At 30.4% G+C, this 57,671-nt stretch carries 55 protein-coding genes (1 of these 55 running past the window's edge); 35 read left to right on the top strand and 20 right to left on the bottom strand.

What is annotated here, in order from left to right; all coding sequences use genetic code 11:
* The 6 genes in view from Q4586_RS10905 to Q4586_RS10880 are tightly spaced (at most 30 nt apart) and all read left to right on the top strand, a layout consistent with a single transcriptional unit that may run on beyond the window.
* On the top strand, positions 1-482 hold the end of the coding sequence (locus Q4586_RS10905) for a YfhO family protein (protein WP_068706123.1). It extends 1,936 nt beyond the left edge of the window; 482 of the gene's 2,418 nt are visible here — the last part of the coding sequence; its start codon lies beyond the left edge, outside the window; the stop codon is at positions 480-482.
* A gap of 30 nt (positions 483-512) precedes the next feature.
* On the top strand, positions 513-1,031 hold the full coding sequence (locus tag Q4586_RS10900; RefSeq protein WP_303528966.1) for a methyltransferase domain-containing protein: 519 nt from the start codon (positions 513-515) through the stop codon (positions 1,029-1,031).
* Positions 1,032-1,037: 6 nt separating this feature from the next.
* Positions 1,038-2,222 (top strand): glycosyltransferase family 4 protein, encoded by a 1,185-nt coding sequence (locus Q4586_RS10895; protein WP_303528964.1) that lies wholly within the window; start codon positions 1,038-1,040, stop codon positions 2,220-2,222.
* Position 2,223: 1 nt separating this feature from the next.
* Positions 2,224-3,504: a glycosyltransferase gene (locus Q4586_RS10890; RefSeq protein WP_303528962.1), complete on the top strand. Its 1,281-nt coding sequence runs from the start codon at positions 2,224-2,226 to the stop codon at positions 3,502-3,504.
* On the top strand, positions 3,501-4,586 hold the full coding sequence (gene wecB / locus Q4586_RS10885) for a non-hydrolyzing UDP-N-acetylglucosamine 2-epimerase (protein WP_303528960.1): 1,086 nt from the start codon (positions 3,501-3,503) through the stop codon (positions 4,584-4,586). The genes Q4586_RS10890 and wecB overlap by 4 nt, the downstream gene beginning before the upstream one ends.
* A 1-nt stretch (position 4,587) precedes the next feature.
* Positions 4,588-6,093, top strand: a complete 1,506-nt coding sequence (locus Q4586_RS10880) for a lipopolysaccharide biosynthesis protein (RefSeq protein WP_068706131.1) — start codon at positions 4,588-4,590, stop codon at positions 6,091-6,093.
* Between the two features lie 442 nt (positions 6,094-6,535).
* On the opposite strand, the gene Q4586_RS10875 is transcribed toward Q4586_RS10880, so the two are convergent.
* The 4 genes from Q4586_RS10875 to Q4586_RS10860 all read right to left on the bottom strand — a co-directional run bounded on the left by Q4586_RS10875 (position 6,536) and on the right by Q4586_RS10860 (position 11,025).
* Positions 6,536-7,075, bottom strand: a complete 540-nt coding sequence (locus tag Q4586_RS10875; protein WP_245662357.1) for a GNAT family N-acetyltransferase — start codon at positions 7,073-7,075, stop codon at positions 6,536-6,538.
* Between the two features lie 12 nt (positions 7,076-7,087).
* A complete protein-coding gene (locus Q4586_RS14015; RefSeq protein WP_338116852.1) occupies positions 7,088-7,435 on the bottom strand; it encodes a VF530 family protein in 348 nt (115 codons plus the stop codon).
* Positions 7,436-7,581: 146 nt separating this feature from the next.
* The gene (htpG, locus tag Q4586_RS10865; protein ID WP_303528958.1) at positions 7,582-9,495 is read right to left on the bottom strand and encodes a molecular chaperone HtpG; all 1,914 of its coding nucleotides are present in this window, start codon (positions 9,493-9,495) and stop codon (positions 7,582-7,584) included.
* Positions 9,496-9,633: 138 nt separating this feature from the next.
* A complete protein-coding gene (locus tag Q4586_RS10860; RefSeq protein ID WP_303528956.1) occupies positions 9,634-11,025 on the bottom strand; it encodes a Gfo/Idh/MocA family protein in 1,392 nt (463 codons plus the stop codon).
* 96 nt (positions 11,026-11,121) lie between these two features.
* On the opposite strand from Q4586_RS10860, the gene Q4586_RS10855 reads away from it, so the two are divergent.
* Entirely contained in the window at positions 11,122-12,129 is a 1,008-nt protein-coding gene (locus tag Q4586_RS10855; RefSeq protein WP_303528954.1) for a 3-oxoacyl-ACP synthase III family protein, read from the top strand.
* A 156-nt stretch (positions 12,130-12,285) separates the two neighbouring features.
* Here Q4586_RS10855 and Q4586_RS10850 read toward each other — a convergent pair whose 3' ends face one another.
* Positions 12,286-14,766, bottom strand: coding sequence for a TonB-dependent receptor (locus tag Q4586_RS10850; RefSeq protein WP_303528952.1), 2,481 nt, complete (start codon positions 14,764-14,766; stop codon positions 12,286-12,288).
* Between the two features lie 96 nt (positions 14,767-14,862).
* Between Q4586_RS10850 and Q4586_RS10845 the strand changes: the two genes are divergently transcribed.
* Positions 14,863-15,225, top strand: coding sequence for a CoA-binding protein (locus Q4586_RS10845; RefSeq protein ID WP_303528950.1), 363 nt, complete (start codon positions 14,863-14,865; stop codon positions 15,223-15,225).
* On the opposite strand, the gene Q4586_RS10840 is transcribed toward Q4586_RS10845, so the two are convergent.
* The 5 genes from Q4586_RS10840 to pyrR are packed head-to-tail and all read right to left on the bottom strand — an operon-like array spanning position 15,222 to position 18,362.
* Complete coding sequence (locus tag Q4586_RS10840) at positions 15,222-16,163, bottom strand: ribonuclease Z (RefSeq protein ID WP_303528948.1); 942 nt, start codon at positions 16,161-16,163, stop codon at positions 15,222-15,224. The genes Q4586_RS10845 and Q4586_RS10840 overlap by 4 nt on opposite strands.
* Positions 16,164-16,484 (bottom strand): T9SS type A sorting domain-containing protein, encoded by a 321-nt coding sequence (locus tag Q4586_RS10835; protein WP_068706145.1) that lies wholly within the window; start codon positions 16,482-16,484, stop codon positions 16,164-16,166.
* Positions 16,485-16,516: 32 nt separating this feature from the next.
* Positions 16,517-16,849, bottom strand: a complete 333-nt coding sequence (locus Q4586_RS10830; RefSeq protein WP_068706147.1) for a hypothetical protein — start codon at positions 16,847-16,849, stop codon at positions 16,517-16,519.
* Between the two features lies 1 nt (position 16,850).
* The gene (locus Q4586_RS10825; protein WP_303528944.1) at positions 16,851-17,783 is read right to left on the bottom strand and encodes an aspartate carbamoyltransferase catalytic subunit; all 933 of its coding nucleotides are present in this window, start codon (positions 17,781-17,783) and stop codon (positions 16,851-16,853) included.
* A 24-nt stretch (positions 17,784-17,807) separates the two neighbouring features.
* Entirely contained in the window at positions 17,808-18,362 is a 555-nt protein-coding gene (pyrR, locus tag Q4586_RS10820) for a bifunctional pyr operon transcriptional regulator/uracil phosphoribosyltransferase PyrR (protein ID WP_068706151.1), read from the bottom strand.
* A 147-nt stretch (positions 18,363-18,509) separates the two neighbouring features.
* On the opposite strand from pyrR, the gene Q4586_RS10815 reads away from it, so the two are divergent.
* Positions 18,510-20,402, top strand: a complete 1,893-nt coding sequence (locus tag Q4586_RS10815) for a SulP family inorganic anion transporter (protein WP_303528941.1) — start codon at positions 18,510-18,512, stop codon at positions 20,400-20,402.
* Between the two features lie 39 nt (positions 20,403-20,441).
* Here the strand turns inward: Q4586_RS10815 and Q4586_RS10810 are convergent, their stop codons facing one another.
* On the bottom strand, positions 20,442-21,383 hold the full coding sequence (locus Q4586_RS10810) for a hydrogen peroxide-inducible genes activator (protein WP_303528939.1): 942 nt from the start codon (positions 21,381-21,383) through the stop codon (positions 20,442-20,444).
* A 114-nt stretch (positions 21,384-21,497) separates the two neighbouring features.
* Here Q4586_RS10810 and Q4586_RS10805 point away from each other — a divergent pair, with 114 nt between their 5' ends.
* A complete protein-coding gene (locus Q4586_RS10805) occupies positions 21,498-21,968 on the top strand; it encodes a Dps family protein (RefSeq protein ID WP_303528937.1) in 471 nt (156 codons plus the stop codon).
* A gap of 55 nt (positions 21,969-22,023) precedes the next feature.
* On the opposite strand, the gene Q4586_RS10800 is transcribed toward Q4586_RS10805, so the two are convergent.
* Both Q4586_RS10800 and Q4586_RS10795 read right to left on the bottom strand, forming a co-directional pair.
* Positions 22,024-22,794, bottom strand: a complete 771-nt coding sequence (locus Q4586_RS10800) for a sulfite exporter TauE/SafE family protein (protein WP_303529065.1) — start codon at positions 22,792-22,794, stop codon at positions 22,024-22,026.
* Positions 22,795-22,815: 21 nt separating this feature from the next.
* Positions 22,816-23,733, bottom strand: coding sequence for an AraC family transcriptional regulator N-terminal domain-containing protein (locus Q4586_RS10795; protein WP_303528936.1), 918 nt, complete (start codon positions 23,731-23,733; stop codon positions 22,816-22,818).
* A gap of 327 nt (positions 23,734-24,060) precedes the next feature.
* On the opposite strand from Q4586_RS10795, the gene acs reads away from it, so the two are divergent.
* The 14 genes from acs (at position 24,061) to Q4586_RS10725 (ending at position 40,576) form a co-directional block, all read left to right on the top strand.
* On the top strand, positions 24,061-25,968 hold the full coding sequence (acs, locus tag Q4586_RS10790; protein ID WP_303528935.1) for an acetate--CoA ligase: 1,908 nt from the start codon (positions 24,061-24,063) through the stop codon (positions 25,966-25,968).
* An 84-nt stretch (positions 25,969-26,052) separates the two neighbouring features.
* A complete protein-coding gene (locus Q4586_RS10785; protein WP_068706163.1) occupies positions 26,053-27,156 on the top strand; it encodes a sensor histidine kinase in 1,104 nt (367 codons plus the stop codon).
* Entirely contained in the window at positions 27,156-28,481 is a 1,326-nt protein-coding gene (locus Q4586_RS10780; RefSeq protein ID WP_068706165.1) for a sigma-54-dependent transcriptional regulator, read from the top strand. Before Q4586_RS10785 ends, Q4586_RS10780 begins: the two co-directional genes overlap by 1 nt.
* 172 nt (positions 28,482-28,653) lie before the next feature.
* The gene (locus Q4586_RS10775; protein WP_068706167.1) at positions 28,654-28,845 is read left to right on the top strand and encodes a hypothetical protein; all 192 of its coding nucleotides are present in this window, start codon (positions 28,654-28,656) and stop codon (positions 28,843-28,845) included.
* Positions 28,846-28,854: 9 nt separating this feature from the next.
* On the top strand, positions 28,855-30,150 hold the full coding sequence (locus Q4586_RS10770) for a Glu/Leu/Phe/Val family dehydrogenase (RefSeq protein WP_068706169.1): 1,296 nt from the start codon (positions 28,855-28,857) through the stop codon (positions 30,148-30,150).
* 42 nt (positions 30,151-30,192) lie between these two features.
* The gene (locus Q4586_RS10765) at positions 30,193-30,567 is read left to right on the top strand and encodes a hypothetical protein (protein ID WP_068706171.1); all 375 of its coding nucleotides are present in this window, start codon (positions 30,193-30,195) and stop codon (positions 30,565-30,567) included.
* 133 nt (positions 30,568-30,700) lie between these two features.
* Positions 30,701-31,273, top strand: coding sequence for a Crp/Fnr family transcriptional regulator (locus tag Q4586_RS10760; RefSeq protein ID WP_141677723.1), 573 nt, complete (start codon positions 30,701-30,703; stop codon positions 31,271-31,273).
* Positions 31,274-31,333: 60 nt separating this feature from the next.
* Positions 31,334-32,059, top strand: a complete 726-nt coding sequence (locus Q4586_RS10755; protein WP_303528931.1) for an acyl-CoA desaturase — start codon at positions 31,334-31,336, stop codon at positions 32,057-32,059.
* 91 nt (positions 32,060-32,150) lie between these two features.
* Complete coding sequence (locus tag Q4586_RS10750) at positions 32,151-33,917, top strand: ABC transporter ATP-binding protein (protein ID WP_303528929.1); 1,767 nt, start codon at positions 32,151-32,153, stop codon at positions 33,915-33,917.
* A 310-nt stretch (positions 33,918-34,227) separates the two neighbouring features.
* Positions 34,228-35,688, top strand: coding sequence for an alkaline phosphatase PhoX (locus Q4586_RS10745; RefSeq protein WP_068706179.1), 1,461 nt, complete (start codon positions 34,228-34,230; stop codon positions 35,686-35,688).
* A gap of 70 nt (positions 35,689-35,758) precedes the next feature.
* Positions 35,759-37,474 carry a cytochrome-c peroxidase gene (locus tag Q4586_RS10740; protein WP_245662358.1) on the top strand — a complete coding sequence of 572 codons (1,716 nt, stop codon included), beginning with the start codon at positions 35,759-35,761 and terminating at the stop codon, positions 37,472-37,474.
* 107 nt (positions 37,475-37,581) lie between these two features.
* Positions 37,582-38,349, top strand: coding sequence for a DUF6503 family protein (locus tag Q4586_RS10735; RefSeq protein ID WP_303528928.1), 768 nt, complete (start codon positions 37,582-37,584; stop codon positions 38,347-38,349).
* 111 nt (positions 38,350-38,460) lie between these two features.
* A complete protein-coding gene (locus tag Q4586_RS10730) occupies positions 38,461-40,125 on the top strand; it encodes a sodium:solute symporter family protein (protein ID WP_303528927.1) in 1,665 nt (554 codons plus the stop codon).
* Entirely contained in the window at positions 40,118-40,576 is a 459-nt protein-coding gene (locus tag Q4586_RS10725) for a GNAT family N-acetyltransferase (protein ID WP_068706186.1), read from the top strand. The genes Q4586_RS10730 and Q4586_RS10725 overlap by 8 nt, the downstream gene beginning before the upstream one ends.
* Before the next feature lie 3 nt (positions 40,577-40,579).
* Here Q4586_RS10725 and Q4586_RS10720 read toward each other — a convergent pair whose 3' ends face one another.
* Positions 40,580-41,773, bottom strand: coding sequence for a BaiN/RdsA family NAD(P)/FAD-dependent oxidoreductase (locus Q4586_RS10720; protein WP_303528925.1), 1,194 nt, complete (start codon positions 41,771-41,773; stop codon positions 40,580-40,582).
* Between the two features lie 104 nt (positions 41,774-41,877).
* Complete coding sequence (locus tag Q4586_RS10715; RefSeq protein WP_068706190.1) at positions 41,878-42,717, bottom strand: DUF2911 domain-containing protein; 840 nt, start codon at positions 42,715-42,717, stop codon at positions 41,878-41,880.
* A 107-nt stretch (positions 42,718-42,824) separates the two neighbouring features.
* Between Q4586_RS10715 and Q4586_RS10710 the strand changes: the two genes are divergently transcribed.
* Positions 42,825-43,490: an MIP/aquaporin family protein gene (locus tag Q4586_RS10710; RefSeq protein WP_176715002.1), complete on the top strand. Its 666-nt coding sequence runs from the start codon at positions 42,825-42,827 to the stop codon at positions 43,488-43,490.
* The gene (locus tag Q4586_RS10705) at positions 43,477-44,238 is read left to right on the top strand and encodes an NAD(P)-binding domain-containing protein (RefSeq protein ID WP_068706194.1); all 762 of its coding nucleotides are present in this window, start codon (positions 43,477-43,479) and stop codon (positions 44,236-44,238) included. The genes Q4586_RS10710 and Q4586_RS10705 overlap by 14 nt, the downstream gene beginning before the upstream one ends.
* Here the strand turns inward: Q4586_RS10705 and gldG are convergent.
* Genes gldG through Q4586_RS10680 form a run of 5 tightly spaced genes read right to left on the bottom strand, consistent with a single transcriptional unit; the run spans position 44,231 to position 48,265 of the window.
* Positions 44,231-45,874 (bottom strand): gliding motility-associated ABC transporter substrate-binding protein GldG, encoded by a 1,644-nt coding sequence (gene gldG / locus Q4586_RS10700; protein ID WP_303528919.1) that lies wholly within the window; start codon positions 45,872-45,874, stop codon positions 44,231-44,233. The two genes, Q4586_RS10705 and gldG, sit on opposite strands and share 8 nt — an antisense overlap.
* Positions 45,867-46,577: a gliding motility-associated ABC transporter permease subunit GldF gene (gene gldF / locus Q4586_RS10695; protein ID WP_303528918.1), complete on the bottom strand. Its 711-nt coding sequence runs from the start codon at positions 46,575-46,577 to the stop codon at positions 45,867-45,869. The genes gldG and gldF overlap by 8 nt, the downstream gene beginning before the upstream one ends.
* Complete coding sequence (locus tag Q4586_RS10690) at positions 46,577-47,101, bottom strand: GNAT family N-acetyltransferase (protein WP_068706201.1); 525 nt, start codon at positions 47,099-47,101, stop codon at positions 46,577-46,579. The genes gldF and Q4586_RS10690 overlap by 1 nt, the downstream gene beginning before the upstream one ends.
* Positions 47,101-47,397 carry a putative quinol monooxygenase gene (locus Q4586_RS10685; protein WP_068706203.1) on the bottom strand — a complete coding sequence of 99 codons (297 nt, stop codon included), beginning with the start codon at positions 47,395-47,397 and terminating at the stop codon, positions 47,101-47,103. The genes Q4586_RS10690 and Q4586_RS10685 overlap by 1 nt, the downstream gene beginning before the upstream one ends.
* Before the next feature lie 4 nt (positions 47,398-47,401).
* Positions 47,402-48,265 (bottom strand): SAM hydrolase/SAM-dependent halogenase family protein, encoded by an 864-nt coding sequence (locus Q4586_RS10680; protein ID WP_068706205.1) that lies wholly within the window; start codon positions 48,263-48,265, stop codon positions 47,402-47,404.
* Positions 48,266-48,385: 120 nt separating this feature from the next.
* On the opposite strand from Q4586_RS10680, the gene Q4586_RS10675 reads away from it, so the two are divergent.
* The 9 genes from Q4586_RS10675 (at position 48,386) to Q4586_RS10635 (ending at position 57,591) form a co-directional block, all read left to right on the top strand.
* Complete coding sequence (locus Q4586_RS10675; protein ID WP_303528913.1) at positions 48,386-49,339, top strand: PhoH family protein; 954 nt, start codon at positions 48,386-48,388, stop codon at positions 49,337-49,339.
* A 57-nt stretch (positions 49,340-49,396) separates the two neighbouring features.
* Positions 49,397-50,350: a phosphoribosylaminoimidazolesuccinocarboxamide synthase gene (locus Q4586_RS10670; RefSeq protein ID WP_303528912.1), complete on the top strand. Its 954-nt coding sequence runs from the start codon at positions 49,397-49,399 to the stop codon at positions 50,348-50,350.
* A gap of 25 nt (positions 50,351-50,375) precedes the next feature.
* A complete protein-coding gene (locus Q4586_RS10665; RefSeq protein WP_303528911.1) occupies positions 50,376-50,729 on the top strand; it encodes a glyoxalase in 354 nt (117 codons plus the stop codon).
* Complete coding sequence (gene fabV / locus Q4586_RS10660) at positions 50,726-51,913, top strand: enoyl-ACP reductase FabV (RefSeq protein ID WP_303528910.1); 1,188 nt, start codon at positions 50,726-50,728, stop codon at positions 51,911-51,913. Before Q4586_RS10665 ends, fabV begins: the two co-directional genes overlap by 4 nt.
* Before the next feature lie 79 nt (positions 51,914-51,992).
* Positions 51,993-52,463, top strand: a complete 471-nt coding sequence (locus Q4586_RS10655) for a hypothetical protein (RefSeq protein ID WP_068706215.1) — start codon at positions 51,993-51,995, stop codon at positions 52,461-52,463.
* Between the two features lie 209 nt (positions 52,464-52,672).
* Entirely contained in the window at positions 52,673-53,134 is a 462-nt protein-coding gene (locus tag Q4586_RS10650; RefSeq protein ID WP_068706217.1) for a (2Fe-2S)-binding protein, read from the top strand.
* 11 nt (positions 53,135-53,145) lie between these two features.
* Positions 53,146-55,356, top strand: a complete 2,211-nt coding sequence (locus Q4586_RS10645; RefSeq protein WP_303528906.1) for a xanthine dehydrogenase family protein molybdopterin-binding subunit — start codon at positions 53,146-53,148, stop codon at positions 55,354-55,356.
* A 140-nt stretch (positions 55,357-55,496) separates the two neighbouring features.
* Positions 55,497-56,750 (top strand): aminotransferase class I/II-fold pyridoxal phosphate-dependent enzyme, encoded by a 1,254-nt coding sequence (locus Q4586_RS10640; protein ID WP_068706221.1) that lies wholly within the window; start codon positions 55,497-55,499, stop codon positions 56,748-56,750.
* 103 nt (positions 56,751-56,853) lie between these two features.
* Positions 56,854-57,591, top strand: a complete 738-nt coding sequence (locus Q4586_RS10635) for a DUF4294 domain-containing protein (protein WP_303528905.1) — start codon at positions 56,854-56,856, stop codon at positions 57,589-57,591.
* The last annotated feature ends 80 nt before the right edge of the window (positions 57,592-57,671 follow it).

The raw sequence follows: 57,671 nt of genomic DNA, 5'->3' as shown, positions 1-57,671 counted from the left end.
CTTGGTTTGTTAATACGTTAAAAATAGTAAGTTCAGCAAATGAAGAGATACTTGCTTTAGATAGTTTAAATACTAAAATATCAGCTGTAATTAATGGACGAGAGTTAAAAAGAAGTCCACAAGGATATATGGATTATAATAATATATTTAAAAAAGATTCAACAGCTACAATTTCATTAATTAAAAATAATATTACAACCTTAGTTTATAAAACAGCTACGCAAGAAAATCAGTTTGCTGTATTTTCAGAAATTTATTATAAAGATGGTTGGAATGCTTATTTAGATGGCGTTAAAACTGAACATTATCAGGTGAATTATGTACTTAGAGGTATGAATATACCAAAAGGAAAACACGAAGTTGTATTTAAGTACGAGCCAACTGTAATACGAAACGGAAATATAATTACATTATTTTGTTATGCGTTATTATTGCTAATTCCGATTGGCTGGTTTGTAATTCGCAAAAAACAGCAACAATAAATTTAGTTATAAATTTTTTAAATAAAATTAATGAAAGCATATTATCCTCAAAAAAGGTATAACCATACGATAAAATTTTTAGAGAAAGTATTACCAGCACCAGCAACTATTTTAGATTTAGGTACTAGAAATAGGTTTACAGAAATTATGGAAAATCATGGGTATACTGTGATTAATACCAAAGGAGAAGATTTAGATTTTATTACAGATGTTGTAAAAGAATACGAAGTAGACGCAGTAACATCGTTTGAGATTTTCGAACACATGTTAGCGCCATTAAATATTTTAAAAGCAATAAAAAGTACAAAGCTAATTACTACAGTTCCGTTAAAACTATGGTTCGCAAATGCCTACAGAAGTAAAACGGATGTGTGGGACAGGCATTATCATGAATTTGAAGACTGGCAATTTGATTGGTTACTAGAAAAATCGGACTGGAATATTGTTGATTCAGAAAAATGGACAAGCCCGGTTAATAAAATAGGTTTCAGACCGATATTAAGGAAATTTATCCCGAGATATTATGCTGTTTACGCAGAAAGAAAGTAGTTGTAGATGAGAATAGGAATGATATTGGATAAGGTTTTTCCGCCAGATCCTCGTGTAGAAAATGAAGCGATAGAGTTGATAAAAAAAGGGCACGAAGTGTTTTTATTTTGTTTGACTTATGGAGGAGATCAGCAGGAAGAAACGATCAACCAAATTTATGTTAAGCGATACCAATCTAATAAATTAGAATATAAATTATCTGCTTTAGCATACACCGTTCCTTTTTATTCATTTTTGATGAAAAAGAAGATTGCTGATTTTTTATCTAAAAATAAGATTGAAGCCATTCATATTCATGATATTCGAATCGCTGAAGCAGTTTTTTTAGCAAATAAAAAGCAGCAATTACCTGTGGTTTTAGATTTGCATGATAATATGCCAGAGGTGATGAAGTTTTATCCACATCTACAGAAATTTCCAGGAAAATATATCATTTCTCCTAAAAAATGGAAGCGAAAAGAAGAGGCGTTTATTAAAAAAGCTGATAAAGTAATTACTGTTTCTCAAGAGTTTGTGAATGAGTTGGTTGATAGAACTAAAATAGCTGAAAATAAAGTGGTTTTAGTACCCAATACGATTCGTAAATCTTTTTACGACTCCTTTGAACTGAATACGAGAATCATCAAAAAGTATAAAGAAAATTTTGTAATTCTTTATTTAGGAGATACCCATGTTCGTAGAGGTTTACTAACGGCAATAAGAGCTATTGCAAAATTAAAAGAACAAATTCCGACTATTAAATTGGTAATTGTTGGTGAAAATACGACCGATTACATATTAAAAGCAGAAGTTGAAAAATTAAATATTAAAGAATTTGTCGATTTTGAAGGTTGGCAAAATGTCTCGTTATTTCCGTCTTATATAAAGGCAAGTGATATTTGTATTTCGCCTTTAAAACGTAATATTCAGCACGATGTAGCATATGCAAATAAGCTGTTTCAATATATGAGTTTGGCAAAACCATTATTGGTAAGTAACGCAATTGCTCAGAAAAATTTAATTGAAAAAATTAATGGAGGTTTGGTACATGAGGCACAAAATGTAGCAGATTTCGAGGATAAAGTTTTAACGTTATATAATAATCCTACTTTAAGGGAAGAATTAGGTGAAAACGGAGAGAATTTTGTTAAAAATGAATTTACTTGGGATAAAACATCTAAAGGATTAATCGATTTATACAATAATTTATAATTTGAAAGTATTAATTATTACATATTATTGGGTTCCGGCAGGTGGTTCTGGCGTGCAGCGTTGGTTAAAATTTGTGAAATATTTACGCGATTTTAATATAGAACCTGTAGTATATACAGTTGACGAAGCCAAATATCCAATTTTAGACGAATCTTTAGCAAACGATATTCCTAAAGGTATTGAAGTAATAAAAAAAGCTATTTGGGAACCGAATGATTTTTTGTCAATATTTAAAAAGAAAGAAACTAAAACAAGTGCCGGTTTTTTAAATCCGAATCCGACTTTTTTCGGTAAAATATTACAATATATTCGCGCTAATTATTTTATTCCAGATGCAAGAAAATATTGGATAAAACCATCGGTAAAATACCTCGAAAAATACTTATCAGAAAATAAGATTGATGCAATTATTACTACAGGGCCGCCACATAGTTTACATTTAATCGGATTGCATTTAAAGAAAAAAACAAATGTAAAGTGGATTGCCGATTTTCGTGATCCTTGGACGGATATTGATTATTTTCATCAATTACCGTTAACTAAAAAGGCTATAAAAAAACACCATCAGCTAGAAAAAGAAGTGCTGAAAAATGCCGATGCAAGTTTGGTGGTTGGTAAAAAAATGAAGGCTAATTATGAGGTGTTTTCTGATAGGATACATGTGGTAACAAATGGGTATGATTCTGAAGAAAAGACTAATAATCAATCAGTTTTAGATTCTAAATTCTCCATCACACATATCGGGTTGATGAATGCAGATAGAAATCCGAAAATGTTATGGACAGCACTGGCAGAATTATCCGAAGAAAACACCGACTTTAAAAACGATTTAGAAATAAAACTGATTGGAAAACTATCTGATGATGTTGTAACAGATTTAAAGAAGTATGACTTTAAAAATGTAACACGTATAAATTATGTGCCACATAAAGAAGTACAACAGTATCAGCGAGCTTCACAAGTTTTATTATTAGCTGTAAATAATGTTCCAAGCGCTAAAGGAATTATAACAGGAAAGATTTTTGAATATTTACAAGCAAAACGTCCTATCTTAGCAATTGGTCCTGAAGATGGAGATTTAGGGGAGATTTTGGCAAAAACAAATGCAGGTACTATTGTTGATTTTGATAAGAAAGAAAAACTTAAAAAGGTAGTAAGTGATTTGTATAAAAAATACCAACAAAACTCGTTAACAGTTTCATCTGTAAATATCGAACAATACCATCGCAAAGAATTAACCAAACAATTATCAATAATACTTAAACAAGTAGTAAATTCTTGAAAAAAATAGTTACCATATTAGGGGCTCGTCCTCAGTTTGTAAAAGGAGCTGTGTTAAGCCGAGTGATACAAAAACATGGCGAAGTTGAAGAAATAATTGTACATACAGGTCAGCATTTTGATGCCAATATGAGCGACGTTTTTTTTGATGAAATGCAAATACCGAAACCGAAGTATAATTTAAATATCAACGGTTTAAGTCACGGTGCCATGACAGGGCAGATGCTAGAAAAAATAGAAGAAATTTTAGTTGTTGAAAAACCAGATGCTGTTATAGTGTATGGAGATACAAACTCTACACTTGCAGGTGCTTTAGCTGCAAAGAAATTACATATAAAAGTGATGCATGTTGAAGCTGGTTTGCGTTCTTTTAATATGCAAATGCCTGAAGAGGTGAATCGTATTGTAACGGATAGAATTGCTAATTTATTAAGCTGCCCTACACAGGTTGCTATGGATAATTTAGAAAAAGAGGGTTTTAATAATTTAGATATTAAGATAGAACAGCATGGAGACATCATGAAAGATGCTGTTGAGTTTTACGGTAAGTTTTCAGAAGAAAAATCGACTATTATAAGCGAGTTAAACTTAACAGAAAACGAATTTGTTTTAGCAACTATTCATCGTCAGGAAAATACAGATTTTAAAGAGAAATTAACCGAAGTGTTTTCAGCTTTAGAAACCATAAATAAAACAAAAAAAGTAATATTACCACTACATCCTCGAACTAAAAAAACGTTAGCGGAGTATAACTTACAACCTAATATTACTTTTATAGATCCTGTTGGCTATTTTGATATGTTAGAGTTGTTAAAAAAATGTAGTTTGGTGGTTACCGATAGTGGTGGACTTCAAAAAGAGGCGTTTTTTAATAAAAAAAACTGCATTATTGTAAGAGAAGAAACCGAATGGACAGAATTGGTAGCTTGTAAATATGCTGTAATTACAGGAACCCATCCGAAGAAAATGACGAGTGCTTTCAGTGAGTTTTTAAATTCAGAAATGACATTTAAAGAACCGTTATACGGCAATAATGTTGGAGATAAAATATACAAATCAATCATAAAATTAATTCAAGAATAAATTGGGAATCGTACTAAGACAGTCGCTAAAAAACACCATTATAATCTATCTAGGGTTTTTAATTGGTGGAATTAATACATTGGTTTTATACACACGTTTTTTAAAGGATGAGTATTACGGATTAACAATGTATGTTTTTTCGGCTTCTAATTTAATTATGCCAATTACAGCATTTGGAGTACATTTTACAATTATAAAATTTTACTCGAGCTATACTTCTAAAGTAGAAAAAGATAAATTTTTAAGTACAGTACTATTTTTACCACTGCTAATAGCAATACCAATAGGTTTCTTTTGGAGTTATTTTCATGATTGGATTATGGATTTTGTAGCAAAAAGTAATTCAAAAGAAAATTTAATTATCGAAAACTACACGATTTATATATACATCGTTGCGGTTTCATGTGCGTATTTTGAAGTATTTTATTCGTGGGCAAAGGTACAAATGCAATCCGTTTTTGGTAATGTATTAAAAGAGCTCTACAATAGGGCAGCGGTTATGTTATTGTTAGTTGCGGTTTATTTAAATGTAATTACCAAACAAGAGTTCTTGTACTATATCTCGTTTGCATATATTTTAAGAACAATTCTTATGATGTTGTATGCTTTTAAGTTGTATACGCCAAAGCTTAGTTTTACGTTGCCAGATAACTTTAATGAAGTGCTTCGTTACACTTTTTATATTATTCTAGCAGGAAGTGCTGGTGCTATTATTTTAGATATTGATAAAGTAATGATACCAGGTAAAGATGGGTTTGCTACGGCAGCTTATTATGGAGTTGCGGTGTTTATAGGATCGTTTATAGAAGCGCCAAGTAGAGCTATGGGGCAAATATTACAACCGCTTACCTCTAAATCTATCAATGAAGATAATGATATAGAAACTAGGAGTTTGTATAAAAAAAGTTCGATTAATTTATTATTAGTAGGCGGTTTGTTTTTTATACTAGTAAATTGTAATGTAGACGAACTATTTAAACTAATGCCTAATAAAAATTATGCCGCAGGTGGTGGGTTAGTTGTTTTGTTAATTTCTATCGCAAAGTTATTTTTAATGTCTTTAGGTAACAATGGTGCTATTATTCAAAATTCAAAGTTTTATAGAATCACTTTACCAGTTGGAGTTGGTATGGCTTTGTCGGTATATTTCTTAAACACTTATTTTTATACCTATTTAAATATGGGAACCGAAGGGTTAGCATTGGCTACTTTAATTACTGTTTTAGTATTTAATATCTTTAAAGTATGGTTTGTAGGACAAAAGTTTAAGATGATTCCTTTTACCCAAAAAACACTTTTAATGGTATTTATAATTGCCATATTGTTTTTAGGATTTTATTTCTGGAATTTTAATATCCCTGAGATTTTTATCAAAGAGTTTCCAATTCATCCAATAATAAATATCATCTTAAAAAGTATTTTAATTGTTGTAGTGTATGTATTTGTGGTAATTAAACTAGCAGTATCAGAGCAAATGAATAATTTAGTAGGTAAGTATATAAAATAAAAAAGACTCATACACATAAGGGAATAAGTCTTTTATTAGGGGAATGAAAAACAAATAATTTAGGGGGATTATTTATACTACAAAGATATACGATGTTTTTAATAGTCTGATAAACATAGTTTTATAAATTTATTTTAACACAGTCAAAGTCAAAACGTTTATTAAAAATTATTTTTAATAGATGTTTTAGCATAAAATAGCGGTAACTTAAACCTATTTTGCAATTTGATTAAAGTTTGTTAATTGGAGTAAATTTGCTGGATGATACTCTAGTATATTTGTATAGAGAATCAAATACAAGTACTTAAAAACTATTCTCTATATAGTTTTATTTGATTTCGACTGTGCCAAATTTTACAAAAAAATACTCAATCTGATATTTTAGGTATATCAAAATTGCATAAAACATTTTAATTTTAAACCAAGTTTATAAGCGTAATTACTAAAACGCTAAGTACATAATATGATTAGGATTTGAATGGCTTGCTGATATTTGAAAATCAGTTTCTCCTACTATTGTAAAGCCAACTTTTTTATAAAACTGAATCGCTTTTTTGTTCTCTACCCAAACGTTTAACCAAATTCCTGACTGGTTATTTTCCTTACATAAGGCTACATTAAAATCGAATAATTTTTTACCGAGCCCTAAACCATAAAATTCCTCAAGTAAATACAATCTACTCATATAAGTGATGTTTTTAGCGGTAACATCTTTACAGGTTTTATTGAAAATTATTTTTGAATACCCAGCAGTTTGGCTTTCATATTCGAGTAAATAATATTCATTTTCTGGAGTTTCTAATTCTTCTATAAAGTCGCTTTCTTTAAAGTTATTAGCGATATAAGCATCCATATCTTTAGGCGGAGCAGAATGACCATGTGCAGTTAAAAAAGAAGGAACACTAATTTTAGAAAAAAGTTTTGCTTGTGAGGTGTTTGCTTTTGTTATTTTAATGATTTCTATTTTTTTAAGATTATACAAAGTATTCTGATATTATTCTTGCAGTTCTTCTAGCATATCTAAATAAACATCTTCAACATGTTCACGAGCCCAGCGAGTTCTTCTTAAAAAACCTAAACTCGATTTCATGGTAGGGTTGTACCTAAAACATCGAATATTTACACGTTCTGCCAAGCTTTCCCAACCATAATAATCAACTAAACGTTCTAGAAGTTGTGCAAGTTTAACACCATGTAGTGGATTGTTAAGTTGCTCTTCAGTAGCTTGCCTTCTATTTTGTCTAGAAGGATTTTCTTTATTTAATTGTTCGTTAGTTTTTGGTTTAAAAAAGGTGTTTACAATACTTTTAGATTGTGTTTGATTATTTTCTGTATCTATCACTTGTGTTTTTATCTTAATACTTAGCAACAAAAATATAAACTTACATCAGTAATTAAATCAATTTGATACAGTTTTTTAGATGATGTACAAAAAAACCTCCTTGAAAAAACAAAGAGGTTTTGTAATATTTAAAGTAATAGAATTACTTATTTAATAAGCTCATAAGAACGCTTAATAAAGTTGGTTAAATCTTCACCATGTAAAAGGTTTTGAGATAATTTGGCTAAATCGAAAGCTTGCGTAATTAAGTCTTTTTTCTTGTCTTCATCAGCATTTAAAATTTCAGAAACTAATGGGTGATTTGTATTTACAACTAAGTTATACATTTCAGGTAAATTACCCATTCCCATCATTCCACCTCCACCACCAGAAGCTTGCATTTCTTTCATACGACGCATAAATTCTGGTACAGTAATTAAGAAAGGAGAAGAAGAAGAATCCATAGATTCTAATTGAACAGTATATGTTTGAGATGCAATTACACCTTCAATAACTGGTTTTAATGTTTCTTTTTCTTCATCAGTTAATTTAGAAATAACAGCTTCGTCTTTCTTAATTAAATTATCAATAAAATCAGAATCTACACGTACAAACTGAACTTTTGTTTCGCCTGAAGTTTCTAATTTTTGCATTAAATGTGATACAATTGGAGAATCTAATAAAAGAACTTCATATCCTTTAGCAGTTGCTTCTTGAATATAACTGTGCTGAGCTTCTTTGTTAGAGGCATATAAAATTATGTGATTTCCATCTTTATCAGTCTGAGCGTCTTTTGTTTTTTCAATTAGCTCATCAAAAGTAAAATAAGTATCAGCAACGGTTGGGTATAAAGCAAATTTCTTAGCTTTATCAAAGAATTTATCTTCTGATAACATTCCGTATTCGATAATTACTTTAATGTCGTTCCATTTTTGTTCAAAATCAGCACGATCTTTTTTGTATAAAGAAGCTAGTTTGTCGGCAACCTTTTTAGTAATATAACCAGATATTTTCTTTACAGCTCCGTCTGCTTGTAAGCCTGAACGAGAAACGTTTAAAGGAATGTCTGGCGAATCGATAACACCTTTTAACATTTGTAAAAAGTCAGGTACAATACCCTCTACGTTATCGGTTACAAAAACTTGGTTTTGATATAACTGAATTTTATCTTTTTGCATATCTAAGTTTTGTGATAACTTAGGGAAGAATAAAATACCTGTTAAATTAAATGGGTAATCAACATTTAAATGAATATGAAACAAAGATTCTTCAAATTGCATTGGATACAATTCTCTGTAGAAGTTTGTATAATCTTCATCATTTAAATCTGCAGGAGCTTTTGTCCAAGCAGGGTTTGTATTGTTGATAATATTATCAACTTCAATTTGTTTGTGAGGTTCAGTAGTTTCTTTACCATCCGCATCAGTTGTTGTTTGTGGTGTAAACTCAGGGTCGTTTACTTGCTTAGTTCCAAATTTAATTGGCACTTGATTAAAACGATTGTATTTGTTAAGTAAACCACCAATTTTAGCTTCTTCTAAAAAGTCTAAAGAGTCTTCAGCAACATGTAAAATAATTTCTGTACCTCTATCAGATTTATCATGAGCTTCTAAAGTAAATTCAGGCGATCCATCACAAGTCCAATGTGCAGCTGGTTCGTCTTTAAAAGATTTTGTGATTAACTCAACTTTATCAGCAACCATAAAAGCAGAATAAAAACCTAAACCAAAGTGCCCAATTACACCGGTTTCGTTTTTACCATCTTCATATTTATTTAAGAACTCTTCAGCTCCAGAAAAGGCAATTTGGTTAATATATTTTTCTACTTCATCAGCAGTCATACCTAAACCTTGGTCTTTAATGGTTATGGTTTTAGCTTCTTTATTAATACTAATTTCAATTTTAGCATCACCTAATTCGGTTTTTGCTTCACCAATAGCAATTAAGTGTTTTAATTTTGTAGTTGCATCTGTTCCGTTAGATATTAACTCACGTAAAAATATTTCGTGATCAGAATACAAGAATTTTTTAATCAGTGGAAATATATTTTCTACCGATACATTAATACTTCCTTTGCTCATAATTATATATTTTGTTTGATATTATTTTCTAGAAAGTTAAATAGTCAAAAAAAATACCAAAAGAAGTTTTGTGACAAGATGACATAAAAAAAAACGATAACAGCATTGTTATCGTTTTCTTATAATGCATTTAAAAGTTTAAATGTTTCGTAACATTTCTGTTTTGTTTTTATTTTTCCAAGTGCCTCCTGTAAAGTCAGGTACCTTTACAGAACTACTGTTTTGAGCCACAGATAGTTCTGAAAGCGGAGTAATAGCACTCCATAACACACTGTCATATACATTTATATCTAGCGGTAAACCTTGGTTTAGGCATTTAATTAAACGGTAAATCATTACAAAATCCATACCTCCATGGCCAACAGAATTATCTGATATTTGCGCTTTTAATTTACTCCAAAGAGGATGGTTGTATTTTTCACGGTACTCATCATATTGCTCTTTTTTTAACCAGTTATGCCCCCACCAAGCTAATTCATCATCATTAATATATAATTTAGATGGATAACCTTCGTGAACAGCTTTTGTACCCACTACAGTATTTAAACGATTGTAAGGTCTACCTGTATGTACATCAAATTGCAGCATGATGGTTTTGCCAAGTTTGGTTTTAATCATGGTGGTATTCATATCACCACATTTTATGTTTGAAAACTTATCAACTCCGCTACGTTTGGCAGCATCGCTTAAACTTTTTTCTCTTGAACTCATTGATACTACATGGTCAAAAGTGTTGCCACGACCAATATCCATATACTGACTAATAGGGCCTAAGCCATGGGTAGTGTAAAAGTTACCGTCTTTGTTTAAATGATGTTTAATTCTCCATTGATCTTCATAATATTTTTCGTCTAATAAATGTTTACGTAAATCATGAATGTAAGCACCTTCAGCATGTGTTAAATCTCCAAAAACACCTTGATTTACCATATTTAATACCCATAGTTCTTCATTATTAAAACAACAGTTTTCCAGCATCATACAATGCTTTTGTGTACGTTCGGCAGTTTCAATAAGTTTCCAGCAGTCTTCTATTGTATATGCTACAGGAACTTCACAGGCAACATGTTTGCCTTTTTCCATAGCATATAATGCCATTGGTGTGTGCATTTCCCATGGAGTAGCAATGATTAATAGATCAATATCATCTCTATCTACTAATTTTTTCCATTCATCTGAATTTCCGTGGTATTCATCAGCAGTTTTTTGATGCGTTTTTTGTAAGTGTTCGTTTAATTTATCAGTTTTTTCTTTCTTTAAATCAGAAATAGCAATAATTTCAGCATTGTTGTTTTTAACTAACCAATCAAACATTTGTAGTAAAGTTTGTCCTCGATTACCGCAACCGATAATTCCTACGTTTACTTTAGCTATTTTAGGTGCTGTTAAGCTAAAAGCGGTTCCTTTTGCTGTGTTATTTAATAAATGATTTGTGTTTTCAGTAATTTCATTTTTACAAGAAATGGTGGTAGATAAACCTATAAAAGCAGCAGCTTTTGTTGATAATGATATAAAATCTTTTCTGTTCATAAACTAGGGGATTAGTGTTTGTTGTAGGGAAGTTAAAATATTACTATTTTTGAAGGCTACAAAATTGATACTAAAAATAAACAATTTCATATAAATATGTACAATTCAAAAATAACAGGCTTAGGCTATTATGTTCCAGAGAACGTAGTAACTAATGACGATTTGAAACAATGGATGGATACTTCTGATGAATGGATTCAGGAGCGTACCGGAATTAAAGAACGTCGTTGGATAGATCCAAAAACAGAAGATACCACTGCTGTAATGGGAGCAAAAGCGGCTAAAATAGCGATTGAAAGAGCAGGTTTAACGAAGGATGATATTGATTTTATTGTTTTTGCAACTTTAAGTCCGGATATGTATTTTCCTGGAGGTGGAGTACAAGTACAAGATATATTAGATATGCCAACAATTGGTGCCTTAGATGTACGTAACCAATGTTCGGGGTTTATTTATTCAATGTCTGTTGCCGATCAGTTTATTAAAACAGGAATGTATAAAAACATTTTAGTAATTGGAGCAGAAAACCATTCTGGAGGTTTAGAAAGATCAACAAGAGGTAGAGGAGTAACTGTTATCTTTGGAGATGGAGCAGGAGCAGCAGTGCTTTCTAGATGTGAAGAGGAAGGAAAAGGAATCTTATCTTCTCATTTACATTCGGAAGGTAAGCATGCAAAAAAATTAGTTTTAGAAGGGCCATCTACACAGCGCTGGGTGCCGGATATTTTAGAAAAGAACGACCCAGAAGATCAATCATATTTTCCTTACATGGATGGGCAATTTGTATTTAAACATGCAATTACTCGTTTTTCAGAAGCAATAAACGAAGGTTTAGAAGCTAACGGATTAGAAAAAAGTGATATAGATATGTTAATTCCGCATCAAGCAAATTTACGTATCGCACAATTTATTCAGAAAAAGTTTCAATTGGCTGATGACAAAGTGTATAATAATATTATGAAGTATGGTAATACAACTGCTGCTTCTGTAATTATAGCACTTACTGAAGCTTGGGAAAAAGGTAAAATTAAAGACAACGATTTAGTGGTTTTAGCAGCTTTTGGTAGTGGATTTACCTGGGGTTCTGTAATTATTAAATGGTAGTTGTTTTAGCCCCGATTGTAGCAATTGTTTGAGCTCCTTTTTTTTTTTCAAAAAAAGAGCGAGTGCGAAAAGCGGGAAATAGCTTTAAATAAAAATAATATAATAAAAAAAAATCCGAAGTTATTACTTCGGATTTTTTTATGCATCATTTTAAGGCTAAAACATTCCGCCGCCTTGTTTTTCGTTGTTGTCTCTTTGACGTCTTGCTTTTGCTCTGTTTTTACCGCCGCCAAATCTGTAATTAAAACCTATATAAGTGGTTTGACTTTCCCAGTTAAATTGTCCACTTTGTTTGTAAGGTCTGGTAGAATCAAAACCAAATTTCATTCCGTTAAAAATATCATTAACTCTTAAGTTTACGGTACCTTTTCCGCCTAAAACAGTTAAACTAGCTCCGGTATTAATCATCCACATTTCTTTTACATCCCATTGAATATCTTCTCTTGGTCCACGGTACATTGCAAATAATTGAAAACGTAAGTTTTTAGTAGCCTTAAAGTTGTTGCTAATACGTGCGTTAAATGTTTCGTTTTGTACTTCTATTCTGGCTGCGTTAGGGTCGCTTAAATTGGCAGTTCCAAATTGTTTTTGCGAATAAAAATCTATACTAGAGTTCAATCGCCACCAGTTATTTACTTTATAGTTTGCCGAAAATTCCAATCCGTATGAGTTAGTGTCATCAAAATTAGCAAATGATAATATTTGACGAACTTCATTCGGGTCAGTAGGGTCTTTGTAAGTAACACGTGAAATAGCATCGTTAATTTTACGGTAAAAAGTACCAAAAGATAACGAACCTCCTTTTATTTTACGGGTATAATTAAACTCTAAAGAATTGGTGAATTGTGGTACTAAATTTTCATTTCCTATTGAAGTGATTAAAGGCGTACTCCATTGTCTAATTGGGTTTACTTGCCCTATTCCTGGTCTGTCAACTCTACGGCTATAACTTAATTGAAATTGATTTTTTTCAGAAGGATTATAGGTGAAAAAAGCAGATGGATAAATAGAAAAAATATCATCGGTAACTTTTGCAGGAGTTTTGTTTTCTAAGTTAAAGTTTCCGTTTACTTTAAATTGCTCTAAACGAGCTCCTAGTTGCATGGTTACTTTTCCGAAGTTGTGTCCGTAATTTATATAACCTGAATATATTTTTCTGTCATAGGTAAAAGATGAGTTACCAACTCTTTCTGTACCTGTTATTTGTGGATTATTATTGTTATCAAGAATTAAATTACCATTATTATCTCTTAAATAAGTGTTTTGTTCTTGATCGGTTAAATTATCGTTATCAGTATTGTTAACTCTATATTCTACACCTAGCTCTAGTTTTCCTTTTTCAGAAATTGGGTTGGTATAATCAATATTTATTAATGTATTCTTTCTATTGTTTTTAATAGTGTTAAAGTAGTTTAATAACTTAGAGTTTGTGTTTACTAAATCTTTATTCATTGAGTTTTCAGGCGAATCGTTTGTTGAATAAGTAGTTTCAAATTCTAAATTGTGACCTTCCTTTTTAAAATCTATTTTATAATTCAGGTTGTAAGCGCTAGAACCTCCTTCTATATTTTGTGTGTTAGGTGCATCAGAAGTAAGGGTGTTGTTTTCAAAAATATTAGCTCTTGAGGTTCCGCCGCCTGTAAACCAATTTTGTGTAGTATAAAGCGATAATGTGTTTTTATCGTTTAGGTAAATGTCGGCACCAATTTTTGCTAAATGAGAGGTGTTTGTATTTACACTTCTAAAATTTTGTTCATTATTATTTTCTGGTCTTACTACATAACCGTAGTTTAAATTATCACCTGTATTGTAACCATAATTACCAAAAAAGTTTACTTTTCCTGTTTTATAATTCATATTGGTTGATCCATTAAAGCGAGTGTAATGATCGGCGGTAACTCCTAAATCAACAGAACCATTAAAGCCCATATTAGCATTTTTATTTAAAATGATATTAATAATTCCACTCATCCCTTCAGGATTGTATTTTGCTGACGGATTTGTAATTAACTCAATACTTTTTATTGATGAAGAAGGAATTTGTTTTAACAATTGTGCTGCACTCATATTGGTAGGTTTGCCATCAACAAGTACACGAACATTATCGTTTCCTCTTAAGCTAATGCCACCTGTTTGGCTATCAACACTTACAGATTGTACGTTGTTTAGTAATTCTGAAGCAGTTGTACCTGCTGAGGTTAAATCTTTACCAACATTGATAACTTTTCTGTCTACTTTTTGTGTTACGGTAGATGTTTCTGCTCTAATTTCTACTTCATCAAGTGTAGTGCTGTCTTCACTTAAAGCGATGGTTCCTAAATCAATTTTTCTGTTTTTGTTATTAATAGTAATTGATTTCGAAATTGTTTTATAACCAATAAATTGAATTTCAAGAATGCTTTTTCCTTCAGGAATGTTTTTTATTGCAAAAATACCGTTGTCATTTGTAATTCCTCCTGTTAAAATTTTATTAGCAGCATCTTTTATGATTATATTTACATAAGGCAAAGGTTCTTTTGTTGTTTGATCGATTATTTTACCAGAAACAATCCCTGGTTTGGGTAAAATACTTTTAGGCATTTGAGCAAATAAATTTACACTAAAAACCGTTAAAAGTAATAATAGTATTTTTTTCATTTTGTTTGTTTTTTCGATTGTTTTGATGTTTAATAGACTAACAAAATGTGACTTTTGTTACCTTAATTAACACAGTTTAACGTATTATTAACAATTATGAAAAAAGATACTTTAGTTATAGGAGCTTCATTAAACCCTACGAGATATTCAAATATTGCGATTAAAAGATTGACTGATAAAGGTGTAAAAACTCTAGCAATAGGCTTAAGAAAAGGAGTGGTGTTAAATACCGTTATTGAAACAGAAAAAGTACCTTTTAAACATATTGATACAGTAACGTTATATTTAAATGCCGAGCGTCAAAAGGAATACTATGAATATATAATTTCATTAAAGCCTAAAAGAGTAATTTTTAACCCTGGAACAGAAAGCGATGAGTTTTATGCGCTTTTAAAAGAGAATGGAATAGAGAGCGAAGTAGCTTGTACGCTAGTTTTATTATCAACCAACCAGTATTAACTTAAAACAAATGTAGGAGTGGAATTGGCGGTGTGTTTTTTACCTGCTTCTGCTAATTCTACATTTTTAAATATAGTTTGTGCCTCTTTTTTAAAATCTTCAATATTAGAATATCTACTAGAATAATGACCGATAATTAATTTACCAACGTTTGCTTGATTAGCTATAGAAGCAGCTTGTTCGGCAGTAGCATGTTTTGTTCGCTCACATAAATCTTCTCTATTTTTTAAAAAGGTAGCTTCATGATATAAAAGGTCTACATTGTTAATAATAGGAACAATATCTGGCTTGTATGCAGTATCACTACAAAAAGCATAGCTTTTTGGTTTGGGAGGATCTAATGTTAATTGTGAATTAGGAATTATAGCTCCGTTAGATAAAACAAAATCTTTACCTGCTTTAATATTGTTAAAGTCACAAGTATCAATTTCTTTGTGTTCTTCAATTTTACCAATATGTAGTTTTCTTGGCTTTTCTTTTTCTTTAAATAAATAACCGTTGGTATAAACTCTATGATCTAAAGGTATGGTGTATACCGATACTTTGTCATCTTCAAAAATTAACTCACTTTCATTTGAGGTTAATTCATGAAAAATAATGTGGTATTTTGTCCACGATTTTGATAATTTTAATTGTAACGTAGTAACTTCTTTAATTCCTTTTGGGCCATAAATATGCAATTCTTTTTCTCGATTTAAAATACCGAAAGTTGAAATTAAACCAATTAAACCAAAAAAATGATCGCCATGTAAATGAGAAATAAAAATGTGGTTTATTTTAGAAAAACCAATTTTGTATTTACGCATTTGCCGTTGTGTACCTTCACCACAATCAATTAAAAAATGACGATTATTAATTTCTAAATATTGAGATGTTGGGTGTGCGTTTACTCTTGGAGTAGCAGAATGACAACCTAAAACAGTTACGGTTAAACTCATTTATCGTATTACAAAGCGTTTAGAAATTACTTCTTTATTACTTTGTACGGCGTATATGTACATTCCAGATTTTAAATCATTACGATCAAAAGGAATTTTATTTTTACCATTAACAACCTTAATTTTTTTAGAATATACTGTTTTGCCAAGTACATTTCTAACAGTTAAAATTATTGTTTGATTCATTTTTGAGTTTACAAAAATGGTCGTGTTGTTGGTAAAAGGGTTTGGAGATGCAACTAATTTATCTATAGATTTTTGTTGAGAGAAATTAGATAGTGTTACTGTTAATAAAAAGAAAAAAAGTATTTTTTTTACCATATGTATTCATTTAGGGGATAATAAATATTAGGTTAAAAACCTAAATCACGCTGAATATTTTCCATTTCGATAACATCTTGAGCTTCAACTAAGGTTGGGACAATGTTTAAATTTTCAGGAAAATCATCAATATTTACATCCTTTAAAACAATAACAAAAGATGTACCATTTTTTTGATGTTCATGAGCGTAATCCAAAAATAATAAAATATTTTGTTTAGAGTAGTTAAAATTCTCTGAAATTTTAACTACAAGGTGTTTTTTATTATAGTTAACATGTTCTTTTTCAAAATTTAAAAAAAAATCAGAAAAATTATTTGCTTCAGAACTTATTAGTACATAGTTCGATTTTTCTTCAATTTTCATATTATCTTTTTATTTGTTGTGCTAATAAGTAGATTACTGCCATACGTACCGCGACTCCATTTTCTACTTGATTTAAAATAATAGATTGGCTACTATCAGCAACATCACTTGTTAATTCAACACCACGATTTATAGGGCCAGGGTGCATTATTACAATATCTTTATTAAGATTGTCTAGTAGCTCTTTATTTATTCCAAAAAGTTGTGTGTACTCTCTTGTTGATGGGAAATACTTAATATCCATACGTTCATGTTGCACGCGTAAAACATTGGCTATATCACACCATTCTAAAGCTTTTTTTAAGTTGGTTTCAACTTCAACTCCTAAGCTAGAAATGTATCTTGGAATTAAAGTAGTAGGTCCACAAACTTTAACCTCGGCACCTTGTAATTGCAAAGCAAATATATTTGATAAAGCTACACGTGAGTGTAAAACATCACCAACAATCACAATTTTTTTGCCTTTTAAATTACTATTTAAAGCTTCACGCATAGAAAAACTATCAAGTAATGCTTGTGTAGGATGTTCATGGGTACCATCACCAGCATTTATAATTTTTGCATCTACATGGTTTGATAAAAATATACCAGCTCCAACGCTTCCATGGCGCATTACCACAATATCAACTTTCATTGATAGAATGTTATTTACCGTATCAATTAACGTTTCTCCTTTTTTAACAGATGATTGTCCTGCAGAAAAATTAATAACATCGGCAGATAAACGTTTTTCGGCCAATTCGAAAGAAAGCTTTGTGCGAGTACTGTTTTCAAAAAATAAGTTTGCAATGGTAATATCTCGAAGAGAAGGAACCTTTTTAATAGGCCTGTTTATTACTTCTTTAAAATGAGAAGCAGTTTCAAAGATAAGCTCTAAATCAGTTTTGTTAAGGTATTTTATACCTAATAAATTTTCAACACTTAACTGCTTCATCTTAGTTTGTTTTTGTAGTCATAACTAATCAAGCTTTGTAGGCTTGGTTTCTAGGTAAATGGTATCTTTTTTATGAGTTTCTAGCCAATTAACAATTACTTTTTCTTCGTTAATAGCATCTACTTGTCTACCTCTATAATCAGGTTGAATAGGTAGGTGACGACTAAATCGACGATCTATTAATACTAATAACTCAATGTTTTCAGGTCGTCCATAGGATTGAATTGCAGTTAAAGCACTTCGTACACTTCTACCCGAGTATAGTACATCATCGATAATTACCACTTTTTTACCTTCAATCAAAAAATCAATTTGGGTAGAGGTTGCTTCTAATGGTTCGTCTCTTCTTCTAAAGTCATCACGATAAAAAGTAATGTCTAATAAACCTAATTGTAAATTTTTAATTTGATATTCATCTGTTAACAATTTAGCCAATCTTTTTGCTAAAAAAGCGCCTCTAGGCTGCAATCCTATTAAAACAGTATTAGAAAAATCGTTATGATTCTCGATTAACTGACAAGCTAATCGATGCAGAATGATTTCAATTTCTTTTGAAGTAAGTAGTGTTTTTCTGCTCATGTTTTGCTATCAAAATTGGTATGATAGTTCAACGTTCAAAAATAAAGCAAAAAAAACAGCTAGCAAAATTAAAGTTAAGGAAACATAAAACTATATGAATAAAAATATCTTTACCTTTGCAAACTTTTAAAATAGCCTTGTAATATTATGATGAAATACATTAAAAATAAGAAACTTAACATTAAAGATGATACCTTGGCAGGTATAACGGTTTCTTTAGCAATGATTCCTGAAGTTGTAGCTTTTGCTTTTGTGGCACAAATTAGTCCAATTGTGGCATTGTTTGGAGCGTTTGTAGTAGGAGTAATATCAGCAATTTTTGGAGGTAGACCAGGACTTATTTCTGGCGCAGCAGGAGCAGTTGCGGTAATTTTTGTTGACATGATACAAGAAGGGCATGCAAAAGGATTGTTGTTTGATCAACCTGTTGAAAACATGGGTTATTTTTATTTGTTAGCAGCCGTAGTTTTAATGGGAGTAATACAGATTTTTGCAGGTTTATTTAAATTAGGGAAATTTGTACGTTTAATTCCGCATCCAGTAATGATGGGGTTTGTAAACGGATTAGCTATCGTTATATTTATGGCGCAACTAGGGATGTTTACAGAAAATAAAAAAGATTTTTTTGGGCAAAATATGCGTAAAACCGAATCGAAAGAATTGGTGTATAATGTAGAAAATAATCAAGTAAAAGATATAAATACTGCTACTATTTTATTTAAAATTGAAGGTAATTCAGTTAAAAATGCAACAACAAACGAAAATGTTTATGTAATTGCTGACGGACAAGTTTTTGATGCAACCACAAAAAAAGTTGTTTTTAATGCTTCAGATGAAGGGTTTTACTCTGTAAAAGATAGCGGAGTTGTAAAATCAACAATGCAAGGAGCAACTTTATATACAATGATTGGTTTGGTGTTATTGACCATGTTAATTGTTTGGGGATTACCAAAATTAACCACAAAAGTTCCTGCGGCATTAACAGCTATTTTAATTGTTACGTTAATATCTATATTTAGTGGCTTAAATTCAATTAATGTAGGAGATTTTATTAGAGATGGTGGAGGTGCTGGTTTAAATGGAATTGATGAAATTTCTAAAAAACTAAATTTATTAGAGTTATGGAGCAACCTTCCGTTTAATTTAGATACTTTAAAGTTTATTGCTCCTTATGCATTTTTAGCAGCATCAGTAGGTTTAATTGAAACTTTAATGACGATGAATTTAGTTGATGAGTTAACTGATAGCAGAGGTAACGGAAATAAAGAATGTGTGGCACAAGGTGCAGGAAACATTGTGAGTGGTGTTTTTGGAGGAACCGGTGGTTGTGGTATGATTGGTCAAACAGTAATTAACATTAATGCAGGGGGTAGAGGAAGATTATCAGGTGTAATGATGTCGTTAACCTTATTAACTTTTATTTTATTCGCTGATAAATATATAGAGCAAGTGCCTATTGCTGCTTTAGTAGGCGTAATGTTTATGATGGTCATTGAAACTTTTGCTTGGTCTAGTTTTAGAATTATGAAAAAAATTCCAACTTCTGATGCTTTTGTATTAATAATCGTATCTGCAGTTACGGTATTTTTCGATTTAGCAATTGCAGTTTTTGTAGGGGTTATAATTTCGGCTTTATCTTTTGCTTGGACAAGCGCTAAGAAAATTAGAGCTAGAAAGAGAATGAAGGCTGACGGAACGAAAGTGTATGAAATATGGGGGCCATTATTTTTTGGAAGCATTACAACATTTAATGAAAAGTTTGATATTAAAAATGACCCTCAAAATGTAGAAATAGATTTTGTAGAAAGTAGGATTTCAGATCATTCGGCTTTAGAAGCATTGTTTATTTTAGTAGAGAAGTATGAAAAAGCAGGGAAAATATTAAAATTAAAACACTTAAGTGAAGATTGTAAGGTATTAATGTATAAAGCTAGCGATAAATTTTATGATGTAATTATTGCAGACGTTGATGATCCTCGTTATCATTTGGCTGAAAACCCTGAGGCTTTTCCGAAGCCTTTATCAGAGTATAAGTTTTAAAAATAAAAAGTCCCGCAAATTGCGGGACTTTTTATTGAATTAAGTTTTGTTTATTGGACTAATTATTTCAACATCACTAAAAGCAATAGCACCTCTAATAACACTATCTATTGTGCTTTTTAAAGCTTCTATCAATTGCATTTTTAATTGCGATTTATGATGTATTAAACTAATTTCTCTAGCAGGTGGAGGTGTTTCAAACTCTCTTAAATGTTGTTTGTCATTTTCATTTAAATCTAAGGTATTTAAATAAGGCAACAATGTCATTCCTAAACCGTCTTTTGATAATTTTATAAGTGTGTCAAAACTTCCGCTTTCTAATTGAAAATGATGGGTTGAGTTTCTTTTATTTGTTCTACATAAATTAATAATACTATTTTTAAAGCAATGACCATCCTCTAAAAGTAAAATATCATCGACCTCTAAATCATCAATTTTAATTTTCTTCTCATTATATAAGCGATGTTCGTCAGGTATTAAACCTACAAAAGGTTCGTAATACAAAACACGTTCTTTTATGGCTTCGTTTTCTAAAGGTGTGGCTGCTAAAGCGGCATCTATATGACCATCGGTTAATTTTCGTATAATTTCATCAGTAGTTAACTCTTCGATAATTAATTGAACTTTAGGGTAATTTTTACTAAAAGTTTTTAAAAACATCGGTAATAATGTAGGCATAACTGTTGGTATGATACCAAGTTTAAACTCTCCTCCTATAAAACCTTTTTGTTGGTGAACGATATCAATTATTCGATTACTTTCATCAACAATTACTTTAGCTTGTTCAATAATTTTTTTACCAACTTCAGTTAATTCTATAGGTTTTTTAGAACGATTAAATATTTTTGCTTCCAATTCATCTTCTAATTTTTGTATTTGCATACTCAAGGTAGGTTGCGTAACAAAACAATGTTCGGCAGCAATTGTAAAGTTTTTATATTCAGCTACAGCTAGCGTATATTTTAACTGTGTAATTGTCATTGTATCAAATTTTTTGATAAAGATATTAAAACTATCAATATCTTTTATGGTTTTAGGAGCTTATTTAAAAGTAAATTTGTTGTAGAAAATAATTTAAATTAAAAACAATAAAAAATGAATAGATCAGTTATAGGTTTGGATAAAGGTCATACGGAAAAATTAATTATTGAATTAAATTCACTTTTGGCTAATTTTCAAGTGTATTATCAAAATGTTAGAGGTTTACATTGGAATATTAAAGGGAGAAATTTTTTTGAGCTTCACACCAAGTTTGAAGAATTTTATACAGATGCACAAGAAAAAGTAGATTTAATTGCAGAGCGTATCTTAACCTTGCAAGGAACTCCTTTGCATACTTTTGATGATTACGTAAAATTATCAACAGTAAAAATTGGTAAAAACGTTTCTAACGATGAAAAAGCGGTTGCGTTAGTAGTTAACTCTGTTAGCGAACTTTTAAAAATAGAACGCATTATTTTAGAGCTTTCTGATGAGGCAGGTGATGAAGGGACAAACGCTATGATGAGTGATTTTATTTCAGAACAAGAAAAAATGTTATGGATGATGAATGCTTGGTTGAGTTAACATCGTTCATATTTTGGGGAACTGAGCAGCGTCATAGACGCTGCTTTTTTTTTGTTTAAAGTAAATATTTAATTAAGATACGTAAACTAACAAAAGCTATTAAAATAGCAGTTGCTTTTTTTAATTGAATTGGGCTTAAGAATTGATGACTCATTTTATTACCTATTTTTCCACCAATGAAAACAGTAATTGTAAGGACGACTGTTAAGTTCCAATTAATTGAAAAATTAGGGTTAAAGCTTTGTCCTAATAAACCAGCAACTGAATTTACTAAAATAAAAAAACTTGAAGTAGCAGCAATTTTTTTAGGAGTATCCCAATTTGTTAAATGTAAAAAAGGGGAAAGAAAAATACCACCACCAATACCAACCATACCCGATATAAAACCAATTAAACTACCATAAATACCGTTTTTATATGGTTCTTTTTTGTTTTTATTTTGTTTTAATGATGTTATTGTTTTAGATAACCACATGGTTATTGCTGCGATTAATAATGTAATACCCAAAAGAATAAAAAAGATAGCTTGACTTATTTTTAAAAAACCACCTAAAAAAGCTAAAGGCACGCTAAACAAGGTTAATGGAACTACTTTGTTCCAGTTAATCATCTTTTCTTTTTGAAACAATAATACATTACTAGTAACTACAGCAATATTGCAAATTAAAGCCGTAGATCTTATTTGAGTATATACAATACCAGTTAATGCTAGTACTGCTAGGTAACTTGAGCCACCTCCAAAGCCAACAGAAGAATATAATATAGCAATGAAAAAAAATAGCAAAATTAAATGCCAGTTTAATAATAAAGTTTCAATAAATAACATCAACCGTTTTAGTTATTATAATTAACTTTTCAAAGATATCTTAAATTGTTGAGGTGTTAAATGTTCATTTTTTTTAAAAAGTCGGTTAAAATAAGTAACACTATTAAATCCTGCTTTGTACGCAATGTCACAAATGTTCTCTTGCGGAGTATTTTTAATCAACTTTTTTGCAAATTTAATTTTTTCGGAATTTATGTAATCTACAGGAGTAACACCTAAAGTATTTTTAAATTTTTTAAAAAAATGAGATTTACTCATACAAGCCTTTTCAGAAACTTCATCTAAGGTAAGATTATTTTTAGTTAAGTTTTCTTTAATATACTTTACAGCATAGCCTATTCTGGTGTCATTGAATAATTCATTTACATTGTTTAATATCAATTTACGAGCTTTGCTTTGTAGTAATCGTATTATTAACTCCTGAACCATTAAGTCTAGTAAAGCATCTTTAGATTTTGTGTTATTAATGAATGTTGTGGTTAATCTGTTAATTAAAATATTTAATTCTTCATTATTATTTAAATGAGAGGTAGTTTTTTTAAAATCCCAGTTATTATTTTCTCTTTCAATAACAGTATCTTCGTTAAAATTATAAACAACCTCATTTATTTTACCTTGATCAATAACTAATCCTAAACAAGAAGTAGGGGTGCGTAAGGAGGCTTCAGGGAAATCAATATGCATACTGTTATTTTCAGGAATAACTAAAGATTCGCCAGGGGTAAAGTAAAAAGGATCTGTCTTTTCAAAATGCATTGTTTTTTTACCTGTTAACATACTGGCAATAACAGTAGAATCGAAGTTTAAAAACACACTTTTAGTAGCTTCAAAAGTTTCAAACACATTTAACTCGGCATATTCTGAAGAATACATTGTTCTGTTTTCGATTAGGGTGGAGAGTTTTCTTCTTTTAAAATGTTGGTGGTTTAACGATATCATAGTTTTTGTTTTTTCAAATAGTAATATAGTGTAATTATTTAATAATATTGTTCTATTTATGTTAAAATATTAACAATATATTTGAGGTGTGTTTAAATTAAGTGTTTGAACTTTGTGATAATGATATTAGTTTTCCCCCTTTAGTTAAATTGTTATTTTGAAAGAAAAAAACTAACCCTTTTTAGGTGTTAGTTTTTTTTTGATGTAATATGGTATTTGTTATGAATATAATGTGTTTTGGCTATTAAATATTGTTATAAGTAGAAAAAAAATACAATTGTAATGTAATAATGTTAAATTAGTGCATTATAATTATACCTGTCATAAATGAGTAATTACCACGTAAAAAATTTAGAAGAATATTTTCAAGTATATAGAAAGTCTGCAAGAAATCCTGAATTATTTTGGGAAGAAATAGCAGAAGAACATTTTGTTTGGCGAAAAAAATGGGATAGCGTTTTAAAGTATGATTTTTCAAAACCAGAAATAAAATGGTTCGAAGGAGCGAAGTTAAATATAACAGAAAACTGTATTGACCGTCATTTACGAATACGTGGTGATAAAACAGCAATACTTTTTGAACCTAATAACCCTAATGAAGCTGCTCAACATATTACCTATAAAGAGTTACATAAAAGAGTATGTAAGTTTGCAAATGTTTTAAAAGATAATGGAATAAAAAAAGGAGATAGAGTTTGTGTTTATTTACCAATGATTCCTGAGTTAGCTATTTCTGTATTGGCATGTGCACGAATAGGAGCAGTACACTCGGTAGTTTTTGCAGGTTTTTCATCAACTGCATTATCAACACGAATAAACGATTGCGAAGCAAAAATTGTAATAACTTCAGATGGTTCTTATCGTGGAGCGAAAACAATAGACTTAAAAGGAATTGTAGATGAAGCTATAGAAAACTGCGATTGTATAGAAACTGTTTTGGTAGCAAAAAGAATTAACACGGCAATTAAAATGAAAGAAGGTAGAGACCAATGGTTACAACCATTGTTAGATGAAGCTTCTGAAATTTGTGAACCAGAAATAATGGATGCAGAAGACCCTTTGTTTATTTTATATACATCTGGTTCAACTGGTAGTCCGAAAGGAATGGTACACACCACTGCTGGTTATATGATTTACACAGCTTATACATTTAAAAATGTATTTAATTATAAAGAAAACGATGTGTATTGGTGTACCGCAGATATTGGTTGGATTACAGGGCATAGTTATATAGTATACGGTCCATTAGCAAATGGTGCTACAACTGTAATGTTTGAAGGTGTGCCTAGTTATCCAGATTTTGGACGTTTTTGGCAAATTGTTGAAAAACATAAAGTAAATCAATTTTATACAGCACCAACAGCTATAAGAGCTTTAGCTAAAGAAAAATTAGATTTTGTAGATAAATACGATTTATCATCAATAAAAGTTTTAGGGACCGTAGGAGAACCTATAAATGAAGAAGCTTGGCACTGGTACAATGATAATGTAGGTAAAAAGAAAAGCCCTATTGTTGATACTTGGTGGCAAACAGAAACAGGAGGAATGATGATTTCACCAATGCCTTACATAACCCCAACAAAACCAACCTATGCAACTTTACCATTACCAGGAGTACAATTGGCATTAATGGATGAAAAGGGACAAGAGGTAAAAGGAAATCAGGTTGATGGACGTTTGTGTGTAAAATATCCTTGGCCAAGTATGGCAAGAACCATTTGGGGAAATCATCAGCGCTATAAAGAAACCTATTTTTCTGCTTTTGATAATATGTATTTTACAGGTGATGGGGCTTTACGTGATGAGGTTGGTTATTACAGAATTACAGGTCGAGTAGATGATGTGATTATCGTTTCAGGACATAATTTAGGAACTGCTCCTATTGAAGATGCTGTAAACGAACATCCTGCGGTAGCAGAAAGTGCTATTGTTGGGTATCCACACGATGTAAAAGGAAATGCTTTATACGGGTATGTAATTTTAAAAGATGTTGGTGAAGGTAGAGATCACGATAATTTACGTAAAGAAATAAATCAAATAATTACCGAACATATTGGGCCAATTGCAAAATTGAATAAAATTCAATTTACAATAGGCTTGCCAAAAACACGTTCAGGAAAAATAATGCGTCGTATTTTACGAAAAATTGCCCACAACGAATTAGATAATTTAGGAGATGTATCTACATTATTAAATCCTGAAGTAGTGCAAAATATTATTGATAATAGGTTGTAATCTAAAAGACTATTTAGGTGTTTTTTAAGAAAGATTTATTTTTTTAGAATTAAATTTGTAGTTACTTGTAATAGTAAAACTACAATGGAGGTTATAACAACAGAAGATAAATTAAAAGAACGTATTAAAGAGCTAACATGTTTATATAATGTTAGCTCTTTAATTCAAAAAAACGATTTTACAAACATACACGAACTATTAAAAGGAATCGCTTTAAGTGTTAAAGCTTCAGTTCGTTACCCTGATACTGCTTTTGTTGAAATTGAAACCAACGATTACACTTTTTTTACAGAAACTAAAAAATTAGATACTATTTTTATTATTTCAAAAATTAATGTTTTTGATAAAATCTATGGGTCAATAAAGATTGGATATTTAAAAGAAGAATTTTCTCAAAACTTCTTTCTAGAAGAAGAAAAACAATTACTAAATAAAATAGCTGTAGAAATAGGAGGTTTATTTGAACGAAAACAAATAGAAGAAAAAAATATTTTAGCAAAAAGACAAATTGAACGAGTAGATAGGTTGTCAATTTTAGGAGAAATTACAGCAGGAATAGCACATGAATTAAATACACCTTTAGCTAATATATTGGGGTTTTCAGAACTTTTAAAAGAAAGGTTTGAAAATAATAAAGATGCTATAGAAGATTTAAATAAGGTTGTAAATAGTGCTGTTTATTCTAGAGAGGTTGTAAAAAAATTAATGTTTTTTTCTTGCGAAATGCCACAACAAATGGAGGTGGTAAATTGTTTGCCTATTATAAAAGAGGCCATAAGTTTATTAAGCCCTAATTTTAGAAAAAAAAATATAGAAAACGAATTATCTTTCAATAAAGAAAACATTCAATTAAAAGTAGATAAAATACAGTTAACTCAAGTTGTTTTTAATTTAATTATCAATGCTATTTATTTTTCACCAGTAAAAGGAAAAATTAAAACAGTTATTGAAGAAACAAAAGAAGGTGTAATACTAAAAATTTCAGATGAAGGAGTAGGAATTCCTTTAAGTGCATCAGAAAGTATTTTTAACCCTTTTTTTACAACAAAACCAATAGGAGAAGGTTCTGGGTTAGGATTAAGTGTTGTTCATGGAATTGTAAAAAGTCATAAAGGAACTATAAAACATGTACAAAATACTCCTAAAGGAACAACCTTTGTAATTAATTTTCCAAAAAATAAGAGTTAATGTTAGAAAAAGAAAATATATTGATTGTTGACGATGATATTCAAATATTAGAACTCATTCAACGTCATTTACTATCGTTAAATTATCACACATACAAAGCTATATCGGTAAAAGAAGCACTGCAAATATTACAAAGTAAAACGATTGATTTGTTAATTACAGATTTGCAAATGCCAGATGTTGATGGGTTAGAATTAATAAAATATAGTTCAGAACATTTTCCTAACATTCCAAAATTAGTAGTTACAGGTTTTCCCTCTATCGATGGCGCATTAGAGGTTATGAAATCAGGTGCGGTAGATTATATTACCAAACCATTTACAAAAGATGAATTAAAATTAGCAATATTAAAATCGCTAAAAAATAATTTAAAGCCTCAAAAATGTATTTCTGTAAATAAAAATATTAAAAAAAACTCTTACGGAGATTTAATAGGTTCATCAGAAGCAATGAAAAAAGTTACCGATGTAATAGATAGGCTTAAAAATAATAAAGCTACGGTATTCATATCAGGACAAAGTGGTACAGGTAAAGAACTAGTAGCAAGATCTATACATTATCAGGGTAAATTTTCTTCACAACCATTTATTGCTGTAAACTGTGGAGCGATACCAGAAAATTTATTAGAATCAGAATTATTTGGTTATGTAAAGGGAGCTTTTACAGGAGCTGAATCAAATAGAGAGGGGTTTTTTCAGGCAGCAAATAAAGGAACCTTGTTTTTAGATGAGATAGGAAATGCATCTACAGCTACACAATTACGTTTACTTAGGGTTTTACAAGAAAAAGAAGTTGTTAGAGTAGGTTCACAAAAAGCAGAAAAAATTGATGTTCGAGTAATTGCTGCAACCAATATTAACTTACAAGAATTGGTGAAAAAAAGAAGGTTTCGAGAAGATTTGTATTACCGATTAACAGTTGTTCAAATAAACATACCAACATTAGCTGAACGAATTTCAGATATTCCTTTATTGATTGAAAAGTTTCTTTTTAAATATGGGATAGAATATAAAGATCGATACTTAAAAATAAATTCGGCAGCAGTAAAAATATTAGAAAGGCATCATTGGCCTGGAAATATTAGAGAGTTAGAAAATGTAATTCAACGAGCAGTAATTATGTGTGATAAATCAGTTGAAGTATCCGATCTTCCTGATTATATAAAGTATCAAATAAATTTTTCTAAAACCCAAGAACTAATCTCTTTAAAAGAGTTTGAAAAAAAATACATAACTCAAGTTTTAACAGCTGTAAATAATAATAAAACTAAAGCTGCTGAAATTCTTAAAATTGATAGAAAAACACTTCGAGAGCGCTTAAAGTAAAATCGGGTAAAAATGCACCATTGGGTAATTAATCCTCAGTTTTATAATTTGTTAGAAAATATTTAAACTACGTAATTTATTGTTTTTAAGATCTTTATGTTTTCTTTTTTTTTGAAAACATATTTTGGTACACCTGTTGCCAATATGTAATTATATTAAAACAATATAATTTATGGACGTTAATAAAAGAAGTTTATGCAGTACATGTATAGATGTTGACTTTTGTAATTTAACATCAAATAATACATTTATTTGGTCTTGTAATGAGTTTAATCAAGAAAAAAGACCCAATAACAATACTGTTACTTTAGATGTTGAAGATTTAAAAACAATCAAAAAGAAAAAAGAATTAGAACTTATTTAATCTTTAAAAATGATTTTAACAAAAGAATTAAAGCAAAAAGAAGAGTCAAAGCAAGGGATGCTTCAAAACGTAATGAAACAGTTTGATGCAGCAGCTGATTTGGTAAACTTAAATCCGAATATTAAAAAAATATTAGGAATAACAAATAATGAGTTAATTATTAATTTTCCTGTTCGTATGGATAATGGAGATGTAGAGGTTTTTAAAGGGTACCGAGTGCAGCACAATAATGCTTTGGGTCCTTATAAAGGAGGGTTACGTTATCATCCAACAATAGATATTGATGCGGTAAAAGCTTTAGCTATGTGGATGACTTGGAAAACATCTTTAACTGGGCTGCCTTATGGTGGAGCAAAAGGTGGAATACAAATGGATCCTAAAAAGTATTCTCAATCAGAATTAGAAAGAATCACAAGGCGTTTTACATATGCTCTTGGAGATAATATTGGACCAGAACATGATATTCCAGCACCTGATGTAAATACAAATGCACAAACAATGGCTTGGATTGCTGACACCTATATGTCAACAAAAGCACCAGCAGAACGATCAAAAAATCAACATATTGTCACAGGAAAACCCATAGGGTCAGGAGGATTAGAAGGAAGAGATAGAGCAACAGGTTTTGGTGTTTTTTTAAATATAAAATTTTGGGCAGAACAAAGAAGAATTAGTCTTTTAGATAAAAAATTTATAGTTCAAGGGTTTGGAAATGTTGGTTTTTGGGCAGCTCATTTTTTAGAAAAAGAAGGCGCAAAAATGGTAGGAGTACAAGATGCTTTAGGTTCGATTGCAAACACCAAAGGAATTAATGTAAAAGATTTGTTTGAGTATGCAAAATTTAATAATGGAAGTATTGTTGGGTTTTTAAACGCAGAAGAAATAAAAAATGAAGATTTTTTTGGTTTAGATTGTCATATATGTATTCCTGCTGCATTAGGTAATCAAATAACAAAAGAAAATGCATCAAAAATAAAAGCCTCTTTAATTGCAGAAGGAGCCAATGGACCAACTACAGTTGAAGCAGAAAGAATTTTATTAGATAAAGAGGTTGATATCATTCCTGATATTTTATGTAATTCAGGTGGTGTAATAGCAAGTTATTTTGAATGGTTACAAAACAGAAATGGTGAGTTATGGGGATTGGATGAAATTATAGCAAGGCTAGATAAAAAAATGCGAGAAACTTTTATTAAAGTATTAAACTTGTCAACAAAAAGAAAGTTAGATATGAGGTCAGCTGCATATGTAATAGCAATAGAACGTATTGAGAAAGCCTATGTACAACGTGGAATTTTTCCATAGAAAAAGTAGTTTATTAAAAATTAAACTAGTAAAATAAAAAAGATGGAATTGAATATATATAACGATACTGAAAATAAAGTTATTCAAATAAGAAGCTTTAAAGAATTAGATATGTGGATTTCTCACATAAATTATATAACAAATGAATGTGATGTTTTAGCTAAGATATCATCAAACTTAATTAAAAATAGAAATTTAAGAGATAGTTTGTTATTAATGATTTTAAAAAATTCAGAAATATTAACTAAACTTTATAAAGTAAGAAATGAAACTGAAAATTTAAATGAATGTGATGATGTTGCTTGTAATTCATTTTATTTAGATGAGCATGAGAGTACAAGGCTTTTGTATTTAAAACACATTGAAACATACAGGGTTTTAAAACAAAAAGTTTTATTATGTCTTTTAAAGAAGTAAAATAATATAAAACACAAACTTACTTAAATGAGTAAAATAGCTTATTAGTTATATCAACCAAATTTGTTTTTAAAAAAGATTAGGTGTTGTATATTGCATTAATATAAAAAAGAATATTATAACTCTAATGAGCATTGTAAATATTAGAACTTATTTAGAAAAATCATTGACGATTAATGATAATGATTGGGAATTTTTTACCTCTAAATTAGCGCTAATAAAAATTAAAAAACGCACAAAAATTTTAAAAATAGGAGAAATTGAAAATCATATTTCTTTTATTAATAAAGGAGTTGTGCGTTTTTATATTCCTAAAGAAGACAAAGAGAAGGAAATTACTTTTGGGTTTTGTTTTAGCAACGAGTTTGTAAGTGCCTATGATTCGTTTTTAACACAACAACCTTCGTTGTATGAACTAGAAGCTCTTACTGATATTGAAATGTGGAGTATTTCACACGATGATTTACAAGAAGTGTATAACAAAACAAGTATTGGAAATACTTTAGGAAGATTATCATCTGAACGGCTATATTTAATAAAGTCTAAAAGAGAACAATCGTTATTAAACGAAACAGCAGAAGAGCGTTATTTAAAATTATTTGACGAACGTCCTAAGTTGATTAGAGAAATTCCTTTAAAATACATAGCTTCTTATATTGGAGTTACTGCGCAAGCGCTAAGCCGAATTAGAAAGCGAATTACTTAACTTAGGTTCATTTTTATTGCCATACTAAAATTGGTTCTTTGCATTCTAAAACTCACTAGAATGACAATAGTAATTTTCATGATTTTTTTATGGTATTCAGGCTTATTTTTTCAAACATTCTTTTTACATAGATATGCAGCACATCAAACTTTTACGATGTCGAAGTTTGCAGAAAAAGTATGTTTTGTGCTTACCTGGGTTTTTCAAGGTTCTAATTATTTAAGCGCTTATGGCTACGGGGTAATGCATCGATTACATCATGCGTATGCTGATACTGAAAAAGACCCGCATTCACCAAAATATGATGAAAATTTGTTTAAAATGATGTGGCGGACTAAAAATATTTATCAAGATATTAATAATCAAAGAATAGCAATTGATGATAAGTTTACTAAAAACGTACCACAGTGGAAAATCTTTGATAATTTTGCAAGCTCAAAATTTTCTAGATTAACTTGGGGAGCATTATATGTTGTGTTTTTTATGTTTTTTGCAACCGCTTGGTGGCAGTGGTTATTTTTACCAGTCGCTTTTTTAATGGCACCAATCCACGGAGTTATTATTAATTGGTTTGCACATATATACGGTTATGTAAATTTTAAAGTAAGCGATACTTCTAAAAATTTATTACCATTCGATTTTTTAATGATGGGCGAAGGGTATCACAACAATCACCATGCTCATGGTGGGCGCGCAAATTTTGGAGGAGTACGTTGGCATGAAATAGATATTACTTACTGTATTATGGTTCTTTTAGATAAGGTAAAACTGATAAAATTTAAATAAAGAGTACTTTTAAGTTGTGTTTTGTAATTGTGTCATACTTACTATATATGGCATGTGTTTTGACGATAAATAGTATCTTCAATAAAAAAAAATGCAGCAACATACATCATCAAAAGATAATAAAAAGAAACCTAAAGTATCAATAGGAAAAGCATTTAAAACAATTATTTGGCCACGTAAAAAATTGGTTTTAATAGGTTTGGTTTTAATTGTAATAAGTAGGTTGGCAGGTTTGGTAGCTCCGCTAAAAATTAAATCATTATTAGATGATGTAATTCCGAATAAAGATTACAACCAATTATACAACTTATTACTTGTAGTTGGCGCAGCTATTTTAATACAAGCAACTACATCATTTTTATTAACTCGAATTTTAAGTGTGCAAGCACAATATTTAATTTCAGAATTACGAGCACAGGTTCAGAAAAAAGTATTGTCATTACCAATTAGCTTTTTTGATAATACAAAATCAGGAGCATTGGTTTCTAGAATTATGAGTGATGTTGAAGGGGTTCGTAATTTAATAGGAACCGGTTTGGTTCAGTTAGTAGGTGGAACCATTACAGCTGTTATTTCTTTAATTTTATTGATAAATATTAGTTGGTCAATGACCTTATTTGTGTTGATTCCTGTAATTGTATTCGGTTTAGTTGCTTTAAAAGCTTTTAAATATATCAGACCTATATTTAGAAATAGAGGTGTTATTAATGCTGAGGTAAAAGGGCGTTTAACAGAAACGTTGGCAGGAGTAAGGGTAATAAAAGCATTCAATGCAGAACAACAAGAAAATGAATCTTTTGAAAAAGGAGTTGATCTTTTATTCCAAAACGTAAAAAAGAGTTTAACAGCAACCGCAATCATGACAAGTTCGGCAACCTTTTTATTAGGAATTGCTTCTACGGGAATTATGGGAATTGGTGGTTATAAAATTATGATGGGTGAATTAACCGTTGGAGATTTTTTATCATTTACTTTTTTATTAGGTTTAATGATTGCACCAATTGTACAAATGAGTAATATAGGTAGTCAATTAACCGAAGCTTTGGCAGGGTTAGATAGAACCGAAGAGTTGATGAATATGGAAGCTGAGGAAGATAATGAAGAAAGAACAATTCAATTAGAAAAAGTGAATGGAACCATAAAATTTGACGATGTTTCTTTTTCTTATGAAGAAGGAAAACAGGTGTTAAATAACATTAGTTTCGAAGTGCCCAAAGGTACAGTAACTGCTTTAGTAGGGAGTTCTGGTTCTGGTAAATCAACAATTGCAGGATTATCAGCTACTTTTTTAAATCCAAAATCAGGAAAAGTAACGATTGATAATCATGATGTATCTAAAATAAAATTAAGTAGCTATCGTAAAAATTTAGGGGTGGTTTTACAAGATGAGTTTTTATTTGAAGGAACTATTAGAGAAAACATTTTATTTCCAAGGCCAAATGCAACTGAAAAAGAATTGCAGTACGCTGTAAAAGCAGCCTATGTAAATGAATTTACCGATCGTTTTGATGAAGGATTAGATACCTTAATTGGTGAAAGAGGCGTAAAGCTTTCTGGCGGCCAACGTCAACGCTTGGCAATTGCAAGAGCTATTTTAGCAAACCCTAAAATTATAATCTTAGATGAAGCAACTTCAAGTTTAGATACAGAGAGCGAAGCATTAATTCAAAAAAGTTTATCAGAGTTAATGAACGAACGAACCACCATTGTAATTGCGCACCGATTAAGTACAATAAAACAAGCAGATCAAATATTGGTGATTGAAAACGGTAGTATTGCAGAGCGCGGAACACATGATGAATTAATTGCTGAAAAAGGTAGGTATTATGATTTGTATACGTATCAGGCAAAAATTTAAAATAATAAGATATCAATTGTGTTAAGAAACTATAAAAAAAGTGTTAGAAAGTAAAACTATTTTTTATAGTTGACGTATAGTTAGTTAAGATTTAGATTGTTTTTGTAAAATGAGTAGCTATTAACTAAGTGTTAAAAAAAGTGAAGTTTTTAGTTAATGAAAACTGTTTTTTATAAAATATTACATCTCTTTTGTTTAAGATTAATTAAAACAGGTAACGTTTTAATCAACTATAATTAAAACTCACATAGTAATTTGGTAAAGTATGTATTGTTGTTTTGCATCATAAAAACGAAACAAAAACAATACAATGAAAAATTTAATTAAAGTAGGTTTGTTAAGTGCTTTTACAGCTATTAGCTTAACCTCGTGTGATGATGTAGATAAAGAACCAGGAAACGGTTCATCAACAGGTTTGGTAAAATTAGCAGCGCATTCTAAAACCGATAGTTATTTAAAATTAGATCCAGCATTTTCTAATGTCAGTATTTATCCATTATTATCTTCAGAAGATAAATTGACTAACACACCAAACTTTGTTTATGGTTCATTAGCTGATGGAGCGGGCTTACTAAAAAATGCAAACAATACTTTTACTTTAATTAATAATATTGAAGGAGATTATTCTATAGCACGCATCACTTTAGATGAAACTTTTAAACCAGTAGGCGGTGAATATATTTTAAATGCTGAGGCAACTGCTTATACAGCACAATGTTCAGGGAGTTTAATTACACCACAAGAACACGGTTTTGGACCAATGTATCTTTCTGGAGGTGAGTGGGGAGGAGCTTCAAAAGGAGTTTTTGCTACTGATCCTTATAGAGATGCTTCTTCAGCATCTTTTGCAAACATGTTAAATGCATTTGGACAATGGTCTACAGAAAATGCAGTAGTAATAGGTAAAGATGCTTATCAAGATAAAACCGTTGCTTTTATTGGTGATGATCATGCTGATAACGAAACACCATCAGGACAATTAGGAATGTATGTAGGTAATAGAGGTGATTTGTACGGAGGAAACTTATTCGGTTTACGCGTATTAGATTCTGAAGTTAATTATGAAATGGATATGAAAGAAGGAGAATCTTATCCGATTGATTTTGTACAGTTAAACGAAACTGAAATTTCTTTGTTAGATGCTGAAGCTAAAACAAAAGGGGTTATGGGATTCTCTCGTTTAGAAGATATTGATTGGAGAAGAGGTTCTGCTAAAAATAATAGAGAAATTTACTTTTGTGTTACGGGGCGTAAAAAAGATGGCTTGGCAGGAAAAGGTACTTTTTACGGACGTGTTTATAAAGTAACTTTAAATGAAAATAATCCTTCAGGAGTTGGAACAATTACATGTGTGCTAGATGGTGATTTACCAAACGGAAAAGCAAAAACATTCCACAGTCCAGATAATATTGTTGTAACAGAAAATTATGTATACATTCAAGAGGATCCAAATGGTTATTTTGATAATGCAGATAAAACACATTATGCGCGTTTGTATCAATACGATTTAAATTCAGGGAGCCTAAAAACGGTTTTAGAATGTGATCAAGAAACCGCAGCAGCGGCAGGTGTTGGTAATGTAACAAAACCTTGGGAAATTACTGGTATGATAGATGTTTCTGAAACAATTGGTGTTGATGATACTTTTATAGTGATTACTCAAAATCACGGATGGGATAATCCTAATTTTACAGATCCTAAAGCAATTGACCCTAGTATAGCAAGATCAGAAGGAAGCCAAATGTATATTATTCAAGGTTTAGATAGATAGTATGAATGTTCCCCAAATACTTATTAAAAAAGCATGCGTTTTAGGCGCATGTTTTTTGCTTATGTTATTAATGTCTTGCAAAACTGAAAGGCAATATGTTAAAGTAACCGAAACAACAATTTTAGAAGAGGTTTATAAAAAGCAATTACAGATGGCTATAATAAATTTAGACAGTTTATTAGTAGTTAAATCATTAAAAAACAAACAGTTTTTTTATCAAAAAGCACGTACTTCTTTTAAGCAATTAGAACCTGTTTTAGCCTTTACAGATAAAAGCAATTATAAATCATTAAACGCCCCAAATATTCTTAAAGTAGAAGAAGAAGATGCAACAGATATTAAAATTAACGCTCCGTTTGGTTTTCAAGTAATAGAAGAGTTGTTGTATGATGAAGAGGTTAATGAAAAACAAATTAACCAAGCAGTAAATAAAACAAAAAATAGGTTAGGTTTAATAGAAAGTAATGCAAAATTAAACTTAAAAAAATATCATGTTTTATGGTTACTTCGTGACGCTATCGTTCGTGTTGCTGTTACTGGTATTACAGGTTTTGATTCACCTGTATTAGAACAATCTTTACAAGAGTCTAATATAATATATACAGCAATTGAAAAAATACTAGATACTTATAAAGGTCATTTTATAAACCCAGAATTATTAGAGGCTTGGCAAACTGAAATTCAACAAACAAAAACAAGTTTACAAGGAAATTTTAATACTTTTGATAGATATCATTTTATTAAAAATCACACTCATAAACAGTTAAAATTATTAGTTAAAACTCAAAAAGATTGGCAAGTTACTTTTCCTTTCGAATTAGCTTTTAAAAACGATATGACTTCATTGTTTTCATCAAACACATTTAATGTTGATTTCTTTTCAGATTATATTGATAAAAGTAATTTTAAAAAAGAAAAAATAGCTTTAGGAGAGCAACTTTTTAATGACAAACAATTATCTATAAATAAAGATATGAGTTGTGCTACTTGTCATCATAAAGAAAAAGCTTTTACCGATGGATTAAAAACATTTCCAAAACAAACAAGAAATACTCCAACAGTAACGTATGCAGCATTGCAACAAAGTTTTTTTTATGATGGTAGGGCAGGAAGTTTAGAGGGGCAAGTTGCTGCTGTTGTTAAAAATAAAAACGAATTTCATAGTGATTTAGAAACCATGAAAAATGCCGTTAAAAACGATAGTGCTTATGTAAATAGTTTTAATAAAATTTATAAAGGAAAAATAAATAGTAATACGGTAAGACACGCAATTGCTACTTATATAAGAAGTTTAAATAAATTTAACTCAAAGTTTGACAACAATATCAATAATAAAGAAAACACAATTACTAAGAGTGAAATAAATGGATTTAATCTTTTTACCGGAAAAGCAAAATGTGCTACCTGTCATTTTGCGCCTGTTTTTAACGGAACTGTTCCTCCAAATTTCACCGAAACAGAATTTGAGTTATTAGGAGTACCTAATGATACATTAAATAATTCGGTTGTGAGTAATGATTTAGGGCGTTATAATTTATTTAAAACAGCAAATAGAAAACACTTTTTTAAAACATCAACCGTTAGGAATATTGCTAAAACAGCACCTTACATGCATAATGGAGTTTTTGAAACATTAGCTCAAGTAATTGATTTTTATAATAAAGGAGGTGGAAATGGTTTGGGTTTTAATTTAAGGCATCAAACATTACCAGTAGATGAGTTAAACTTAACAGAAAAAGAAATAAAAGAATTAGTAGCTTTTATGGAAACGTTGACAGATGAATAAAAATATTTTTCATTTTTATTAAACTCTTTGGTAAACAAACCAAAGAGTTTTTCTTTTTTATGTAATTTTATCAAGTTATTCCGACAGAATACAACAAATCAATTTACATGAAAAAAATACTCATAGTTTTAGTTATAGGTTTATCAGTAATAGCTTGTAAAACAGCTTCAAAAAAAGAAATTATAGAAGAAATTTTTAAAGAAAACTTAGTTGAGCCCAAAAAATATCCAAAAGTTCTAACCGAAGTTTTAAAAAAACATGGCGGAATTAATAATTGGCAAAAGATGAAAACGTTATCTTTTAGCTTAAACGATCAAGAGCATACCACAGATTTACATTCAAGAAAAACAGTAATTAACTCGAAAGAATATTCTTTAGGATTTGATGGTAACAATGTTTGGGTTTCTGATACCACTAAGTATAAAAAAGATCCGAAGTTTTATTACAATTTATACTTCTATTTTTACGCAATGCCTTTTGTTTTGGCTGATGATGGAATTGTATATTCAGAAACAAAACCATTAGAGTTTGAAGGAAAAAAATATCCAGGAATTAAAATTTCGTATCAATCAAATGTAGGTTCATCACCAGATGATAACTATTATATGTATTATGATGAAGTTACTAAAGAAATGAGTTGGTTAGCCTATACGGTTACTTATTTTAGTAAAGAAACTTCTAGTAAAACAAGTATAATAAGATATAACGATTGGGAAAATGTTAACGGATTTTTATTACCAAAATCGTTAACTTGGTACCAGAAAGATGAAAAAGGTAACCCAACAGAACCAGCGAGAGAGCCTACTAAATTTGTATTACCTTTATTAAGTGAAGCATCATTTGATGCTGATTTTTATAGAAAACCAACAAAATAAATGAATTCAAAAAAATATACTTGGAAAAAAGAGTACACACTAGTGTTGCTGGCAAATGTAGTTTACATCGCATTATTTTGTATTATTACTAACTTATACACGAATTAGAATATGCAAACTATAGATTGGGTAGTACTTTCGTTAACATTGTTATTTATTGTTTTTTACGGAGTTTGGAAAACACGTGGAAGAAATAATGTAGAAGAGTATATTAAAGGAGGAAACGATAGTAAATGGTGGACGATTGGTTTGTCGGTAATGGCAACACAAGCAAGTGCTATTACTTTTTTATCAACACCGGGGCAAGCATTTCATAGCGGAATGGGATTTGTACAGTTTTACTTCGGATTGCCAATCGCCATGGTAATTATCTGTTTAGTGTTTATTCCGATATATCATCGACTAAAAGTATATACAGCTTATGAGTATTTAGAAGGTCGTTTTGATAAAAAAACAAGAACTTTAACCGCAATTTTATTTTTGGTACAAAGAGGATTAGCAGCAGGAATTACCATTTTTGCGCCTGCTATTATTTTATCAGCTGTATTAGGATGGGATTTAATTACACTAAATATCATCATCGGATTCTTAGTAATTATTTACACCGTTTCTGGAGGTACAAAAGCAGTAAGCGTTACTCAAAAACAACAAATGGCAATTATTTTTACAGGAATGTTCATTGCCTTTTACTTAATACTTCAATATTTACCTGACGGAATTACCTTTACTAAAGCATTAGAGATTGCTGGAGCTTCTGATAAAATGCAAGTGTTAGATTTTTCGTGGGATTTAAATAATCGCTATACAGTTTGGACAGGGATTTTAGGAGGAACATTTTTGATGCTTTCTTATTTCGGAACCGATCAAAGCCAAGTGCAACGTTATTTATCAGGAAAATCGGTACGTGAAAGTCAGTTAGGATTAATTTTTAACGGTTTGTTAAAAGTGCCAATGCAATTTTTTATTTTATTGGTTGGGGTAATGGTGTTTGTGTTTTATCAGTTTAATACATCTCCTTTAAATTTTAATCCGAAGGCTAGTGAAGCTGTTGTAAATTCAAAATACGCTTCAGAATATAAGCTTTTAGGTGAAAAACATATTCATATTGAAAATCAGAAAAAAACATTGATTTTCGAAGGATTAACAGCAGCGAATAAAAAACAATTGCAAGAATTAAATGAGCAAGATAAGTCGATAAAAAAACAAGCAAAAACTATAATAGCAAAGGCAGATGATGAGGTAGAGACGAACGATAAAGATTATGTTTTTATCCATTTTATACTACATAATTTACCAAAAGGTTTAATCGGTTTATTATTGGCGGTAATTTTATCGGCAGCCATGTCATCAACAGCATCTGAGTTAAATGCCTTGGCTAGTACTACCGCAATTGATTTGTATAAACGTAATGTTGCTAATGAATATGACGAAGCGCATTATGTAAAAATGACAAAATGGTTTACTTTAGGCTGGGGAATCTTAGCAATTTTAGTGGCTTGTATTGCTAATTTATTTGATAATTTAATTCAGTTAGTAAATATAATTGGTTCTATTTTTTATGGTAATGTTTTAGGAATTTTCTTATTAGCCTTTTTCTTTAAGTTTGTAAAATCGAATGCCGTTTTTATAGCAGCCATTATTACACAATTACTTATAATTTTTGTTTGGAAAGCTGATTGGTTACCGTTTTTATGGCTAAACGCTTTAGGATGTGGATTGGTAATTTTAATAGCTTCTTTAATACAGCTATTTTCAGAAAAAATAAAAAATGATTAAAACAAGAAAAGCTACTTTAATAGATTTACCAATTCTTTTAGAATTTGAGCAAGCGCTAATTAATTTTGAAAGACCTTTTGATGCTACTTTAAAAGATGAAAAAATATCATATTACGATATAAAAGCAATGATTTTATCTGATGAGGTAGCAGTAATTGTAGCAGTAGATAATGAAAAAGTTGTTGGTTCTGGATATGGAAGAATACAAGAAGCCAAACCATATTTAAAGCATCAAAATATGATTTATTTAGGTTTTATGTTTGTTGCAAATTCACATCGTGGCAAAGGCATTAACAAATTAATTATTGACGATTTATATACTTGGGCAATTTCTAATAATATATATGAAGTTCGGTTAGACGTGTATGCTGATAACCCTAGTGCAATTAGAGCATATGAAAAAGCAGGGTTTCGAAAACATTTACTAAATATGCGAAAAAGTTTAAAGTAAGTTTTACGACTTGTTTTTATTCAGATGTTTAGCAAGATAAGCGCCCATACTAAAACAGGCTTGTAATAAATAGCCACCAGTTGGCGCGTTCCAATCCAACATTTCGCCGATGCAATAACTATTTTTTATTTTTTTGAACTCGAAATTTTCAGTGACTTCGTTTAAAGAAATTCCACCGGTAGTTGATATTGCTTCGTTAATTTTAGCAGCAGTATTAATAGTAAGAGGTAAAGCTTTTATTTTTAATGAAAGAATTGTTTTATTAAGAAATTCATCTTTACTTAAAATTGTTTTTAGTAATTCAATTTGTGGTAAACTTAATTTAAGTGTTTTTTTAAGAATGTCGGTTGTTGTTCTTAAGCTAGAAGTGTTTATTTTATGAGTAAGTTCATTAAGACTAAACATCGGTTTTAAATCTAAAAAAACAGTTGCTTTTTTGTATTTAGAAAGTTGTGATTGTATTTCAGAACTTAAGGCATAAATAGCGTTTCCTTCTAGCCCGAATTTGGTAATTACCAATTCTCCTTTTTGTATTTTATCTAAACAAGAAAGCGCAATGTTTTTTAAAGGTTGTCCTTCATTTTTAGATATGAAATCGATTTTCCAATCTACTTTATAAGCACAGTTAGCTGGTAAAAAAGCTAAGGTGTTAATTCCTTTACTTTTAAATTTGTTTAACCAATTTCCGTCAGACCCTGTAATTTTCCAACTCGCGCCGCCTAGCGAAAAAACAGTAAAATCAGCATTTATAATTTTGTCATTATTAAAAATTAATTCATTTTTAATATTCCATCCTTGCCATTCATGATTAGTAATAAACTGTACATTTTTATCAATTAAAAACTTTTTAATGTTAGCTAGAACGGTGATTGGTTTTATTTCTTTTTCAGGATAAATACGATTACTACTTCCTATAAAAGAGGGAATATCAATAGATAATAACCAATTACGTAAGTCTTCATTTGTAAAATTTAACAGTGCATTTTTAAGAAATGTAGTAGGTGTGTATCGGGTAATCATTTTATCAATATGCTCACCATGGCTAAGATTGAAACCACCATCGCCAGCGACTAAAAACTTTCTTCCAACAGATTTCTTTTTCTCGTAAATCGTAATGTCAAATTTTTTTGAATCTAAAAAAGCAGCAGTAAATAGGGCTGAAGGGCCACCACCAATTATGGCTATTGATTTTTTCATAAAACAAAATTACTATTTGTTTTTTTAAGGTGTATAAAAAATTATTAGAAAAGAAAAAGACTGTCTTAAAAGACAGTCTTTTTTATATAAACTAAATGAAGTAATTACATTTTTGTTAAGAACTCTTTATTCATTTTAATATAATCTACATTTCCTGCTTTTTCAGCTCCAGCTAATGATGCTTTTGCAGCTTTTATAGCTCCTTTTTTGTCACCAGCTTTAGCTAAGATTAAAGATTGTTGACGTAAATACCAAAAACGAGGTTGATCTTTAGTCATGTCAACAGCTTTGTTGATCCATGTAGCTGCTTTTTTAATGTCTTTGTTGCTTTGTAAATAATATACAGCAGCAGAGTAATAATCACCAGCTTTAGGCCCATTCATTGTTGCAGCAATACTAGCTTCAACAGCTTTATCAGTAGGCGTGTTAAATTTTACACCAACATAAGCATTTTCCCATAACAAACCTAAAACAGCAGAGTTGTTTGTAATATCATCAATAGTCATGGTAAAAGTTTCTATTTTCATAGGCATCATATCAGCTTTTACTGTAGTAGATAATACTACTTTTTTATCATCCCATTTTCTTGGATTTCCCCAGTTGTTGGCATCCGAATAAAAAATTACTTCCCAAGAAGTTTTTCCTGGTTTTGTATATAAAGCGTATGTTCCTTTTTTTAATTCTTTTCCGTCGATAGTAACATCAGTGCTAAAAGTAACTTTAGTATTTTGGTTAGCTCCAGTTCTCCATACTTTTCCGTAAGGAACTAAGTCTCCAAAAATAGTTCTTCCTCTCATTCCTGGTCTAGAATATTCAACAGTAACATCCGATAATCCTACAGCTTGTTCTAACTTAGATGATGGGCTAGGAGCTGGAGTTTTTATTTGTGCATTTGTAGTTAATGTAAGTGCCGCTACAAATAAGCTTAAAACTAATTTTTTCATGATAATTGGTTTGTTTTTATTGTGATGTTAAAATTACGAGTAATATTTGAGTTAAATGTTAATGAAAACTTAAAATAAACATCATTTTTTTAGTTGATATTTGCAAAATGAAAAAATATGTTTCAGAATTAATAGGAACTTTTGCGTTAGTATTTTGTGGTACAGGTGCAATGACTGTTAGTGAAATAACAGGAGGAACTGATTTAACGCATACCGGTATTGCTATAACTTGGGGATTAATTGTAATGGCAATGATTTATGCTTTTGGTGAAATATCTGGGGCACATTTCAACCCAGCAGTTACTATTGCTTTTGCATTTGCTAAAAAGTTTTCATGGAAAGAAGTTCCTAAATATATAATCGCTCAGTTGATAGGTGCTATTTTAGCAAGTTGTATTTTATGGGTTTTATTTCCTGCAAGCGAATATTACGGAGCTACAATTCCATCAATTGAACCTTGGCGTGCTTTTATTTTAGAATTTTTACTTACGTTTTTCTTAATGTTAACCATAATAAACGTATCAACAGGTAGTAAAGAAGTAGGAGTAATGGCAGGTATTGCTATTGGAGGCGTTGTTTTGTTAGAAGCCATGTTTGCAGGACCAATGACAAAGGCATCCATGAATCCAGCACGTTCTATTGCTCCGGCAATAGTTTCTGGTCATTATGAGTATTTGTGGTTGTATGTTTTAGCCCCAATTTTAGGAGCTTTATTAGCGGTAGTTTCTTGTAAATTTGTAAAAGACAATAATTGTTGTAATGAAGAATGTTAGTATTTTAGGCTGTGGATGGTTAGGAAAATCATTAGCAGTTTCGTTATTAAATGAAGGATATAAAGTAAAAGGCTCTACAACTTCTGAAGAAAAATTAGATCTTTTAGAAGTTAACGGAATAGCACCTTATATTGTTAATATTTCTGAATTTGAAGAATTTGATACTTTCTTAAATTCAGATATTTTAATTATTGCAATTACTTCTAAAGATGTTGATGGTTTTGAAAATTTAATTGCTCAAATAGAAAACTCCCCAATACAAAAAATAATCTTTATTAGTTCTACTTCAGTTTATGGAAGAGTTAATAAAATCATGACAGAAGAAGATGAAGTTTTAAAAACTCCTTTAACAGCAATAGAAAATTTATTTAGAGAAAATACTTTTTTCGAAACTACTATTATTCGTTTTGCAGGTTTATTTGGAGATGTAAGGCAACCAAGTAATTGGTTTAAAAATGGAAGAAAAATACCACAACCAAAAGGTTTTGTAAATATGATTCATAAAGACGATTGTATAGAGATTATTCATACAATTATTGATCAGAATTGTTGGGGTGAAACTTTTAATGCATGCTCTAACCACCATCCAACAAGAAGAGAGTTTTACACCTTAGCCAAATTAAGGAACGACTTTGAAGTTCCAGAGTTTGAAAACAATGAAGTTTATGAGTGGAAGATTATCAGTTCGAAAAAAATACAACAAACTTTAGATTATACTTTTATTCACGACGATTTGCTGTCTATTTAGCATATTTTCTTTTTCTTAAATAATTAAAAACGAAGCCAAATATAGCTAGTAAAATTAACGGAATTCCAATGTTTATAAACTGCCAAAAACGCTTTTCGGTATAAGCTTTTTGTTTATCAAGTAAATTTATCTGCAAAGTTTTATTTCGTAAATTAATTAAACCAGAATAATCTAATAAATAATCAATCGTATTTATTAAAAATTCTTTATTTCCAAATTGTTCACCAGTCCATTTATCTAAAGCTAAATCGTGAGGTTTACCTTTTAAAATTTGATTCTTACCGATATCTCCATCCGCAATAACAACCATTTTATTAGTGTTGCTTTCTGCTTTAAAAAGTGATGTATCAAACGGTTTTGTTCTGTTTTTGTAAGCAGAATTAAAACTACCTTCTAACAAAACACCTAAAAGCTGTGACCCACTTTTATACTCGTTTTCTTTTGGTTGTTGGGCAATACTTTGTAGCTCAACAAAATTTGGAGTTCCGATCTTTTTACTTAAAACTGAAGTGATAAATAAAGGTGTTTTTTTAATATTTCCTTTTAAAGTATCTATTTGAGTGGTAAAACGAAAACGAACTGGAGCTATATTTTTTGTTATTGGATGATAAGGATTTCCGTTTACCAACGGATGGTAAAACCAATTTAAATGCTGAAATTGTGCTTGATTTCCGCTATTTCCTGTAGCAAGCGGAATTTTAGCCGAGTATAAATCTTGAATTAATTTATTGTTTACACGAACTTGATAACTAAATAATAAATCGGTTAAATTTAAATCTCTTGGAAAAGCAAGCATTTTACCTTCGTTGTATAAACTATCAGTATCAGCATAGTTTTGGTCAATCATCCAAAGAGATTTACCTCCGTTGGTAATAAATTGATCGAGTGTAAATTTTTCTTGTTCGGTAAAACGTTCGGTTGGTTTGGCAACAATAGCTAAATCGTATTTTGTTAAATCTTTAAGTGTTTTCTGCGGATTTTTAGCTACACTATCTAACGTGAATTTAGCTAAGTGATAATTTTTTCCCACTTCACTTAATAAACTGTATAAATAAATATCTTCTAACTCGCCATTACCTGAAATAACTGCGATTTTCTGCCTTTTATTTTTAGTGATATTGTTCAATGCATTAGCAAAAGAATATTCTAATTTTTCAATAGCATTTTGCAGTTGCTCTTCTTGAGTTTTGGCAATTGCATTTGGTAGTAAAGAAACTAAGGTAGTTTTTTTACCAAGATTAATTTCTGCCCAAGGAAAGATAATAGCTTGTGAAAGGTTTCCGCCTTCTTCAACAGTTAGTTGCGTTGGCATCATTCCTTTTTGTATTAATCGCTCACGAATATTATCAGGATTTATAAATCGAAATAAAATATTTGAATTTTGCGCTTTTAATTCCTCTAAAAATTGACGTGTTTCAATTTGTAAACGTTTAAATTCAGCAGGAAAATCACCTTCTAAATACACGTTGACAAAAACAGTATTATCAATATTATCTAATATGTTTTTACTAACATCAGATATTGTAAAACGTTTATCTTTTGTTAAATCAAATCTTTTATAAGTTGATGTTGAGAGGTAGTTTATCAATAATAACCCCACAAAAGCAAAGACAATATGTTGTAGCTTTTTATTCATTTTTTAATTGTTGTTTGGTGATGAATAAAAAGAAAAAAGTAACACTTAAAAAGTAGATAACATCACGCGTATCAATAACTCCGCGACTAATACTTTTAAAATGTTCGTTAATTCCGAATTGTTGTATCGAGTTACCTAAAGTGCTGCTTACAGTATCAAATCCGTAGAAAAAAATAAAAGTAATAAACACACTTAAAATAAAGGCTACAATTTGATTTTTAGATATTGTTGATGTAAATAAACCAATTGCTGTATACGTTGCCGCTAAAAAAAGTAATCCTAAATACGAACCGATGGTACTACCAATATCTAAATTTCCAACAGGATTTCCCATCGTGTAAACGGTATAAACATAAGTTAGTGTTGGTATTAAGGCAACACAAACTAAAAGTAAAGATGCAGTAAATTTCCCCAATACAATTTGCCAATCGGTTACAGGTTTTGTTTTTAATATTTCAATAGTTCCGCTATTAAATTCATCAGCAAAACTTTTCATGGTAATTGCTGGAATTAAAAATAAGAACATCCATGGTGTTAAATAAAAAAATGAACTTAAATCTGCAAAACCAGCATTTAAAATGTTGAAATTATCTTTAAAAACCCATAAAAACAATCCGTTTACAAGTAAAAATACACCGATAACTAAATAGGCTATTGGTGATGCAAAAAATGAGTTAAATTCTTTTTTTAATATAGGATACATTATTCTTGGTTTATATCGAGACGAAAAATAGTATTACCATCAAATAAATCATCATCATCTAAAATAAATTGATGTTTTTTTAATAACGTTATTGATGCAGTATTATTCTTATGTGTAAAAGCTTCAATGGTGTTTAGCTTTAAAATAGCTTTACCATATTCTAAAACTGTAGTCATAGCTTCACTCATAAAGCCTTCATTTTGGAAATCGGGATTTAATTCATAACCAATTTCAGCATAATTATTTTCAGCATTGATATTATGATAAACAATGGTACCAATTATTTGATTGTTTTCTTGATGTTGAATCGCCCAAAAAATTCGATTTCCTTTTTCAAATTCATCCAAACAATCTTGAATAAATGAATCAGCATCATTTAAATTTTTAGGTGTGTCTCTAACTATTAATTTATTAACTTCTTTGTTAGATCGTAATTTAAAAATAGTTCTTTTGTCACTAAATGATAGTTGACGAAGTTGTAATCTTTCAGAAGATAGTAACGGGAAATTTGTTGGATAATTCATTATGGTAAACTTACGGTTTTGTCAACGCTCCAGGCTACTGGTTTGTCGTTAAATAATATTTTGGTTTGCGCCCAAACGCCTTTAAATAAATCAGAATTTCGGTAATTTTCTAAATCTTGCTCAGTTTCCCAGTAGCTATAAGTAAAAAAGATATCCGAATTGTTTTTATCTCTATATAATTCTAACAATTGGCAACCAGGTGAATTACGGATAAACTCTTTTTTAGTATTAAAATTCGCTAAAAATTCTTCAATTTTCTCAGAATGAAAACTCATTTTTACAATTCGTACAAACATATAATTAATTTATTGTGATAAATTCGGGTGAATCAATAGTTTCAAATTCAATTGTAACGGTATCTCGGTAATTTAAACCTAATAATGATGAAGCACCCCCTACATTTTCTAAATTACTTCGGTAAATAGCAATTTCTAAAAAATCGGCAGAATTAAAAAGGGCTAATTTTTCGCCATCATAATTTCTTTTTTCTATAGGAATTGAGTAATCTACAATTTCATTATAGCTTTTATATATTTTTTTAAAGTAATTACGTTTAGCGGTAATTGTAAAATTACGTCCTTTGCCTACAGTGTTAAATAATTTTTTAGTAATATTAGTAATTACGTTACCATAATTATCTGTATAAATAACACCACCTATAATAAGTGTTTGAAGTTGATTTACTTTTGGCTGAATTTCAATAATTTTTTTATAAGTAGTAATTTCTTTGCCAATAACATTTAAACTACCACCTCGAGCAATATGTGAGGCAACTTTTACAAAAACATCTAAAACAGGAAAACTAGTTTTTATATGATTATGAATGTTAATTTCAACAATTTTTGAAGGTTTAATTTCTGATGCAATCATTGCTATTAGTCCATTATCAGGACATATAAAATAATGATTGTCTAACTCAATAGCAATGTGCTTGTTTTCTACACTTAACTCAGAGTCTACCCCTATAATATGAATCGTTTTTTCTGGAAAACTTTTATAAGCATTTTTTAAAATGTAAGCAGTTTCTGTAATATTAAAAGGCGTAATATGGTGTGTAATATCAACAATTTTAGCTTCAGGTAATTCACTATAAATAGCCCCTTTTACCGTCCCTACAAAGTGGTCTTTTATTCCAAAATCGGTAGTTAATGTAATTAGTGGCATTAATTTAATAGCTTGTTAATTAGTGTGTTGATTTATTAACTTAAAAATTACAGCAAAACTACATAATTCAATAAAAATAATCATTATTTTTAAACTGAATAAAATTAAAATATTTATCACTTGAACGAACGTATTATAGAATTAACAGAAATTGACCCTAATGATTTCTTTGGAGCTCAAAATAGTACCATTACGCAACTTAAAAAGTATTTTCCGAAAGTAAAGATAGTAGCCAGAGGAAATAAACTTAAAATTTATGGCGAACCCGAAATTTTAGACGAGTTAGAAAAGCGTTTAGCAATGCTAATTAAATACTTTAATAAGTATAATAAATTGGATGAAAATAGTATTGAACGTGTTTTAACATCTACCGGTAAAGAAGAAGAGATCCGTAAATCAGGTAAAATAAAAGATGTTTTAGTACATGGTGTTAATGGTAAGCTAATAAAAGCACAAACAACCAATCAACGTAAAATGGTTGATTTAATGGGGAAGAATGATATGCTTTTTGCAGTAGGACCAGCAGGAACAGGTAAAACTTATACAGCAGTAGCTTTGGCTGTAAAAGCATTAAAAGAAAAAGAAGTACGTAGAATAATATTAACACGACCAGCTGTAGAATCTGGAGAGAATTTAGGATTTCTTCCAGGAGATTTAAAAGAAAAATTAGATCCGTATATGCAACCCTTATATGATGCATTGCGAGATATGATACCGCATGAAAAATTAGAATCGTATTTAGAAAAAGGAATTATACAAATAGCACCCTTAGCATTTATGCGTGGGCGTACCTTAGATAATGCTTTTGTTATTTTAGATGAAGCTCAGAATACAACGCATAATCAAATGAAAATGTTTTTAACCAGAATGGGAATGCACGCCAAGTTTATTATTACTGGAGACCCTGGTCAAATAGATTTACCCCGCAAACAAGTTTCTGGATTAAAAGAATCATTACTAGCTTTAAAAGACATTAAAGGAATTGCAATGGTTTATTTAGATGATAAAGATGTAGTACGTCACCGATTAATAAAAAGTATTATTAAGGCTTATAAAAGTATAGAAACAGAGTAGTGTGAAAAAGAAGAATAAAAAACATATTTTTGCAGTCAACAACACAACAAAAATATAATGAATACAATTAACGAGACTAACTTTCAATTTCCAAAACAAAAGTCAGTTTATAAAGGTAAAGTAAGAGAAGTATATAATATAAATGACGAGTTATTAGTAATGATAGCTTCTGATAGATTATCAGCTTTCGATGTTGTTTTACCGCGTCAAATACCTTTTAAAGGACAAATTTTAAACCAAATTGCAACCAAAATGATGAACGATACAGCTGATATTGTTCCGAATTGGTTACACGCAAACCCAGATGAAAACGTTGCGATTGGGCATTTATGCGAGCCTTTTAAAGTAGAAATGGTAATTCGTGGTTATATGTCTGGTCATGCAGCACGTGAATATAAAGCAGGTAAAAGAGTTTTATGTGGGGTTGAAATGGCAGAAGGAATGAAAGAAAATGATAAATTTCCGATTCCAATTATTACACCTTCAACAAAAGCTGAAAACGGTGATCATGATGAAGATATAACGAGAGAAGAAATTCTTTCTAAAAAAGTAGTATCTGAAGAAGATTACATTGTTTTAGAAAAATATACAAGAGCTTTATTTCAAAGAGGAACAGAAATAGCTGCATCTCGCGGACTTATTTTAGTAGATACTAAATATGAGTTTGGTAAAACAAAAGACGGAAAAATTGTTTTAATAGATGAAATTCATACACCAGATTCTTCACGTTATTTTTATGCAGACGGATATGCTGAGCGTCAAGAAAAAGGAGAACCACAAAAACAATTATCAAAAGAATTTGTTCGTCAGTGGTTAATTGAAAATAATTTTCAAGGAAAAGAAGGGCAACAAATACCTGAAATGTCTGATGATAAAATTATTGAAATTTCAAACAGATACATTGAGCTATACGAACAAATAACAGGAGAGAAGTTTGTAAAAGCAAATACAACAAATGTATTAGACCGTATAAATAAAAATGTAGTTAGTTTTTTGAATGGACAGCAATAAACTAACTATTAGACCAGTTTTAAATTTGTCATCTGAAATACCTATTGAAGATTTTCAGAATAAGACTGTGCGCCCAATTTTAAAATTACAACATGATTTATTACTACAGTTTTTCATTTTTTTCTGTAATAAGCAAAAAGTTGATATTTTAAATGTAGAAAAAGAAAAGTTTAATAAAGCGGTGAATAATATCACTAAAAAAAATATAAATTTAAAAAATCAGTTTTTAGGTTTAATTATAGGTCAGTTTACTGTTAGTGAATTTGATTTTTATAAAGAAAATAATACTGATATTAATAAAAGAATTTTAATGATGATTGGCCAACGAATTAAAGACAGTCAATTAGAAATTAAAGATTTTAAAACAAACAATAAATGATAATAGAACCAAGAACTAGAGGGTTTATTTGTTTAACATCTCACCCAACTGGATGTGAACAAAATGTAAAAGATCAAATTGCATACGTACAATCGAAAGGAAAAATTGAAGGAGCTAAAAAAGTATTAGTAGTCGGTTCATCAACAGGTTTTGGATTAGCATCAAGAATTTCAAGTGCTTTCGGATCAGATGCAGCTACAATTGGTGTTTTCTTTGATAAACCAGCAGCAGAAGGTAAACCAGGATCACCAGGTTTTTATAATACAGCAGCTTTTGAACAAGAAGCTGAAAAAGCAGGATTATACGCAAAAAGTATAAACGGAGACGCATTTTCAAACGAAATAAAAGAACAAGTTGTTCAGTTAATTAAAGAAGACTTAGGTCAGGTAGACTTAGTAATTTATAGTTTAGCATCACCAGTAAGAACGCATCCAGAATCTGGTAAACGCTTTAAATCGGTTTTAAAACCAATAGGAGAGGTGTTTACAAATAAAACAGTAGATTTTCATACAGGAAAAGTATCAGAAATATCTATAAATCCAGCCGAAGGCGAAGATGTTGCTAATACAGTAACAGTTATGGGAGGTGAAGATTGGAAAATGTGGATGGATGCATTACAATCAGAAAACTTATTATCAGAAGGGGCTACAACAGTTGCTTATTCATATATTGGGCCAGAAGTAACAAAACCTGTTTATAGAAACGGAACAATTGGTGCTGCAAAAGATGATTTAGAAGCAACTGCGTTCAAAATTTCAGATGATTTAAAGTCGATTAACGGTAATGCTTATGTTTCAGTAAATAAAGCATTGGTTACTCAAGCAAGTTCTGCAATACCAGTAATTCCATTATATATTTCTTTATTATTTAAGGTAATGAAAGAAAAAGGAATCCATGAAGGGTGTATTGAACAAATTCAGCGTTTGTATAGCGAACGTTTATTTGGTGGCGATTTAGATTTAGATGCCAAAGGAAGAATTAGAGTTGATGACTGGGAAATGCGTGAAGATGTACAAGCTGAAATTTCTGAATTATGGAAAAAAGCAACTACTGAAAATTTAGCTGAGTTAGGTGATTTAGAAGGATACAGTAATGAGTTTTTTAAGTTATTCGGATTTAAAGTCGACGGAGTAGATTATGATGCTGATGTTAACGAGCTTGTTAAAGTACCAAGTATTCAGTAAATCAAAAAAATAAATTGAAAGCCTCATAGATATAAAGTCTATGAGGTTTTTTAGTTATATTTAATTTTTAAATTAAAAGATGAAAACAGCTACCGTTAAAATATTAAAAGACGAACTAAAACATAAGAATACGAACGAATTATTAGAATTATGTTTAAAATTAGCTCGATTCAAAAAAGAAAATAAAGAATTATTAACCTATTTATTGTTTGAATCACATGATGAAGAGAGCTACATTTTGGGAGTTAAAAAAGAGATAGACATTTTATTTGAAGGAATTAATACCAAAAGCTACTTCTTCATAAGAAAAAGCATGCGTAAAATATTAACAAGCACAAAAAAATACATTCGTTTCTCAAAAAAAAAAGAAACAGAAGTAGAACTGCTCTTATATTTCTGTGTAAAACTTAAAAACTTTAAACCATCAATACAAAAAAGCCCGCGATTACAAAATATATTAACAACGCAAATAAAGTTAATAGAAAAATTAATGGCTACGTTACACGAAGATTTACAATATGATTTCCGTTTAGAGTTAGATAAATTATAAAAATATTTCTCGTTATTCTGAATTTGATTCAGAACCACATCTAATAAAATCTATTAAAAATAAAAGTGATAAAATATTCTTGATAACGTCATTCCGAATTTATTTCGTAATCACATTTAAGTAAAGCGAAATTATTTATTGCCAATTAACCGAAAAAAAATATAATTTTTTTACGTAACTTATTCGAGCAAAAACAAAAACTTCAAAAAATGCCAAATTATACATTAAAAATAAACGGAAAATCACATTCTTTTTCTGCGGATGATGATACGCCTTTGTTATGGATTTTAAGAGATGAATTAGAAATGGTAGGTACAAAATTCGGTTGTGGAATTGCACAATGCGGTGCTTGTACAGTACATGTAGATGGCGCAGCAATGCGAAGTTGTCAATTAAAAGTATCAGAGTTAGATAATGAAGAAATAACAACGATTGAAGGTTTGTCAAAAGAAGGAAATCATCCGTTGCAAGAAGCTTGGGAGGAAGTTGATGTTCCGCAATGCGGATATTGCCAAGCAGGGCAAATAATGACAGCGGCATCATTTTTAAAAGAAAATCCGAGTCCATCTGAACTCGAAATTCGAGAAGCAATGCATGGTAATTTATGCAGATGTGCTTCTTACAACCGAATAGAAAAAGCAGTAGGAATCGCCGCTAAAAAAATGTCTTAAAAATTAAACTTATGAGTACATCAAAAAATAAAATTACGTTTAGTAGAAGGAGTTTTTTAAGAACATCGGCATTAGCAGGTGGAGGAATCATGATAGGGTTTAATTTGTTTACCGCATGCAAGCCCAATGTAAAACCATCAGTTGATATTGAAAATTTAAATTTTAATGATTTCAATGCATTTATTCAAATATCTAACGAAGGTTATGTAACTATTTATTCTCCAAATCCAGAAATTGGGCAAGGTGTTAAAACTTCTATGCCAATGCTTATAGCCGAAGAACTAGATGTTGATTGGAATAATGTATATGTAGCACAAGCTCCATTAGATACTAAAAATTATAAACGTCAGTTGGCAGGAGGGAGTCAATCAATACGTTTTGGTTGGGATGCTTTAAGGCAAACCGGCGCCACAGCAAAACAAATGTTGGTAAATGCTGCCGCTGTAAAATGGGGCGTAGATCCAGTAACATGTAAAGCATCAAACGGAATTATAACGAATGCTAAAGGAGAAAATTTAGGATATGGAGATGTTGTAAAAGAAGCAGCTGCTATGAAAGTTCCTGAAAATGTAACCTTAAAAAAACCTGCCGAGTTTACAATTATAGGTAAAAATGCAACCAATGTTGATTTAAAAAAAATAGTAACAGGTAAACCTTTATTTGGTTTAGATTATAAAGCTTCAGGTATGGTATACGCTAACGTTTTAAGACCACCAGCATTTGGTCAAATATTAGCTTCTTTTGATGCTACTGAGGCTAAAAAAATAGCGGGAGTAATAGATGTTATAACAATAGGTGAAAAAGTAAGAAAGTTTTTAGATTCGGGTAAGTCAAATTGGACCTTTAAAATGTCAGAATCTGATAAAGTAGTGGTCATTGCCAAAAATACTTGGGCGGCAATTAAAGGAAAAAATGCTATAAAAGCTGTTTGGAAAACCAGTAGTAAAAAATTAGAAAATACTGAAACTCATGATGAAATTCTAAATGATATTTTAGATGCTAAAGATTTTGATGTACGTCGTGAAGATGGAAATATCGAAAAAGCATTTGCAGTAGCAGATAAAATAGTTGAAAGAACGTATCATTCACCTTTTTTACCTCATAATTGTTTAGAGCCAATGAATTTTTTCGCCAATGTTACTTCAGAAAAAATTGATTTAATTGGTCCAGTACAAACTCCAGAATTTGCAGCGATGGTAGTTTCAGAAATGCTAGGTAGAGATTTAGCCGATGTTCAAGTGCATATGACAAGAATGGGAGGAGGATTTGGTCGACGTTTATATGGTGATTTTGTATATGAAGCTGCTGAAATATCTAATACAATTAAAAAGCCTGTAAAAGTTATATCGACAAGAGAAGATGATATGACTACAGGGGTTTATCGCCCAGCAATAAAATATCGAATTGCAGCTTCAATTAAAAATAATAAAATTACAGGATATCATTTAAAAGAAGCAGCTATTGATGGTAATATGTATGGGTTAATACCACATTTTTTTCCTGCAGGATGTATTGCAAATTATAAAGTATCTACAAAAAATTATCAAAGTGATATTACAACAGGGGCATGGAGAGCTCCGTATACTAATTTTTTAGCCTTTGCAGAGCAAGCCTTTTTTGATGAGCTAGCAACAGAATTAAATGTAGATACTGTACAATTGCGTATCGATTTATTGCAAAACGTAAAAGATACTCAAGATAAAAAGATTGAGTATTCAGGTAAAAGAATGGAAGACACCATAAAACTAGCTGTAGAAAAAGGAAATTGGGGTAAAGAAAAAGAAGGTGTTTATCAAGGTTTTTCTGCATATTACAGTCATAACACTCATGTTGCAGAAGTAGCTGAGGTTGTTTTAAAAGACGGATTGCCCGTGGTTACAAAAGTAATTGCAGCGGTAGATTGCGGAATTGTAGTAAATCCAACCGGAGCAATAAATCAAGTACAAGGTGGTGTAATCGACGGAATTGGACATGCAATGTATGCTGATTTAACTTTCGAAAAAGGGAAACCATCTAATAAAAATTTTGATACCTATCGATTAATAAGAATGAATGAAACACCTAAGGTAGAAGTACATTTTGTTAAAAACGAATTATCGCCAACAGGGTTAGGTGAACCAGGATTGCCCCCGGCAGGTGGGGCAGTTGCAAATGCAATTTATAAAGCTTTAGGAAAACGTTTGTATAAACAACCGTTTATCAATCAGTTAAAACAACCATAAAAACATAATTAAAAATAAGTCTTAATAGAAAAGATATCGATTTCGATATCTTTTTTTATTTCAAGTCATTAAGGAGGTTGTCAATTTTGAAAATTTCTTAAAAAGCATTATTTTCGCAGCATAAAATTACAAAAGTAATAATGGTAAAAGATTTATTTGAAAGAATTAAAGAAGATAAAGGGCCTTTAGGAAAATGGGCAGATAAAGCAGAAGGTTATTTTGTATTTCCTAAATTAGAAGGGCCAATTTCTAACAGAATGTCTTTCAACGGTAAGAAGGTAGTTACTTGGAGTATCAACGATTATTTAGGGCTAGCAAATCACCCAGATGTTTTAAAAGCAGATGGAGATTCAGCTGCTGCTGATGGGTTAGCATATCCAATGGGAGCGCGTATGATGTCTGGCCATACAAAGTATCACGAGCAATTAGAGCAAGAGTGTGCTGAATTTGTAGAGAAAGAAGCAGCGTATTTAGTAAATTTCGGGTACCAAGGAATGGTTTCGGCCATCGATGCTTTGGTAAATAAAGATGATATTATTGTGTATGATATGGATACACATGCATGTATTATTGACGGAGTTCGTTTACATGCTGGTAAACGTTTTGTGTACCGCCATAATGATATAGAAAGTTGCGAAAAAAATTTAAAGAGAGCAACCAGGATGGCAGAAAAAACTGGTGGAGGAATTCTATTAGTTTCAGAAGGAGTTTTTGGAATGCGTGGTGAGCAAGGTCGTTTAAAAGAGATTGTAGCTTTAAAAGAAAAATATAACTTTAGACTTTTAGTTGATGATGCACATGGTTTCGGAACTTTAGGTGAAGGTGGAAAAGGAACAGGTTTTGAGCAAGGAGTTCAAGAAGGTATTGATGTTTATTTTGCAACATTCGCAAAATCAATGGCAGGTATTGGAGCTTTCTTTGCAGGAGATAAAGATGTAATTCAGTATTTGCAATATAACATGCGTTCGCAAATGTTTGCAAAATCATTACCAATGCCAATGGTAAAAGGAGCATTAAAGCGTTTGGATATGATGCGTACAATGCCCGAGTTAAAAGAAAATTTATGGAAAATTACAAACGCTTTACAATCAGGTTTACGTAATGCTGGTTTTGATTTAGGAACTACGCAAACATGTATCACTCCTGTATATTTAAAAGGAGAAATACCAGAAGCAATGGCAATGGTGCAAGATTTACGTGAAAATCACGGGGTATTTTGTTCAATTGTAGTGTATCCAGTAATTCCTAAAGGATTAATTATTTTAAGATTAATTCCAACAGCACGTCATACACAAGCAGATGTTGATGAAACAATTGTAGCTTTTTCAGCAATAAGAGAAAAATTAGAAAACGGAACTTATAAAAAAGTAGCCGAAGCAATTATGGCTAAATAGCAAAATGCTCAGAAAATAAAAAAAACTCATGAAATATTTCATGAGTTTTTTTGTTTTAAAAAGAAACGAATACATTTGGTACTACTTATTGATACTAAAAAAAATGAAAAAGTTTTTATACCTATATATAATATTACAAGTTACCGTTCTAAAAGCGCAAATACAGGACACTTTACCTGATTTTAATAATGACTATTTTTTAGTCAAAAACGGAGATAGTTTAATGATTGCGTTAAATGAAGTCGCTATCTTACCAAAGCACAAATATAAAACAGCATCAGACGCTCGTTATTATTATTGGTTTAAACGTAAAGTTTTCAAAGCGTATCCTTATGCAGTGCTAGCTATAAAAAAAATTGATAGTGTAGCGATACATTTATCGACATTAAAATCAAAAAAAGCGAAAAGAAGATTCGTAAAAAAAACACAAAAGTACCTAGAAGAAGAGTTGACAAAACCATTAAAAAAGTTAACAAGAACCGAAGGACGAATTTTGCTAAAGTTAATTCATCGACAATCAGGGAAAACAGCCTTTAATAATGTAAAAGAATTACGAAGTGGTTGGAAAGCGTTTTGGTATAACGCAACAGCTAATATGTTTAAGTTGTCATTAAAATCAGAATATCTTCCTAGTTTTGAAAATGAAGACTTTTTAATAGAAGATGTGTTGCAACGAGCATTTATAGAAGAGAAGTTAGAATATCAAAAACCTAAATTGAAAAAAGATTATTTATCTATAGTATCAAAGGGCAGAGGGTATATTGATGTAGAATTCTACAAGGAGATGTTTGCAAAACAACGCAAAAAGCGTGCTAAAAAGAACAAACGAAAAAAAACGTAAACAAAATCATTTTTACTACAATATATGTCAGTTATTTTTATGGCGCGACAATTTTTCGCAAAAATTGTCGGGCTTTCACT

This window comes from Tenacibaculum soleae, from assembly GCF_030549005.1.
In the GTDB taxonomy this organism is placed as follows: Bacteria; Bacteroidota; Bacteroidia; order Flavobacteriales; family Flavobacteriaceae; genus Polaribacter; species Polaribacter soleae.
This window is presented reverse-complemented; position numbering and strand designations above follow the sequence as displayed.

Bases quoted from the DNA above. Each gene is read 5' to 3' on its own strand.
- Q4586_RS10860 (WP_303528956.1), bottom strand. From the start codon at position 11,025: ATGAACAGAAAAGATTTTATATCATTATCAACAAAAGCTGCTGCTTTT.
- Q4586_RS10855 (WP_303528954.1), top strand. From the start codon at position 11,122: ATGTACAATTCAAAAATAACAGGCTTAGGCTATTATGTTCCAGAGAAC.
- Q4586_RS10655 (WP_068706215.1), top strand. From the start codon at position 51,993: ATGAAAACAGCTACCGTTAAAATATTAAAAGACGAACTAAAACATAAG.
- Q4586_RS10800 (WP_303529065.1), bottom strand. From the start codon at position 22,794: ATGTTATTTATTGAAACTTTATTATTAAACTGGCATTTAATTTTGCTA.
- fabV (WP_303528910.1), top strand. From the start codon at position 50,726: ATGATAATAGAACCAAGAACTAGAGGGTTTATTTGTTTAACATCTCAC.
- Q4586_RS10690 (WP_068706201.1), bottom strand. From the start codon at position 47,101: ATGAATTATCCAACAAATTTCCCGTTACTATCTTCTGAAAGATTACAA.
- Q4586_RS10830 (WP_068706147.1), bottom strand. From the start codon at position 16,849: ATGAAAATTGAAGAAAAATCGAACTATGTACTAATAAGTTCTGAAGCA.
- Q4586_RS10900 (WP_303528966.1), top strand. From the start codon at position 513: ATGAAAGCATATTATCCTCAAAAAAGGTATAACCATACGATAAAATTT.
- Q4586_RS10720 (WP_303528925.1), bottom strand. From the start codon at position 41,773: ATGAAAAAATCAATAGCCATAATTGGTGGTGGCCCTTCAGCCCTATTT.
- Q4586_RS10785 (WP_068706163.1), top strand. From the start codon at position 26,053: ATGGAGGTTATAACAACAGAAGATAAATTAAAAGAACGTATTAAAGAG.
- Q4586_RS10770 (WP_068706169.1), top strand. From the start codon at position 28,855: ATGATTTTAACAAAAGAATTAAAGCAAAAAGAAGAGTCAAAGCAAGGG.
- Q4586_RS10755 (WP_303528931.1), top strand. From the start codon at position 31,334: ATGACAATAGTAATTTTCATGATTTTTTTATGGTATTCAGGCTTATTT.
- pyrR (WP_068706151.1), bottom strand. From the start codon at position 18,362: ATGAGCAGAAAAACACTACTTACTTCAAAAGAAATTGAAATCATTCTG.
- Q4586_RS10635 (WP_303528905.1), top strand. From the start codon at position 56,854: ATGAAAAAGTTTTTATACCTATATATAATATTACAAGTTACCGTTCTA.
- Q4586_RS10895 (WP_303528964.1), top strand. From the start codon at position 1,038: ATGAGAATAGGAATGATATTGGATAAGGTTTTTCCGCCAGATCCTCGT.
- Q4586_RS10745 (WP_068706179.1), top strand. From the start codon at position 34,228: ATGAAAAATTTAATTAAAGTAGGTTTGTTAAGTGCTTTTACAGCTATT.
- Q4586_RS10795 (WP_303528936.1), bottom strand. From the start codon at position 23,733: ATGATATCGTTAAACCACCAACATTTTAAAAGAAGAAAACTCTCCACC.
- Q4586_RS10670 (WP_303528912.1), top strand. From the start codon at position 49,397: ATGAATACAATTAACGAGACTAACTTTCAATTTCCAAAACAAAAGTCA.
- Q4586_RS10815 (WP_303528941.1), top strand. From the start codon at position 18,510: ATGATGAAATACATTAAAAATAAGAAACTTAACATTAAAGATGATACC.
- Q4586_RS10725 (WP_068706186.1), top strand. From the start codon at position 40,118: ATGATTAAAACAAGAAAAGCTACTTTAATAGATTTACCAATTCTTTTA.
- Q4586_RS10640 (WP_068706221.1), top strand. From the start codon at position 55,497: ATGGTAAAAGATTTATTTGAAAGAATTAAAGAAGATAAAGGGCCTTTA.
- Q4586_RS10685 (WP_068706203.1), bottom strand. From the start codon at position 47,397: ATGTTTGTACGAATTGTAAAAATGAGTTTTCATTCTGAGAAAATTGAA.
- Q4586_RS10735 (WP_303528928.1), top strand. From the start codon at position 37,582: ATGAAAAAAATACTCATAGTTTTAGTTATAGGTTTATCAGTAATAGCT.
- Q4586_RS10645 (WP_303528906.1), top strand. From the start codon at position 53,146: ATGAGTACATCAAAAAATAAAATTACGTTTAGTAGAAGGAGTTTTTTA.
- htpG (WP_303528958.1), bottom strand. From the start codon at position 9,495: ATGAGCAAAGGAAGTATTAATGTATCGGTAGAAAATATATTTCCACTG.
- acs (WP_303528935.1), top strand. From the start codon at position 24,061: ATGAGTAATTACCACGTAAAAAATTTAGAAGAATATTTTCAAGTATAT.
- Q4586_RS10840 (WP_303528948.1), bottom strand. From the start codon at position 16,163: ATGAGTTTAACCGTAACTGTTTTAGGTTGTCATTCTGCTACTCCAAGA.
- Q4586_RS10710 (WP_176715002.1), top strand. From the start codon at position 42,825: ATGAAAAAATATGTTTCAGAATTAATAGGAACTTTTGCGTTAGTATTT.
- Q4586_RS10845 (WP_303528950.1), top strand. From the start codon at position 14,863: ATGAAAAAAGATACTTTAGTTATAGGAGCTTCATTAAACCCTACGAGA.
- Q4586_RS10835 (WP_068706145.1), bottom strand. From the start codon at position 16,484: ATGGTAAAAAAAATACTTTTTTTCTTTTTATTAACAGTAACACTATCT.
- Q4586_RS10750 (WP_303528929.1), top strand. From the start codon at position 32,151: ATGCAGCAACATACATCATCAAAAGATAATAAAAAGAAACCTAAAGTA.
- Q4586_RS10715 (WP_068706190.1), bottom strand. From the start codon at position 42,717: ATGAAAAAATTAGTTTTAAGCTTATTTGTAGCGGCACTTACATTAACT.
- Q4586_RS10730 (WP_303528927.1), top strand. From the start codon at position 38,461: ATGCAAACTATAGATTGGGTAGTACTTTCGTTAACATTGTTATTTATT.
- Q4586_RS10680 (WP_068706205.1), bottom strand. From the start codon at position 48,265: ATGCCACTAATTACATTAACTACCGATTTTGGAATAAAAGACCACTTT.
- Q4586_RS10825 (WP_303528944.1), bottom strand. From the start codon at position 17,783: ATGAAGCAGTTAAGTGTTGAAAATTTATTAGGTATAAAATACCTTAAC.
- Q4586_RS10705 (WP_068706194.1), top strand. From the start codon at position 43,477: ATGAAGAATGTTAGTATTTTAGGCTGTGGATGGTTAGGAAAATCATTA.
- Q4586_RS10780 (WP_068706165.1), top strand. From the start codon at position 27,156: ATGTTAGAAAAAGAAAATATATTGATTGTTGACGATGATATTCAAATA.
- Q4586_RS10805 (WP_303528937.1), top strand. From the start codon at position 21,498: ATGAATAGATCAGTTATAGGTTTGGATAAAGGTCATACGGAAAAATTA.
- Q4586_RS10775 (WP_068706167.1), top strand. From the start codon at position 28,654: ATGGACGTTAATAAAAGAAGTTTATGCAGTACATGTATAGATGTTGAC.
- gldG (WP_303528919.1), bottom strand. From the start codon at position 45,874: ATGAATAAAAAGCTACAACATATTGTCTTTGCTTTTGTGGGGTTATTA.
- Q4586_RS10740 (WP_245662358.1), top strand. From the start codon at position 35,759: ATGTCTTGCAAAACTGAAAGGCAATATGTTAAAGTAACCGAAACAACA.
- Q4586_RS10810 (WP_303528939.1), bottom strand. From the start codon at position 21,383: ATGACAATTACACAGTTAAAATATACGCTAGCTGTAGCTGAATATAAA.
- gldF (WP_303528918.1), bottom strand. From the start codon at position 46,577: ATGTATCCTATATTAAAAAAAGAATTTAACTCATTTTTTGCATCACCA.
- Q4586_RS10850 (WP_303528952.1), bottom strand. From the start codon at position 14,766: ATGAAAAAAATACTATTATTACTTTTAACGGTTTTTAGTGTAAATTTA.
- Q4586_RS10650 (WP_068706217.1), top strand. From the start codon at position 52,673: ATGCCAAATTATACATTAAAAATAAACGGAAAATCACATTCTTTTTCT.
- Q4586_RS10765 (WP_068706171.1), top strand. From the start codon at position 30,193: ATGGAATTGAATATATATAACGATACTGAAAATAAAGTTATTCAAATA.